The following is a 55,417-nucleotide window of genomic DNA, read 5'->3' as shown; positions in this document are numbered from 1 at the left end:
AACCATCAATTCCGTCGGAAACGGTGGCCGGCCGCCGCGGGCGCGGCTGGGTCGAGGCGCTGCTCGGTCAATGTCTGCCGCCAGTGCGGCAAAATCGACATGGGTCCCCAGAACCTTCAGTGCATCGGCCAGCTGATCAAGCTTGGCTTCACGTTCTTCACTGGCAAACAGACTGGATTTGATCATGATTGGAGGGCTGACTTTTGGATGTCGGAATCATGCCATGGGCGGAGGGTTTTTCGAGGTGCCCTTAAGTGCCGCAGCTATTGCACAAGTCAGTGGAGGAGAAAATGTGACTGGGTTAAGACGACTGATCCCGGTCAATTGGATGCTTGAAGTACTGCACGCATACGGGCTTGAACGTACGGCAACACAGCAACTAACCCTTGGTAATGACAACCATTGAGCGCCGGGGTGGATTTGACTCATGCAGGTACTCAACGTCCAAGAAGTTGTGCAGGTCAATGGCGGATTTCGCCCTCACTCTTTGGTGATGACCATGGTGGATCCTCCCCAACGGGCACAGGGAATGCACCAAAGACCGATTCCTCAAACGGCCCATATGGAAAGCGAGAAAAGCCATGCGGGCATTTCATATTGCAAGCAGTGGTACTTGTTCATGTCTGTCGGGGCGCCATTAAGCGGTATGTCTCCAGCCCGTTGTTCTTGATGAAACTAAATACCTTTGAGGTTCTGATGGTCAGTGGTGGAAAAAATATACGCATATACCGGGAATGCCGGAGACCGAATCCCCTTTACACGGTGTCGATGCGGAGTTACTGGGATCTACTAGCGGTCTATCAGCGATGCATGAAGAAACAAGCTGTCGAGCAATAGCACGCTGCTTCAAGTTGAAGGATGAAAGCATGCAAACATTAAGCCTTTAAATAGGAGCGGGTCAGTGGTGGTTGTAAATACCGGAATGACATCTCAATTGGGACGGTAGAGGTGCTTATGATCCTCATTAAGTTCAAGGGAATATGTGCGAAGCAACAGACCGTTACTCAACGAAACGACATGGCAAGTTGAAGGAATAGCAGCATGCAGAAACTAGACAACAATGATCTGACAATCGGGTATCCTCAAAACGGGCGACTGCCAGATCAAATCTGAACTTCTACAGCTTACCAACAAGCGAAGCTGAGTTATGAATAGCTTGCAAATTGATTTGATTGTCCTGTGCTAATGGGCTCACACAATGGTGGGTTCGATCATGGCGTATTCGTTGTTCGCCCCCTTGAGCTAAGGTTTCGAAGATGCTTTGCCAGACCCTGGATTGGCTCCAACGTGAGTGACGCAGATGGACAACTCGGAAGTCTCCAAAACGTGGGGGAAAATCCCACCAAGGTCTGCCATCCTTGGACCAATGGGCAGGTCGAACGCATGAATCGGACGATCAAGGAGGCGACGGTCAAGCATTACCACTATCAATTGCATGATTAGCAGAAATCCCATTTGCAGACGTTCCTGATGGCGTACAACTTTGCTCGTCGCTTGAAGACCTTGAAGGGTTTCACTCCCTATGAATACATCGACAATATCTGGGCAACCGAACCACAATGCTTCAGGATTGATCCGTTCCAGCACACTGTGGGACTAAACACCTAGCGCTGGCCAAAACTGCGGCAGATTTCGCTGAAATCTTCGGCTTTGAGTGATGCACCACCGACCAATACACCGGAAACTTCCGGCAGATCAGCCAACCAGCTGGCATTCGCAGCGTTGACGCTGCCGCCATACAAGATGCGCATGCTTTGAGCGACTTTGGTTGCGCCGGTCTTGTCGGCAACCAGTTTGCGTAAATAATGCAATACAGTGGTGATCTGCTCGGCGGTGGCTACATGGCCTGTACCAATCGCCCAAACCGGCTCGTAAGCCAATATCAGTTTTTCCAGGTCGGAAGCTGAAAGACCAGCCAGTGTCGGCAGCAGCTGTGCAGCCAGTGTCGCTTCAGTCAGGCCAATTTCGCGCTGAGCCAGGGTTTCGCCCACGCAGACTATAGGAATGAGGCCGGCATTGAGCGCTTGGCGGGTCTTGGCGGCGACACGTTCGCTGCTGTCGCCAAACAAGCCGCGGCGTTCAGAATGCCCGGCCAGTACATAGCGGCAACCGATATCGGCCAACATGCTGGCCGACACTTCGCCGGTATACGCGCCTATTGCTTCATGGCAAAGGTTTTGCGCAGTACAGCTGATAGGACTTTTTGCGAGCAACGCTGCGCTTTGGGCCAGGTAAGGAAAGGGAGGGCAGACACTGACATGGACATTGCCAAAGCTTGCGATATCGCCGCGTAATGATTCCAGCAACGCGGCATTGGTTGCGAGGGAACCATTCATTTTCCAGTTGCCGATTACGAGGGCGGGGACGTGTTGTTGGGTCACGCTTTACTCCAGAGCGGCGGCGATACAGGCACAAGACCTGTAGGAACCACCGGCCAAAATTTGAACCGGCCGCATCCTAATCGAAATGGACATACTTGGCCCGAAATATGTAGCGGATGAATTTTTACTACATTCTTTACGTGGCACGGGGAGTCGAGGTTGAAACCCTTTTGCCAGTTGTCATGAACAGGTTCCAAGAACCCCTTCAAAGTCTCGTGAGCTAAGGCGAGACAAGGCGAAAACAACCGAGGAAGCGGAGTTTACAAGTGGTAAATGAGCATTCCGAGGTTGTTTTCAACGCCGTATCGCCGACGCACAACAGACTTTGAATTGGTTCTTGGAATCTGCTCACGATCTGTCGCGAGCGACCGTCAGCAGGGTGCAGAGCAGCGCAGAAACCGGAATGTACTTTGGTACATGAGGATTTCGAGCAGCACATGAGCCCTGATCACGGTTGCGCAGCAAGGTCGTGAGCAGATTCCTAACCTTGCCAGCGTTGAACACGCCCTACCGCACTCCGCCAGCGCTCACGGCGGGTTTCAGCTTCATCGCGGCTGATACGTGGTTCAAAGACATGGTCCATCTGCCAACAGCGCTCCAACTCAGCTATATCGCTGTAAACACCGGTAGCGAGCCCTGCCAGCTGAGCGGCGCCCAAGGCGGTGGTTTCCAATACCTTGGGCCGCACGACTGGCACGCCAAGTAAGTCGGCCTGTACCTGTAACAGCAGGTTGTTGGCTGCTGCACCACCATCGACTCGTAATTCGGTTAGCGGTGCTTCCGCGTCGGCCTGCATGGCTTCGAGCAGGTCGGCCGATTGGAATGCGATGCCTTCGAGCGCTGCCCGTGCGATATGGGCCTGGGTTGTACCACGTGACAAACCCAGTAACCCGCCACGGGCATGGGGGTCCCAGTGTGGTGCACCCAATCCGTTGAAGGCGGGTACGAAAATTACGCCGCCACTGTCGGGTACCGATGCAGCCAGGGGTTCGACGGCTTGGGAGGATGACAGCATGCCCAGGCCATCTCTCAGCCACTGCACCACTGCACCGCCCACGAATACGCTGCCTTCCAGGGCAAACCGTGGTTGCCCGTCGCCTTGTGCGGCAATGGTCGTCAATAAACCGTGTTCCGATTGGCGTGCAATGCCCCCAGTCTGCAACAGCATGAAGCAACCGGTGCCATATGTATTCTTTGCCATGCCTGGCTGGTGGCAGGCTTGGCCGAATAGCGCCGCCTGCTGGTCGCCGGCGATTCCGGCGATCATTACCGGTGCACCCAGCATGTCGGCGTCGGCCAGGCCAAAACGGCCACTGGAAGCCTGTACTTCCGGCAGCAGGCTTGCCGGGATATTCAATACAGACAGGATGTCCGTATCCCAGCAACGGCGATGGATGTCGAACAGCATTGTGCGCGAGGCATTGCTCACATCGGTGATATGCAAACGCCCGCCGGTGAGCTGCCAGATCAGCCAGCTGTCGACGGTTCCGAAAGCCAGCTCGCCCGCCTCGGCTTGTTGGCGTGCGCCAGGTATCTGGTCGAGCAGCCACGCCAGCTTGGTGCCCGAAAAATAGGAGTCGATCACAAGGCCGGTACGCTCGCGTATCAGCGCAGCATGCCCAGCGGCTTCCAATGCTTCGCACATGCCGGCGGTGCGGCGGTCCTGCCAGACGATGGCATTGGCCAGTGGCTGACCTGTCTTACGGTGCCACAGTATGGTGGTTTCGCGTTGGTTGGTGATACCGAGACCCGCGAGCTGGGTGGCGGCGATGCCCGCCAACTGCAGGGCTTCCCGCGCGGTGGCGAGTTGACTGCGCCATAAATCAAATGGGTCGTGCTCTACCCAGCCCGAGTTCGGGAATATCTGGCGGAATTCCTGCTGCGCTTTGGCAACGGCATGCCCCTGGCGGTCGAAGACGATGGCGCGGGAACTGGTTGTGCCCTGGTCCAGGGCGAGGATATAAGACATACAGTCATCCTTAATGCTGCCGCTGCCATGCAGCGCGGAGAGTCAGACAGGCAAGGCGCCCGGTTGACCGGGGATGTCGGGATTGTTGCCGGGTTGATGGCCTGCACAACCCGGCAGTGTGTTTATTTCACCCGACCCTCTTTCCAAGCTTTCAAGAGCTGGTCGTAAGGCACAGTCTCACCCTTGGGCTTTTCATTGGCCAGCTTGGCCCAGGGCGCGCCGCCTTTGCCTACCCATTGTGCCGGATCACCTTCCGGGTTGAGCTTCGGTGCGCATTTGCTCATGCCTGCACGTTGCAGCCTCGCCATAACAGCGTCCATTTCCTTGGCAAGGTTATCCATGGCAGCCTGTGGGGTTTTCTCGCCGGCGACTGCGGTGGCGACGTTCTTCCACCAAAGTTGGGCGAGCTTGGGGTAGTCGGGCACGTTGTTGCCGGTTGGCGTCCAGGCGACGCGGGCGGGACTGCGGTAGAACTCAACGAGGCCGCCTAGTTTGGGCGCCAGGTCTGTCATTGCCTTGCTTTGGATATCCGATTCACGGATCGGTGTGAGGCCGACCAGCGTCTTCTTCAGCGAGGTGGTCTTGGCTGTGACGAACTGGGCATATAGCCAGGCAGCCTGGCGGCGTGGCAGCGGCGTGGACTTGAAGAAGGTCCAGCTGCCTACGTCCTGGTAGCCGTTCTGCATGCCATCCTTCCAATAAGCGCCATGCGGGCCGGGGGCCATACGCCACTTAGGTGTGCCATCCTTGTTCACGACGGGCAGGCCGGGCTTATTCATGGAAGCGGTAAAGGCGGTGTACCAGAACACCTGCTGCGCAATATTGCCCTGGGCGGGCACCGGGCCGGCTTCAGAGAACGTCATGCCCAGCGCCTGCGGTGGGGCGTAGGCTTTCATCCAGTCGATGTACTTGGTCAGAGCGTAGACCGCGGGTGCACTGTTGGTAGCACCACCCCGGCTGACGGAAGCGCCAACCGGCGTACATTTGTCCGCCGCAACGCGGATACCCCATTCATCGACCGGCAGACCATTAGGAATACCCTTGTCTGCAGTACCGGCCATGGACAGCCACGCATCGGTAAAGCGCCAGCCCAGCGATGGGTCTTTCTTGCCGTAATCGAGGTGGCCGTAGACCTTCACACCGTCGATATTTTTTACATCGTTGGTGAAGAAGTTGGCGATGTCTTCATAGGCGGACCAGTTCACCGGCACACCCAGCTCGTAACCGTATTTGTCCTTGAACTTCTTTTTCAGGTCGGGGCGTTCAAACCAGTCGGCGCGGAACCAGTACAGATTGGCGAATTGCTGGTCGGGCAGCTGGTAAAGCTTGTCGTCAGGCCCTGTGGTGAACTTCAGGCCGATGAAGTCTTTCAAATCCAGGGTAGGGCTGGTGAACTCCTTGCCTTCACCGGCCATGAAGTCGGTCAGCGGGATGATCTGGCCATAGCGGAAGTGGGTACCGATCAGGTCTGAATCGGAAATCCAGCCATCGTAGATGTTCTTGCCCGATTGCATCTGCGTCTGCAGTTTTTCAACCACGTCACCTTCCTGGATCAGATCGTGGTTGACCTTGATGCCGGTGATTTCGGTGAAGGCTTTCGCGAGGGTCTTGGATTCGTACACATGGGTATCGATGGTTTCCGACACCACGTTGATCTCATTGATGCCCGCCTTCTTGAGCTTGTCTGCCGCAGCGATGAACCACTTCAATTCATCCAGCTGTTGCTGTTTCGATAGCGTGCTCGGCTGGAATTCGCTGTCGATCCATTTTTGCGCTTCGGCGGGGCCGGCGAAGGCGATCGGTGCTGCGAAGGCGCAGGCGATTGCCACTACCAGTTTTTTGACCACGGGTGTCTCCTTATTAGTGTGACCATACCTTCGGTGTAAATCAGCACCCGGTTGGAAGGCTGCGTCCGGGGCTGTGTCGATTCGATGTGCGTCTGGGGGATGCTCGTGGCGTCGCGACTTACAAGGAGCATTAAGTACCTGGAACCTGTTCACGATCTGTAGCGAGCAGCCGTCAGCAGGGTGAAGCGCAGCACAGAAACCGGAATGTACTTGGGTACATGAGGATTTCGAGCAGCACATGAGCCCTGATCACGGCTGCACAGTAAGATCGTGTGTGGGTTCTCAGCCCCAGCGCATCACGACAAGCAACCAAACAAACGCAATACCCGCAGCAAACCACTGGCTTAAATGGGTAAACCCGGTCCAGGCCAAGTTGATATACGCCGCGCTCAACAAGCCAAGGAAGAGCCGGTCGCCGCGTGTTGTGATCAGCGGCAGAAAGCCACGCCTGGCAATGCTGGGGGATTTGACCTGCCAGATCGTCATACCCACCAGCATCAGCGCGATACAGCTAAAGAAGACGGCTACCGGAGTGGTCCAGGCCATCCATGCCAAAGATTCCATTGCGTGCTCCTTGCTGTTAGACGCGGCCCATCGCGAAACCCTTCGCGATGTAATTGCGGACGAAGTAAATCACCAATGCACCGGGGACGATGGTCAGCACACCGGCTGCGGCCAGCACCCCCCAATCCATGCCGGCAGCAGAGACCGTACGGGTCATGATCGCGACGATGGGTTTGGCCTCGACGGATGTCAAAGTACGGGCCAGCAACAATTCCACCCAGCTGAACATGAAACAGAAGAAGGCGGTGACGCCGATGCCAGCTCCGATGAGTGGGATGAAGATGCGGATGAAGAAACGCGGGAAGCTGTAGCCGTCTATGTATGCCGTCTCGTCGATTTCACGTGGAATGCCAGACATGAAGCCTTCCAATATCCAAACCGCCAGCGGCACGTTGAACAACATATGCGCCAAAGCGACGGCGACATGGGTATCGAAGAGGTTGATGCTGGAATACAGCTGGAAGAAGGGCAGCAGGAACACGGCCGGGGGCGACATGCGATTGGTAAGCAGCCAGAAAAAGAGATGCTTGTCGCCAAGGAACTCGTAGCGCGAGAAGGCATAGGCGGCGGGCAGTGCCACCGCGACCGACAGTACGGTGTTGATCAGTACATAGATCAGTGAATTGATGTAGCCACCGTACCAGGCCGGGTCGGTCAGGATAGTGTGGAAGTTGGCGAAGGTAAGATGCTGCGGCCAAAGCGTAAGAACGCCGGTGATCTCCTCGTTGGTCTTCAAAGACATGTTCACCATCCAATAGATAGGCAGAATGGCGAAGACCAGATACAGGATCAGGCCGAAAGAGCGTTTTTTCATGATCAGGACTGCGCTTTCTCGGCAGCGCCCGCATTCTGCAACAGGCTATAGAACACGAAGCAAGCCAAGAGGATGATAAGGAAGTAGATCAGCGAGAAGGCGGCTGCCGGGCCAAGGTCGAACTGGCCGACCGCCTTTTGCGTAAGGTACTGGCTGAGGAAGGTGGTGGCATTGCCTGGCCCGCCACCGGTCAGCACAAAGGGTTCGGTGTAAATCATGAAGCTGTCCATGAACCGCAACAGCAGGCCGATCAGCAAAACGCCGCGTAGTTTGGGCAGCTGGATGAAACGGAACACCGCAAACCGGGAAGCGCCATCGATACGGGCTGCCTGGTAATAGGCTTCGGGTATGGCGCGCAGGCCGGCAAAGGCGAGGAGGGCAATCAGGGGCGTCCAGTGCCATACGTCCATGATGAGCACGGTAAGCCACGCATCCATCGAGTTGCCGGTGTAGTTGTAGTGCACGCCCAGTTTATTGAGCGCCGCCCCTGCAAGACCAATGTCACCGCGACCGTAGATCTGCCAGATGGTGCCGACAACGTTCTGTGGAATCAGCAAAGGCATGGCGAGCAACACCAATGCCAGAGAGGATCGCCAACCCGTGGCTGGCAGCGCCAAGGCCAGCAGAATGCCTAGTGGAATCTGGATAGCCAGCACTGCTGCGGAAAACAGTATCTGCCGTCCCAATGCCGCATGCAGTTCCGGGTCGCGCATGACCAGCTGAAACCATTCGGTGCCGACAAACACCTTCTGGTCCGGGCCGAGGATGTCCTGTACCGAATAGTTCACTACCGTCATCAAGGGGATGATGGCCGAGAAAGCCACGCATAGCACAACTGGCAGGACCAGTAACCAGGCTTTGTTGTTATAGGTTTTCAACATGGATGGTTACCTTCCCTCAAGCCACGCGCCGGTCATCGGCATAGAACATCGTGCGTTCCGGCTGTAACGCCAGTTGTACGCGTTCGGCGTTGATACTGGTGTGCTCGCCCAGCTTTACTTTCAGCTGGTGTTCACCCAAACGCACCGTCAGGAGTTTGCTGGTACCCAGGTCTTCCAGACGCAAGACCTGAGCCGATAGACCGTTCTTTTCGCCGGCAGGGGTGCATTGAATGAATTCGGGGCGCACACCCAGGATCAACGGTTTGCCTATCTGTGCCAACCGCCGGGCCAGTGCATCATCGATTGCGACGGTTTGTTCCGCGACACGGATGGAGCTGCCATTGAGCTCGCACGGCAACAGATTCATGCCTGGGCTTCCGATGAAGTGGCCCACGAATGTATGCGCCGGTGTTTCGAACAGGTCCTGCGGCGTACCCATCTGCACCACCTGGCCCTGGTACATCACCACCACCTGGTCGGCAAAGGTGAGTGCTTCGATCTGGTCGTGGGTGACGTAGATCAGCGATAGCTTGAGCTGGTGGTGAATACGCTTGAGCTGGCGGCGCAGCAGCCACTTCACATGTGGGTCGATGACTGTGAGCGGCTCGTCAAACAGCACTGCGGCCACATCCTTGCGCACGAGGCCACGCCCCAGCGAAATACGTTGTTTGTCCTCAGCGGAAAGCCCGCTGGCGCGGCGTTTCAAATCGGCGCTGAGGTCGAGGATCTCGGCGATTTCCTGTACCCGGCTGCGTACTTCACGCTCGCCAAGCTTTCGGTTGCGCAGCGGGAAGGCCAGGTTGTCGAACACCGTCATCGTGTCGTAGATGACAGGGAACTGAAAAACCTGGGCGATATTACGGCGTTCGGTGGGTAGGTCGGTCACATCGCGACCATCAAACAATACCTTGCCTTCGCTGGGCACCAGCAGGCCGGAAATGATATTGAGCAATGTGGTCTTGCCGCAGCCGGAGGGGCCGAGCAGGGCATATGCCCCACCGTCTTCCCAATGCATGGTTTGCGGTTGCAGCGAGTAGGCGTCATTGCCCGGGTAACGATGGCCGAGACCAGCCAGTTCGATTCTTGCCATACGATTTCCTTAGGCTGCGCTACGGCGCGGCGAACCGGCCAATTGGCCGTGCGCGTCGAAGGCGAATACCTCGGCCGGATTGATATACAGCGATACATTGCTGCCAGGAGCCAATTCGTGAACGCCAGTCAGCTGTGCAACCAGATTGATGTTGCCGTGGCGGGTATGCAGATAGGTGTCTGAGCCGCTGATTTCGGCCAGCTCCACTTCGCATGGCAACGAGCAGTCGGAGGGGCTGTGTGGCTGCAGACGCACATGACTGGGCCGTATGCCCAGGGTGTAGTCAGCACTTGCCAGGGCGTGAAGATGGGTACCCAATGGAATGGCGATATCACTCGGTAGATGTGCTGCCCGTTGTTCGCCACGTACTGTGGAGGGGATAAGGTTCATCGGTGGGTCGCTGAATACCTCTGCCACCCGCTTGCTGGCTGGGTGGTGGAAGACCTCCAGCGTCGGCCCCTGCTGCAACAGCCTGCCTGCGTCGAGCACGATGGTATGCCCACCCAGCAGCAAGGCTTCCTGTGGCTCGGTGGTGGCATAGACGACAGTGGTATTGCTGTTGCTGAACAACTCCTTCAGTTCAGCACGCAGCTCTTCACGCAGCTTGTAGTCGAGGTTGACCAGCGGTTCGTCCAGCAGCAGTAACGGCGCTTGTTTGACCAAGGCACGCGCCATGGCGGTACGTTGCTGTTGGCCGCCCGAGAGCTCCCCGGGCAGGCGTTTGAGCAAATGTGCGATATGCAGTTTCTCTGCCACAGCTTCGACCCGGCTGCGTATTTCCGCTTCAGCAAGCTTGCCAGCAAGTCGCAAGGGGGATGCAATGTTCTCGAATACGGTAAATGCCGGATAGTTGACGAACTGCTGGTAGACCATGGCGAGGTTGCGCCGACGTACCGATACGCCTGTCACATCCACGCCATCTGCTACTACGCGACCGTTTGATGGTTGGTCCAGGCCAGCCATCAAACGCATCAAAGTGGTTTTGCCGGCACGGGTCTGGCCCAGGAGCACGTTGATCTTGCCGGCTTGCAGGCTAAGGTCGAGGGGGTAGATATGTGTTTCCGCCCCCAGCCTTTTGCTGACGCCGTCCAGTTGAAGCTGCATTGTTGTCTGTCTCCATTGTCCAACCAAGCACTCCCTGTCCCGGGTTTCTATTGCTTGTTTTGGTGCTGCAGCCAAGGGCCCCGTTTCCACTACGGAATCAGCTCACCCTGGTTTGTTCGGTTTTATTCGTTTCTGTCGTGTTGGCAACATGGGTTGCCAGCCAGGCATCCAGTCGCTGTTCGCTGTCGTTCGGCAGGTGAAGACCCAGTTTTGAACGACGCCAGAGTATGTCTTGGGCAGTACAGGCCCATTCCTGTTCGCAGAGATAGCGAATTTCGCGTTCATACAGGCCTGGGAGCACTTCGCTGCCCAAATCTGCCAAGGTTTGTGCATTGTGCAGCAGCTTGGTGCAACGGGTGCCGTAGCTGCGCGCCCAGCGTTCAGTCAAACCTTGGGGCAGCCACGGGTAGGTGAGGTGAAGCTTTGCGAGGAAAGCATCGAAGTCCGCTGCCGGCATGTCACCACCGGGCAGGGGGGCATAAGCCGTCCATGCGCCGCTGCCTTTACCCAGTTGCTGCTGTATGAGGTCGGCAGCCTCTTCTGCGAGCTTACGGAAGGTGGTGATCTTGCCGCCGAACACCGACAGCAATGGTGCTGCAGTCTGGTCCAGCGTCAGGTCGTAATCGCGCGTCACGCTGGCGGCATGATCGGCTTCATCGTCGAGCAGCGGCCTCACGCCAGAGTAATCCCATACCACATCAGCCGGGGTGATGGTCTGGGTGAAGTAACGGCTGGCCATGTTGCACAGATAGGTTACTTCATCAGCATCTATTGCCACCTGTTCAGCCAGCCCTTGGTACTCGATATCGGTGGTACCGATCAGCGTGAAGTCCTGCTCGTAAGGAATGGCAAAGATGATGCGCTTGTCGGGGTTCTGGAAGATATAGGCATATTGGTGGTCGTACAGCTTCTTCACCACGATATGGCTGCCCTTGATCAAACGGACTTTGCGTTTGGACGGGACCTGCACCACATCGCGCAGAAAGTCGCCTACCCACGGGCCGGCTGCATTGACAAGACTGCGAGCCTTGACGGTAAGGTTGTCGCCCTGGCTTTGTTGCAGGCTGATTTGCCAATGTGTTTCAGTACGCTCGGCGTGGGTGCAGCGGGTACGGGTTTGGACCACGGCGCCGCGTTCGTGTGCGTCCATCGCACACAGGGTGACGAGCCGTGCATCCTGCACCCAGCCATCTGAATAGACAAAGCCTCTGCCAAAATCCTGGCGCAGCGGTTTCCCCGCGGGGTGTTTGCGCAGATCGATACCATTCGAACCTGGCAGAATCTCGCGGCGGGCGAGATGGTCATACAGGAAAAGACCCATGCGGATCATCCAGGCTGGGCGAAGGTGGCTGTCGTGCGGCATTACAAAACGCAGCGGCCACATGATGTGCGGCGCTGCACGCAACAGCACCTCACGTTCTTGCAAGGCTTTGCGTACCAGGCCGAACTCGTAGTATTCCAGGTACCGCAGTCCGCCGTGAATCAGCTTGGTGCTGGCTGAGGAGGTGTGGCGCGCCAGGTCGTCCTTTTCGCACAGCAATACGGATAAGCCACGCCCCGCCAGATCACGGGCAATGCCGGCGCCATTTATGCCACCCCCTACGACGACGACATCGAATTCACTGCTTTGCAAGCGCCTCTCCTTGTGGACCTGTCGCAATACGCTGCTGATTACTCACCATATCGCTGTCTGCTTATTTTTCGGCAATGTACTAAATGCGAAGCGTAAGTGGCTATCAAATAGATTCGTTTGTGTTCGTTATGCCTCGTTTTGTTGTATTTGACCCAGTGCTGGGGCATTGCTGTGGATAGGAGGTCGCGCTCAAGTGTCCCGGGTTTGTTTTTTGAAAACAGAGCCTTGTTGGTGTCTGGTGCACTTGGTACCCAGGATGCCGGCAAGAAATGGGGTTTGAATTAGAGGTGACATATCGCGCAAATTAGAACGTCGTCACGGTTTGCGGCGCAGCCTGGCGGATTTTCTTGTATCCACGACGAGGATTTGGGCGTGAACCCAAGGCAAACGGAACTACTGGCACTGGTGCGCAACCGTGGGTTTGTATCAGTGGAATTGTTGGCAACACAGCTTGGTGTGACCATGCAGACGATCCGGCGCGATATCAGCCAGCTTGAAGAGCAGGAGCTGGTGTGCCGCTACCATGGTGGGGTGGGTTTGCCATCGAGCGTGCAGAATATCGCGTACCCCCAGCGGCAGGTGCTCAATAGCGAAGCCAAGCAACGTATTGCCGAGCTGGTTGCGAAGGAACTGGACAACGACCGGTCGCTAATCATCAATATCGGTACGACAACCGAAGCAGTGGCACGGGCGCTGGCGCGTCATCGGGGTCTTCATGTGGTGACGAACAACCTGAATGTGGCCATGACCTTGTCGGCCAATCCGGATTGCGAAGTCATTGTTGCTGGCGGCGTGGTCAGGCCGCGCGACCGTGGCGTTGTAGGGGAGGCGACGGTCGATTTTATCCGTCAGTTCAAGGTTGATATCGGCATCATTGGCGTATCGAGCATCGAGTCCGATGGCACCTTGCGCGATTTTGACTATCAGGAAGTCAGGGTAGCGCAGACTATCATCGAACAGTCACGCCAAGTCTGGATGGTTGCGGACCATACCAAATTCAGTCGCGAAGCCTTGGTGCGGTTGGGGCACTTGTCACAGGTGGATTGCCTGTTTACCGATAGGTCGGTGCCGGCGCATCTATCGTCCGCGTTGCGGGAGGCTGGGACCCGGGTGTTTGTTGCGTCGACTGAAGCCAATACGGCAAGGGACTGTGAAAGTCAGCCAGAAAATGTACGTATGTAGGAACCAGTTCAAAGTGGTGCGACGAACTCCTCAACAGCCTGGTTGAACTGATCTGCATCATCCCAAAAGAGTGCGTGTTTGGCGTGAGGGAATATTTTGGCTTTTGCGTTTGGATGCCGCGCTATCAGCCCGTTTGCCTGCTGTTGCCACTTGGGTGTAACCAGGTAAAGGGTGGGTAGGGCGACTTCATACAGCACATCGTTCCAGTAACTGCGAGGTTTGGGGTAAGACAGCAATCGAAGGCTATTCTCCAACGAAGTCTTCATGGCGCTGGCTAGAATGCTGCCCGTTATCTCGCTGCCTGGTGGTGAGCGAAACATAGCCGCAATGAACGCACGCATAGTCTGCGCCCGGTTTTTGCGTAGAGCTTCGAAGAACGGGCTTTTGCCTTTGCGACCTGCCGTTACGGTGCCTTCGCCAATCGAGTTATCGACGAGAATCAAGCCATCAATACGGTCTGGACCGACCTGCCGAAGGTAGGCGAGTGACTCAAGCACACCCAAGGACCAACCGACCAGCACAAAATGGCGGTCGGGAAACTGGTTCAATAGCTCGGCGATGTCCTGTACCCGTCGCTCGAGTGAATAGCCTGATTGCGGCGCATCCGACAAGCCTTGGCCGCGAGGATCAAATGCGATAGTGGAGCGCTTGCCTGCAAAGAAGGAAAGCTGCTTCGACCAGATGCTTGCCGGCATGGTCCAGCCAGGGATGAACACGAGGATTGGCGACGGGTGATTCTCGATTAGCTGTTCTTGGTAGCAGAGCCGGACCTGATCACTCGTACTGAAGCAGCGGCTTATACCGGACGTTGCCGAGTCATCTGCAAGCGCATTGCCGATGAAAAGGGACATCATGGTCAGTGCAATGACGATTCTGGTTGCCAGGTTCATGCCGTGAAGCTTGAAACCTGTTTCCGATCCGTCATGAGTTGCAGCCTGGTGGCGAGGTTGATGCAATACATAAGGCTTATTACCGCCACAGCCATGGCGGATTATTCTCCAGCGTCCCATTGCTACGGTCTATTTCCGGATTGCGATTTGAATGGCTGACCCGGCGGTCTTCTCATACCCCAACTTGAAGTCGATAGGCTTTGCCTCATTACCTCTTTCGCTATAGGCCTTGGCCAGAGATGCGTTGTTGATCGTCTTGAACAGCTTATGGGCGCTGATGTAATTTCCGTAGAGTTTGACATTGAACACTGCAGCCAGGTCGTTGTACTCAAGACCGGTTTCATCTTGAACCACCAAGGGGGCGTGTTTGAGGATGGCTTCACGGACGATGGAGAAATTGCGCTGTTGCAGCAAATGCGAGGCGGCTTTCAATAGAGTGGGCGACTTGGCGAGAGATCCAATAAAAGCCGTTGTTTCGGGCTGCTTTGCCAATGCCTCGTCAGACAAATCTTGCTGAATGTAGTCCACGATAACGTTACGCCCTGCTTTTTGAAGCTCCATGCGGACTGACCCCCACCTTTGTTCGGTGTCGCCAAGGTAGCGAACCGCAAGGTCCCCAGCACCCAGACAAATTGGCTTGATGGCGCGCACATCAAACCCCAGGCGTACCGCAAAGGCCGGCAGGATCAGGCTTGGTCCCAGTTTAACTTTACGGTCGGCGGCGATTCCCTTGTCCAGATCATGAGTCCGGAAATAACCCAGTGCGCCAAATTTTGTCCATGCGTTACCGAATTCCTTGACGAGATTAGCCATCTCATCCGAGTCAGAGGTAAAAGGATCAAAGTAATTTGATGCCGGTTGAATCGAGATCAGAACGTATCTTGATGCATCAGGGAACATGGCCATGACAGAGGGCAGGTCTGGACCGGCAAATGGGTAAAATACTGTACCGCCTTGCTTTATGTGCAGCTCGTTGGCAGCCCAGTTTGTCAGTGGTGTGCCGATTCGGCGGCTATAAGTCTGCCAGCCGGTGTTTACCTTGGCTGCGTATTGCTTGAATGCCGTGTCGGCCTGTATGTCTCCTAACGCAGTTCCTCCTAGCAACTGCCCCAATCTTGTCGTTTCGCGGACAGTCAAAGCATCGGGCGCCACGCTGTTTTCAGTGGGCTTTGCCGGACAAAGTTTAATGGCATGGGCTGGGAGGCTAAGCGCTATCCAGCCCCATAGGAGTGTGGAACCGACAATTTTCAGCGACATATAAAAGCCTTTATTACAAATCATCATCTAGCTACTTGGAATGTGTTCAAAGTCTTGTGGGTGAGTTGCCTGCCACGACAAAGTAACGGATTGCTTCACGTAAGTGTATTGCCTGCGCATTTAACTGCTCGGCCGCTGCGGACAGCTCTTCCGAACAGGCGGCATTGCCCTGGTTGGAGTGGGAAAGCTGGTTGACCATGAGGCTGATCTGGCTAAGCCCGCTGCACTGCTCGCGTGCGGTATTGGCAATTTCCTGGGTGAGCTCAGCAGTTCGTTGGATGGATGGGGCGATCTGGTCCAGCATATTACCGGCGTTTTCAGCAAGATGCAGGCCGTTACTGGTCAGATCACCGATTTCCTTTGCTGCATGTTGGCAACGTTCCGCCAATTTGCGTACTTCGTATGCCACTACGGCGAATCCTTTGCCGGCCTGGCCTGCCCGGGCTGCTTCAATGGCAGCATTCAGCGCCAGCAGATTGGTCTGATAGGCGATGTCGTCGATCATGCCGATCTGTTTGGCCACGTGATGCATAGCGGTAACCATCTGGTTGACGGCTTTACGGCCCAGGCTCGCATCGGCTGAGGACTGTTTGGCGATCTTATCGGTGAGATAGGTGTTCTCACTAGCTTGGGTCATGGTGGCGGCCATCTCGTCAATCGCAGTACCGCTTTCTTCGACACTTGCAGCTGTGTCGGCGGTGGTGCGGCTCAGTGAGTGGGCTGAGGAGGATACGGTGGCAGACATCGATGCCAATACGTCTCCGGCGGTGTAGATCTCCTGCACGATCTGGTTCAGCTTTTGCTGCATATGACTCATGGCTGCCAACAGACTATTGTGGTCAGCACGGGCGGCAAGCTGTACCTGTACGGTCAAGTCGCCCTGCGCGATGCGTTGGCTGATTTCGGCGGCGTAGCTGGGTTCACCACCCAGTTGTTTGACGATGCTCCACATCAGGATGCTGGCTACACCTGCTATCAGCATGGCGATCAGTACGACACCGCCAATCAATTTGTTACGCGTATCGCGTTGTTCATTGATTCGTGCTGTGATCAGCCGATTGAGCTGTTCCATAGCGGTTCTTGCAAGCTGGAACTGGCTATTGATGGCTTCTGTAAAGAAGGCGATGTAGGGTGGTGTGGGATAATTGGGTTTGTCTGCCGCAGCGACTTTGTCCAGCCCCAGCGTTATTGCCGCCTGTGCATATTGGCTGGCTTTTTTGAGTGGCTGGTCCAGATGGGAAGACAAATCCCGATTGGCGCGTAGCGCTTTGCCGACGGTTCGTGTCATCTGCTGGTGAGCAACCCTCGCTTGTGCCACAAGGCCATGCATCTTGATGCGTTCATTTGCGTCGATTGTCTGCATGGCAAGTAAGCCAGCCCCTTTGGCACGATTCTCACCCAAGGCTTCACTGAGTATTGGTGCATCGAAATAGACGGTACGCATCAGATAGTAGACGTCTGCATCCGGGTCGAGCGACAGGCCATAATCATCGGCAATCTGTTCAATCGTTAGCAGCAGACGTTGGCATAGTGCGGTATGCGACTCGTAGCTATCTGGTACGGACAGTTGCCGGGATTCGATGTTTGCCGCCAGTATTTGCCATTCCTTGCGACGTTTATTCAATTCATTTAAAGCTTGCGGATTACCGGCCTGAATTTGCGCTTCGAGCATGGCAAAGGTCTGGTTGACCTGAGTCTGTTTGGCTTGGCGTTGTTCGTCCAGTTGGTTTGCCCCCAGCGCAGCAGCCGAGAGACCGCGGTGCTGTTGAATCTGCTGAAGCAGGTCCAACGCAGTCAACCCGGGTTTGACACCCTGTAACTCGGTGAGCGAGAAATCCACGCTTGTATTGGTGGTATGTAGGTACAGATAAAGCGTCGGCCCAACCAGAAGCAGGCCCAGCATGCCGAGCAATGCAAACTTCTGCCACAGTAGCAATCTGTTCAACAGATTTACCAGCATGCTTGTGCCCGCCCGGTCTGCGTCATGTGCCTGCCGTTTCATGTAGAGCAGGGACAGGGCAGACAACTTAGTTAATGCACCATCGGAAGTACCATCAATATAGCGTGTCAGCTAGGGTGTCCAAGCTGGGCTAGTGGATATTCATAGGGTATGGATTTCGGTAAGTACTTGTCTGTGATTCCAGAAACGAAAAAGGGCGAACCAAAGTTCGCCCTTTTTGCCTGACTGAACAGTTAGCCCAGCAGATGCGCCACGCCGGCGCGCTCTTCCTCGAGCTCTGCCAGTGTGAAATCCATGCGTTCGCGAGAGAAGGCATCGACTTCCAGGCCTTCAACACGCTTGTATTCGCCATTGGCGCAAGTAACCGGTACGCCGTACATCACGCCTTCCGGAATGCCGTAGGAACCGTCGGACGGCACGCCCATGGTGACCCACTTGCCATTGGTGCCCAGCACCCAGTCGCGGATATGGTCGATCGCTGCATTGGCGGCTGATGCGGCAGACGACAGCCCGCGCGCTTCGATGATGGCGGCGCCACGTTTGGCAACCTTGGGAATGAACGTGTCCTTATTCCAGGTTTCGTCGTTGATCTTGGTCTTCAACGCATCGCCTTTGACGACCGCGAAACGGTAGTCTGGATACATGGTTGGGCTGTGGTTGCCCCACACAGCCAACTTTTCGATATCGGCTACAGCAACATTGGCTTTGGCAGCCAGCTGGCTCAGTGCGCGGTTGTGATCAAGGCGCAGCATGGCAGTGAAGTTCTTGGCAGGCAGACTAGGCGCCGACTTCATTGCAATGTAGGCATTGGTATTGGCAGGGTTGCCGACGACTAGCACCTTCACGTTACGGTTCGCAACCTTGTTCAGTGCTGCGCCTTGAGCGGTAAAGATCTTGGCGTTTTCCAGCAGCAGGTCTTTACGCTCCATGCCTGGTCCACGAGGACGCGCACCAACCAGCAGGGCGATTTCTGCATCTTTGAAAGCAACTTCCGGGTCGTCGGTACCGACCATGCCAGCCAGCAAGGGGAAGGCGCAGTCTTCCAGTTCCATCATCACGCCTTTGAGGGCAGCCTGGGCTTTTTCCATCGGCAATTCGAGCATTTGCAGAATGACGGGCTGGTCTTTGCCAAGCATTTCGCCAGAGGCGATGCGGAACAAGAGGCTGTAACCGATCTGGCCGGCTGCACCGGTAACGGCAACGCGAACGGGTTTCTTCATCGTGGGGCTCCTGGAGTCGGAAAGGTGGAGGAGAAACTGGCCGACATGAGGTCAGGGTTAACGGCCTATGTCGCAACACAGCAATCTAGCGGAGTCTAGCACTTCAAACCTGTGAAATCACCCGGATTCCCGATTTATACTCCGCATGCTGCACTGCAAATCTTATGTCTTATATAAGACTTGGTTGGACATTGGCTGTTTGGTGGCGTATAAAGCGCAAACAATATAGCCACAAGCTAATCTTGAGCTGCCAGCAGGTTTGTTTTGTTGTTACTGCGGGTCAATTGAGTCGTTAGCCTGGTGGTTTTAAAAGGTCGCCTGGTCAGAATTAGCGAAAGACTAATGGGTTTGATTGATATGTCCAGTACGCCTACACGTGGTCCGGGGCCGTTGCCTGGGCGGCAGCCACTGTACATCCAGGTGCGGGATCGTATTGTGCTGGCGATAGAGCAGGGGGAATGGGATTCAGGCGAAGCCTTGCCCAGCGAGTTTGAACTGGCTGATCGCTTTGGTGTCAGCCAGGGAACTGTACGCAAAGGGCTTGATCGCTTGGCTGCCGAGGGGGTGCTAGTGCGCCGCCAAGGTATGGGCACTTACATTGCTGATGTGGCCGATGATTGGGGTCACGTCGAGCTGCCTGGTTTGATGCGGCCTCTCGACACCTCTCTGGAGCTCCTGGCATGCGCGCGCAGCAATGCCGGAGAAGAGGCGGCGACAGCGCTGGGACTACGGCGGGGTGCGGTCCTGATGGCAGTAAAACGGTTGGTGAGAGTGGCGGGTGAGCCATTTGCACTGATCGAGAATTTTGTTGCGGCAGAGCGCTTCGAAGGTTTGGACGCTCGCCGGATCAAGCAGGCCAATTGCAATCTGCGCACGGTTTGGTGGCGTGAGTTTGGCTTGCGGGTGATTTCTGCACCGCCGCAGTTCAGGGCGGGCATGGCTGGGCGCGAGGAAGCCCGGTTACTGGGGGTAGAGGCGGACAGCCCGCTCCTGGAAGTGACCAGAACCGCTGGCAGCCTGGATGGTGAGCCGGTGGAGTGGTTGGTGCTGCGTTGCCGTACCGATCGCTACGTTTATCGTGTCTGAGTGTCACGGTATCAAGGTAAGGCCTTTTATATAACGTTGGCCACGGTCGTAAGCGTGGTGTCATTTGCTACAATCGAAAGGCTTTGCCTAACCCGGACAGATACGTTCCGGGAAGGCAGTGCGGTAGGACCCGTGCTGTCGGATTAATACAAAAAAGGAAATGCGTCATGGAGAAAACACGGCCGAAACACTTGGATCTTCCCAAGATCAGGCTACCGATACCGGGCATTGTCTCGATTCTGCATCGCGTCAGCGGCGCTTTCATGTTCTTGGCCATTCCGGTCGTGTTCTGGTTACTGGCAGGTTCGCTGAGCAGCGAAGCGGAGTTCGATGCTTACCGCGGATTTGTTGCATATCCCATCGTGAAGCTGGCATTGCTTGGTCTGTTATGGGCCTATCTGCACCACGCCTGTGCGGGTATCCGCTTCCTTCTCCTGGATGTCCATAAGGGTCTGGAATTGTCCACTGCCCGTGCCACTGCCAAGGCCGTCATGGTTGTCAGCCTGGTGCTTACTGCTGTTATCGGAGGTGTCCTGTGGTAAACCGTCACGTCATCGGCGCGCATTACGGCCTACGCGACTGGCTGCTGCAGCGTGTTACCGCCGTGGTCATGCTGGTCTACACAGTAGGCCTCGTCGCTTTTCTGGTTCTTGCCGCACAAGCCAGCTATGAAGGCTGGCAAACCCTGTTCTCCCTTACCTGGGTGCGTGTGCTGTCCACGGTTACTGTGATTGCCCTGCTATTGCATGCCTGGGTTGGTATCCGTGATATCTGGATGGATTACGTCCAGCCATTGGGGTTACGCCTTGCGCTCCATGTCGCCACGATCCTGTGGTTGGTCGGCAGCTTTGTTTACGCAGTTAAAGTGGTGTGGGGTGTGTAATGGCGAATGTCGCTAAACGTCAATTCGATGCGGTGATCGTCGGCGCGGGTGGTGCTGGTATGCGTGCCGCGTTACAGCTTTCTGAAGCCGGTTTGAAGACAGCCGTGCTTTCCAAGGTTTTCCCTACCCGCTCGCATACTGTGGCGGCACAGGGTGGTATTTCCGCTTCGTTGGGCAATGTCCAGGAAGACAAGTGGGAATGGCACATGTACGACACCGTCAAGGGTTCCGATTGGCTCGGTGACCAGGACGCGATTGAATTCATGTGCAAGTCCGCGCCTGAGGCGGTGATTGAGCTTGAACACTTCGGTATGCCGTTCGACCGTGTCGATTCCGGTCGTATCTACCAGCGCCCCTTTGGCGGTCATACCGCCAACTTCGGCGAAAAGCCGGTGCAACGCGCTTGTGCCGCGGCCGACCGTACCGGCCACGCGCTACTTCACACCCTGTACCAACGAAATGTTCGCGCCAACACCCAGTTCTTCGTGGAATGGATGGCGCTGGATATCATTCGCGATGCTGATGGCGACGTGGTTGGCGTAACCGCGTTGGAAATGGAAACCGGTGAGGTTTACATCCTGCATGCCAAGGCCGTGCTGTTTGCCACAGGCGGTGCTGGACGTATCTACGCTGCGTCTACCAATGCCTTCATCAACACGGGCGATGGCCTGGGTATGTGCGCGCGTGCCGGTATTCCGCTTGAAGACATGGAGTTCTGGCAGTTCCACCCGACCGGTGTAGCTGGTGCCGGTGTTTTGATTACCGAAGGCGTGCGTGGCGAAGGCGGTATCTTGCTTAACGCCAACGGCGAACGTTTTATGGAGCGCTATGCGCCAACCCTGAAAGACTTGGCCCCACGTGACTTCGTGTCGCGTTGCATGGCGCTGGAGGTGCTGGAAGGCCGTGGTGCAGGCAAGAACAAGGACCATGTGCTGCTGAAGCTCGATCATCTTGGCCCAGAGGTGATCAACCACCGCTTGCCATCAATCCGTGAGATTGCCATCAAATTTGCCGGTGTGGACCCGATCAAGGAACCGATCCCGGTTATCCCGACCACGCACTACCAGATGGGGGGTATTCCCACCAACTACCTGGGCGAAGTGATGGTGCCGAAGGGCGACAACCCCGAAGTCCGCGTTAATGGCTTCTATGCAGCGGGTGAATGTGCGTGTGCTTCAGTGCATGGTGCGAACCGCCTTGGCACCAATTCGCTGCTTGACCTGGTCGTATTCGGCAAATCAGCTGGCGACAGCATGATCGACTTCATTAAGCGCGAGCGTCCAACCCACAAGCCACTGCCAGACAACGCGGCTGATTTCAGCCTGTCCCGTATTGCTCGTCTGGAAAACCAGAGCGGTGGCGAAGAAGTGAATGTGGTCCGTGAAGCGATGCAGAAGACGATCCAGCTGCGCGCGGGCGTGTTCCGTAACAGCGAGAACATGGCGCTGGGCGTGAAGGAAATTGCTGAAGTGGCAGAACGCGCCAAACGTACCCAGATCAAGGACAAGTCCAAGGTCTGGAACACGGCGCGTATCGAAGCGCTGGAACTCGACAACCTGATCGAAGTGGCTGTCGCAACCATGATTGCTGCGGACGCCCGTAAGGAATCGCGCGGTGCGCACTCGCATGACGACTTCCAGAAGCGTGACGACGACAACTGGATGAAGCACTCGCTGTTCTACAACAACGACCGCCACCTCGCCTACAAGCCGGTGCATACCAAGCCGCTGACCGTCGATTACATACCGCCCAAGGAGCGCACGTTCTAAGCGGACGTACTGGAGCCCAGACTATGAAGATGCAATTCAAGATCTATCGCTACAACCCCGATGTCGATGCCAAGCCGTATATGCAGGACATCTCGGTTGAGCTGGAACCCAGCGACAAGAAGCTGCTGGATGCCCTGGTACGCTTGAAGACTGTTGATGACAGCCTTTCGTTCCGTCGTTCATGCCGTGAAGGCGTGTGCGGGTCCGATGCGATGAATATCAACGGCAAGAATGGTCTTGCCTGTGTGACTGATATCGTTGGCCTCAAGCAGCCAGTCGAAATCCGTCCGCTGCCCGGTCTGCCGGTAATCCGCGACCTGATCGTGGACATGACCCAGTTCTTCAAGCAATACAACTCGATCAAGCCTTACGTTATCAACGACACACCGCCGCCTTCGCACGAGCGCCTGCAAAGCCCGAAGGACCGTGAAGAGCTGGATGGCTTGTACGAGTGCATTCTGTGCGCTTGCTGTACGACATCGTGCCCGTCGTTCTGGTGGAACCCGGACAAGTTTGTGGGCCCCGCTGGCCTGTTGGCAGCCTACCGGTTTATTGCCGATACCCGCGATACCGCTACCAATGAGCGATTGGATAATCTGGAAGACCCGTATCGACTGTTCCGGTGCCATAGCATCATGAACTGTGTCGATGTATGCCCTAAGCATCTCAACCCGACCAAGGCGATTGGCAAGATCAAAGAGCTGATGGTCAAGCGGATTGCTTGAGGCGATTACAGTGACTTATACCCAAGCGGATAAAAACCGACTCCGCTGGCGTTCACGGCGGGGCTTGTTGGAACTGGATATCGTGTTCGAGCTTTTTCTCGAACACGATTTTGATCAGCTGAGTCCTGCTGAGTTGGACGTCTACCAAGACTTGTTGATGCTACCGGACATTGATCTGCTAGAACTGGTGGATGGCAAAGCTGAAACCACGGATAAGCGTATTGCGCCTATTCTGGAACGGCTGCGGCACTGGCAAGTTGTGAAAACACAATAATAAAGCGCGTTAGTTTGAGGGCCTGGGTGGTGCTGCATGGCACTCTCTCTCGGTTCAACCGACAATTAAAAAGGAGCATTTTCCATGGCTGAAGCCTCCACAGTTACGCTCTCTTACAACGATGGCCAAAGCAGCGTCGAGCTGCCGGTGCTGAAAGGCACGCTCGGCCCGGACGTGGTAGACATCCGCGCTTTCGGCAAGACCGGCATGTTCACGCATGACCCTGGTTTTTTGTCGACTTCCAGCTGTGAGTCCAAGATCACCTTCATTGATGGCGATCTGGGCCAGCTTTACTATCGCGGCTACCCCATCGAACAACTGGCTGAGCATGCCGATTACCTGGAAGTCTGCTATCTGCTCCTGAATGGTGAGTTGCCGAACAAGGAACAGAAGGCGCACTTCGACTACACGGTCATGCGCCACAACATGCTGCACGACCAGATCCACAATTTCTTCCGTGGTTTCCGTCGTGACGCTCACCCGATGGCGGTGATGGTTGGTGTAGTCGGCGCATTGTCGGCCTTCTACCACGACTCGCTCGACATCAACGACCCGCACCACCGTGAAGTGGCAGCCTTCCGCCTGATCGCCAAATTGCCAACGATTGCTGCCCAGGCGTTCCGTTACAACAAGGGATTGCCGCTGAGCTACCCCAAGGGCGGGCTTTCTTACGCTGAGAACTTCCTCTACATGATGTTCTCGACACCGGTGCAGGAATACAAGGTGAACCAGGTGCAGGCCAAGGCGCTGGACCGTATCTTCACCCTGCATGCCGACCACGAACAAAACGCATCGACTTCGACAGTACGTTTGTCCGGCTCGTCGGGCGCTAACCCATTCGCCTGTATCGCTGCTGGTATCGCCTGTTTATGGGGCCCGTCGCACGGTGGCGCGAATGAAGCCGTGCTGAAGATGCTCGATGAGATCGGCGATGTGTCCAAGGTTGCCGACTTTATGCAGGGCGTGAAAGACAAGCGCTACAAGCTGATGGGTTTTGGCCACCGCGTTTACAAGAACATGGACCCGCGCGCCGCCATCATGAAGCAGACCTGCGATGAAGTGCTGAAAGAAATGGGTCTGCACAACGATCCGAAGTTCAAGCTCGCGATGGAGCTGGAGAAGATCGCCCTGAACGATCCTTACTTCATCGAACGCAAGCTGTACCCCAATGTGGACTTCTATTCGGGCATCGTGTTGTCTGCCATCGGCATCCCGGTCTCGATGTTCACGCCGATCTTTGCGTTGGCCCGCACTGTTGGCTGGATCTCGCACTGGAGTGAAATGATTGCCGACCCGACCATGAAGATCGGTCGTCCACGTCAGCTTTACACCGGTTCCCCACGCCGTGATTATGTGCCAATGAGCAAGCGCGGATAAACCATCCCTCACGCGCCCGGTATTTTGCCGGGCGTGTGTTCAAGCAATACAAGTCCGTTTTAACCTGTTTGTCGAAATCGTCTCGCCCCCAGCGCAGCACTGAAAGTAAAAAAGGCCATCAACATGATGCAAACCTTCCAGAGCCAATCCTACTTGTTCGGTGGCAATGCCCCGTTCATCGAAGAGCTCTATGAGCAATATCTTGCCGACCCGCAAAGCGTGTCAGAAGAATGGCGGGACTATTTCGACAAGCTGCAGCAGTTACCCGGTAATACAGACCGTGATATTCCAAGGGCCTCGATTGAAGAGTCCTTTGTTCAGATGGCCAAGCAGCCGCGTGTTGGCGTAGCCAGCGCAGTGGCGCAGGGGGCATCCAATAAAAAGCAGGTGGCGGTGCTGCGTCTGATTTCTGCCTACCGGATTGTGGGCGCCCGCTATGCCACGCTGGACCCGCTCAAGCGTCTGGACCAGGCCTTGTTGCCGGAACTGGACCCCGCTACCTACGGGCTGACAGATGCCGACATGGCGCTGACCTTTGATTGCGGCAACCTGGTTGGTCCAGAGCGTGATACGCTGGCCAACATCCTGGCCCGGCTCAAGCAGACTTTCTGCGGCAATATCGGCCTGGAGTACATGCATATCACCACGTCCGCCCAGCGTATCTGGGTGCAGAAGCGTTTCGAGTCCACCCGTTCCACACCGACGTTCAGTGGCGAAAAGAAGCTGCGCATCCTCAAGCAGATTACCGCTGCCGAGACGCTGGAGCGGTACCTGCATACCAAGTATGTCGGCCAGAAGCGCTTCTCGCTGGAAGGCGGCGAAAGCATGATCGCTGCGCTGGACCACCTGGTGCAGACATCGGGCGAGCATGGCGTGCAAGAAATGGTGATCGGCATGGCCCACCGTGGCCGCCTCAATGTGCTGGTCAACACACTCGGCAAACGTCCGGCTGACTTGTTCTCCGAATTCGAAGGCAAATACAGCTACGACTTGCCATCGGGCGATGTGAAGTACCACATGGGTTTCAGTTCCGACATCCCGACACCGGGCGGTCCTGTCCATGTGTCGCTGGCGTTCAACCCATCCCACCTTGAAATCGTCAATCCGGTGGTGGTTGGCTCAGCACGTGCGCGTCAGCAACGCCGTACCGACCGTACCGGCGAACAGGTCTTGCCAGTGCTGCTGCATGGTGATTCCGCCTTTATCGGCCTGGGCACCAACCAGGGCACGTTCAACTTGTCGCAGACACGTGGTTATGGTGTAGGCGGCACGGTGCATATAGTCATCAACAACCAGATTGGCTTCACGACGTCGGATACTCGCGATACCCGTTCTTCGCTGTATTGCACCGACATTGCCAAGATGATCGAAGCACCGATCTTCCATGTGAACGGCGATGATCCTGAGGCTGTCTGCTTTGTGGTTCAAGCCGCACTCGATTTCCGTCGCGAGTTCAAGCGCGACGTGGTGATCGATCTGGTCTGCTTCCGTAAGTTGGGTCACAACGAGGGCGATGACCCGATGCTGACGCAGCCGATGATGTACAAGAAGATCGCAAAGCATGTCGGCACCCGCAAGATGTATGCGGACCGTCTGGTTACCGAAGGCTTGCTCAGCGCGGAAGAGGCGGATGGCCTGATCAAGCAGTACCGTGCTGCATTGGACAAGGGCGAGCATGTCGAGCAGACCACGTTGACCGATTTCAAGCGCAGCTTTGCCATCGACTTCTCCGCTTATAAGGGTACCCATTGGGCCCACCCGACCGACACCACATTAAGTGCAGCAGAAATTGGCCGGCTTACCGAGAAGCTCACCAAGGTGCCGGAAAACTTCAAGTTGCATGCAACGGTTGAAAAGGTGATGGCTGCACGGCGTGAAATGGCTGCCGGCAATCAGGATCTCGACTGGGGTATGGCTGAGACGCTGGCTTATGGCTCGCTCCTGGAAAAGGGCTATGGCGTGCGTATCTCGGGTGAAGACTCGGGCCGTGGTACTTTCAGTCACCGCCATGCTGTGTTGCACGACCAAAACCGCGAGAAATGGGACGATGGTGCACATGTGCCATTGCGTACCCTGAGCGATAACCAAGGCAATTTCCTGGTCATCGACTCCATCCTCAACGAAGAAGCTGTATTGGCGTTCGAGTATGGTTACAGCTCTTCCGCGCCAGATGAACTCGTGATCTGGGAAGCCCAGTTCGGCGACTTCGCCAATGGTGCGCAGGTGGTGATCGACCAGTTTATTTCTTCCGGTGAAACCAAATGGGGCCGCTATTGCGGTCTGACCATGATGTTGCCGCATGGTTATGATGGCCAGGGCCCTGAGCATAGCTCCGCCCGTCTCGAGCGTTATTTGCAGATGTGCGCCGAGCACAATATGCAGATCATTATGCCGTCCGAAGCCAGCCAGATGTTCCATGTGCTGCGCCGCCAGCAGCTGCGCCCGTATCGCAAACCGCTGATCATCCTCATGTCCAAGCGCCTCTTGCGCTACAAGGACGCGATGAGCCCGCTGGAAGACTTCACTAATGGTGGGTTCCGTCCGGTGATTGGCGACAGCACGATCACTGACGTCAAGAAGGTCAAGCGTGTCGTTGTTTGCGCCGGTCAGGTTTACTACGACTTGCACAATGCCCGTGCCGAGCGCGGACAGAAAGATGTCGCCATTGTGCGTGTCGAGCAGCTTTATCCTTTCCCTACCGATGAGCTCAAAGCGGAACTGGGTAAGTACGGCGCGGCCAAGGAAATCATGTGGGTGCAGGAAGAGCCGAAGAACCAGGGCGCCTGGCATCAGATCCGCCATCGGTTGGAAGCCTGCATGTCCGCCAAGCAGACCTTGCTGTACGCGGGTCGTCCATCGTCCGCTTCGCCCGCTGTGGGTTATATGAGCAAGCACACTGCGCAGCTCAAAGCCTTCCTCGATGAAGCGATGACGCTGAAGTAACAAGCCGAACCATCCGAAATAACAGCGGCCGCCCGGGCGGCCGCTCGCGAATGTCAGAAACCCAAGTCTGGCCGACCCCATGGAGCCAATAACATGCTGATCGAAGTTAAAGTCCCCCAATTACCCGAGTCCGTTTCTGAAGCCACCTTGGTGAGCTGGAAGAAGAAAGTCGGCGAGTTCGTCGAGCGCGACGAGAACCTCATCGATCTGGAAACCGACAAGGTGGTGCTTGAGTTGCCAGCGCCACAAGCGGGTGTGATTGTCAGCCTCGTGAAGGGCGATGGTTCGACTGTAATCAGCCATGAGTTGATAGCCACCATTGATACCGAAGCCAAGTCTGGCGCCCGCGCTGCGGCTGCCCCGGCTGCTGCGCCTATTGGTCAGGAGCCTACCCGTGTTGCAGCCGCTGCGGCAGCGGCAGGGGTGCCGGAAAACGCTATCGGCTTTGGTACTGCAGTGATGCCGGCTGCCAAAAAAGCCGCGGCTGATGCCGGTGTCGATACCAGCAAGATCCAGGGTTCGGGCCGTGATGGCCGTGTGCTGAAGGAAGATGTGGTTGCAGCCGCCGCCAAGCCGGCTGCCGCGCCTGCTGCTAAGGCTGCACCAGCCCCTGCTGTAGCCTTGTCGTTGGGTGAACGCACAGAACAACGTGTGCCGATGTCGCGCCTGCGTCAGCGCGTAGCAGAGCGCCTGATCGAATCGCAATCCACCGCAGCCATCCTTACCACCTTCAATGAAGTGAACATGAAGCCGGTGATGGAACTGCGTAACAAGTACAAGGACAAGTTCGAGAAGGAACACGGCATCAAGCTGGGTTTCATGGGCTTTTTCGTGAAGGCGGCGGTCCATGCGCTGAAGAAGTACCCGATCGTGAATGCCTCGGTGGATGGCAACGACATCGTCTACCACGGCTACTACGATATCGGTGTGGCAGTAGGTAGCCCACGTGGTTTGGTGGTGCCGGTGATCCGCAATGCAGACCAGTTGAGTCTTGCGCAGATCGAGAAGCAGATTGCCGATTTCGGTAAACGTGCCCAGGAAGGCAAGTTGACCATCGAGGAATTGACTGGCGGCACCTACACGATCTCGAATGGCGGTACTTTCGGTTCGATGATGTCCACTCCGATCATCAACCCACCGCAGTCAGCCATCTTGGGTATGCACGCCACCAAGGAACGCGCGATGGTCGAAAATGGCCAGGTGGTGGTCCTGCCGATGATGTATCTGGCTCAGTCCTACGATCACCGCATCATCGACGGCCGCGAGGCTGTACTGAGCTTGGTGGCGATCAAAGAAGCCATCGAAGATCCGGCGCGTCTGTTGTTGGATATCTAGTCGGTTTCATTGCCAAAGCACCGGCTAGCAATGACGGCTTGCTGGTGTTTTGGTCTTTGTAGTTACTGTGTCGCCTTGAGTGGGCAAATATGGAAAATCAAGAAAATGCCGTGAAGAAGAAACCGGTGGCCAAGAAGCCACCAGTTCTTTTTGATAAAACGCAGGCGCTAATTGATCAACTGGAGGCCTTATTGGGCCACAGGTTATTGTCGTATTGGACTTCTCAGAGTGGTTCAGTTTGCTCTAATGACTTATTGGCATTTCATGGACTGTTCGAAAAGATAGGCCCTCAAGAGAAAGTTTCTTTGTTCTTGAAGTCCCGGGGAGGTGATCCTGAATCTGCCCTTCGAATCGTTCATTTACTACGCCAGTACTGTAAGTCAATTCATGTATTGATACCGCTTGAGTGCGCCTCTGCGGCGACCATGATCGCATTGGGTGCGGATGAAATTCAAATGGGGCCGTTGTCTTATTTGACGGCGATAGATTCCTCTTTGACACATGATTTATCTCCTCTGGATCGCGATAATGACCGAGTTAGTGTCAGTTCTGATGAGCTGGCACGAATCATTCGGTTATGGCAGCAGAATGGGAAAGAGCATCATGGTAATCCCTATGGGGATATTTTTAAGTATGTGCACCCATTGGTCGTAGGCGCAATTGATCGGGCAAGTAGCTTGTCTATTCGGATATGCAGTGAGATTCTTCGCTATCACATGACTGATGAGGCACGAGCGGAGGAGATAAGTCGTCACATGAATAGTGATTACCCTTCGCATAGTTACCCTATTACTCGGAGAGAAGCGGAACGTATTGGGTTGAATGTCTCGGATCTGGATGGAGATATCAATAATCTATTGCTGGAGTTGAATGAGCACTATTCGGAAATGGGTCAACGGGCTGTTACTGACTTCGATGAATGCAGTCAACATGACAACAGTATTTTGAACATTATTGAAGCAAAAGGAACTCAGATTTTCTTTCAGAATGAAAAAGATTGGGTTTACTTACGAGATGAACGCCGGTGGCGTGCATTAAACAATGAAAGTACTTGGCGGAAAGTGGAATTGGTCGGCGGGAAACGTCGAGTCTCTAAACTACATATACGCTGATTGTCTTTGTTGCCGAGGTTGCTTTTTTTTGGAGTTAAAGTATGTCCCAACAATTTGACGTCGTCGTGATCGGTGGTGGCCCTGGTGGTTATGTTGCTGCTATCCGTGCAGCTCAGCTGGGTTTCAAGACCGCCTGTATCGACGCCACTTCCACCGCTGACGGCAAGCCCAGCCTTGGCGGTACCTGCCTGAACGTGGGTTGTATTCCTTCGAAGGCCTTGTTGCAGTCGTCCGAGAACTATCACCATGCCGTGCACAGTTTTGCAGACCATGGCATCAGTACCGGTGTAGTGAAGATCGATGTGGCGCAGATGCTTAAGCGCAAGGAAGAGATCATCGCCAAGAATACGGGTGGTATCGCTTTTCTGTTCCGTAAGAACAAGGTGACGTCTTTCCACGGTACTGGCAGCTTCAAATCCAAGAGCGGCGACAAGTATGTGCTGGAAGCCAAGCTGGCCGATGGCAAGAAGGAATCCATCGAAGCGACCCATGTGATTGTGGCGACGGGTTCCAGTGTTCGTCAGTTGCCCGGTGTGACCATTGACAACAAGCTGGTACTCGATAATGTAGGTGCGCTGGCTATTCCTGCCGTACCAAAACGTCTGGGTGTGATCGGCGCCGGCGTGATTGGTCTGGAAATGGGCTCGGTGTGGAAGCGTCTGGGATCGGAAGTGACCGTGCTGGAAGCCATGCCGACCTTCCTTGGTGCTGCCGATGAGCATGTCGCACGTGAAGCGATGAAGCTGCTGACCAAGGAAACCGGCCTCGTGATCAGTACCGGTGTGAAGATCGGTGAAATCAAGGTCAGCAAGAAGGACGTCACAGTCAATTACACCGATGCCGCAGGCGCTGCGCAAAAGGCTGTCTACGACAAGCTGATTGTTTCGATCGGCCGCGTGCCTAATACAGACGGTCTGAATGCCGAAGCTGTGGGCCTGAAGCTCAATGAGCGGGGTCAGGTCGAGGTCAACGACGATTGCAAGACCAATCTGCCCAATGTCTGGGCGGTCGGCGATGTGGTGCGTGGCCCGATGTTGGCGCATAAGGCTTCGGAAGAAGGTGTTGCTGTGGCGGAACGCATCGCCGGGCAACATCCGCATGTTGATTTCAACAATGTGCCCTGGGTGATCTATACCAATCCAGAGATCGCCTGGGTGGGTAAGACCGAACAGCAGCTCAAAGCCGAAGGCATTGAGTACAAAAAAGGCCAATTCCTGTTCTCAGCCAATGGCCGTGCGTTGGCACTGGGTGAGGCCAAGGGCTTCGTCAAGATGCTGGCGGACAAGAAGACCGACCGTATCCTGGGTGTTCACATTGTTGGCCCATTCGCTTCGGAGCTGATCTCGGAAGCGGTGGTGGCAATGGAATTCAGCGCTTCTTCGGAAGACATTGCCCGTATCGTCCATGCACATCCGTCGTTGAGCGAAGCCATGCACGAAGCTGCGCTTGGCTGCGATGGCCGGACATTGCATAGCTAATCAAGTGTGAGGGGCGGGGAGCGATACGGCAGCATGTGCTGCATTTTTCTCCTCACACCTCATGCCTCACACCTCAACAAAGGAAGTTAGAAATGAACCTCCACGAATACCAAGCGAAAGACCTGCTGGCTAAGTACGGTCTGCCGGTGCAAAAGGGCATCCTGGCCACTTCGCCGGAAGAAACCGCCAATGCTTTCCGCTCCATGGGCGGCAAGTTTGCCGTGGTGAAAGCCCAGGTTCACGCTGGCGGCCGCGGCAAAGCTGGCGGTGTGAAGGTGGTGAAGAGCGCTGAAGAGGCCGCAGACGTTGCCAAGGCTTTGCTGGGCAAGCGTCTGGTGACTTACCAGACAGATTCCAAAGGCCAGCCTGTTGGTTCGCTGTTGGTTTGTGAAGATATGTACCCTGTACAGCGCGAACTGTACCTGGGTGCGGTGGTGGATCGTTCGACCCGTTCGATCGTGTTCATGGCCTCGACCGAAGGCGGTGTGGAGATCGAAGAAGTCGCCCACAACACGCCTGAAAAGATCATCAAGACCGTGGTTGATCCACTGGTTGGTTTGCAGCCCTTCCAGGCCCGTGAAGTAGGCTTTGCGCTCGGTCTGGACGAAAAGCAGATCAAGCAGTTCACCGGCCTGATGATGGGTGCTTACAAGGCATTCGTTGAAAATGATTTCGCCCTGTTCGAAATCAACCCGTTGGCGATTCGTGGCGATGGTTCACTGGCCTGTGTAGATGCCAAGATCGGCATCGACAGTAACGCCGCTTTCCGCTTGCCCGCCATCGTGGCGCTGCGCGACAAGTCGCAAGAGAACGAACGTGAACTGAAGGCTTCCGAGTTCGACCTGAACTACGTAGCGCTGGAAGGCAACATCGGTTGCATGGTGAATGGCGCGGGCTTGGCCATGGCCACCATGGACATCATCAAGCTCAAGGGTGGCCAGCCTGCCAACTTCCTTGACGTGGGCGGTGGTGCCACCAAGGAGCGTGTGATTGAGGCGTTCAAGCTGATCCTGGCTGATGAATCGGTCAAAGGTGTGCTGATCAACATCTTCGGCGGCATCGTTCGCTGCGACATGATTGCCGAGGCGATTATCGCTGCCGTGAAGGAAGTGAACGTGACCGTGCCGGTTGTGGTCCGCCTTGAAGGCAACAATGCTGAACTGGGCGCCAAGATCCTCGACGACAGCGGTTTGAAGCTGACTTCGGCCCAAGGCCTGAATGACGCTGCCGAGAAGATCGTGGCTGCTGTCAAAGCCGTCGCTTAATCACCCGCACAGAATCAGGAGTTATAAATGAGCGTTCTAGTCAATAAGAACACCAAGGTGCTGGTGCAGGGCTTTACCGGCAAAAACGGTACTTTCCATGCCGAGCAGGCGCTGAAGGTTGGTACCAAGGTTGTTGGTGGCGTGACCCCAGGCAAGGGTGGTAGCGAGCACCTGGGCCTGCCCGTGTTCAACACCATGCGCGATGCCGTGCGCACCACCCAGGCTGATGCCTCGGTGATCTACGTACCAGCCCCGTTCGCCAAGGACTCCATCCTTGAAGCCATCGATGCTGGCGTGAAACTGGTGGTGTGTATTACCGAAGGCGTGCCCACAATCGACATGCTGTATGTGAAGCGTGCTGTGGACGAAGCCGGTATCCGCTTGATCGGCCCGAACTGCCCCGGCGTTATCACACCGGGTGAGTGCAAAATCGGCATCATGCCGTGGCACATTCACAACCCTGGCCGTATCGGCATCGTGTCGCGTTCGGGTACCCTGACCTATGAAGCTGTGGCACAAACCACCGCGTTGGGCCTGGGCCAGTCTACCTGTATCGGTATCGGTGGCGACCCGATCCCCGGCACCAGCCATATCGATTCCCTGAAGTTGTTCCAAGACGATCCGGACACCGACGCCATCATTATGATCGGTGAAATCGGTGGTTCGGCCGAAGAAGAAGCGGCCGAATTCGCCAAGTCCTACGTGACCAAGCCAGTGGTGGGTTACATTGCCGGTGTGACTGCCCCCAAGGGCAAGCGCATGGGCCATGCCGGTGCGATCATCTCCGGTGGTAAGGGTACGGCAGAAGAGAAGTTTGCGGCTTTCGAGCGTGCAGGCATTGCCTACACCCGCAGCCCGGCAGAAATCGGCAAGACCATGCACGAATTGCTCAAGAGCAAGGGCATGATCAAGTAAGCGGATTTCCCGCCTATTAAGTAAAAAGCCAACGCCACCCTCGGGTGGCGTTGGCTTTTGTGGGATAGATAGCATTCAATGTCTGTCTTAGAACCTGTTTACGATCTGTTACGAGCAGCTGTCAGCAGGGTGAAGCGCATCGCAGAAGCCGGAGTGTACTTGAATACATGAGGCTCTCGAGCAGCACATGAGCCCTGATCACGGCTGCGCAGTAAGATCGTAAACAGGTTCTTAACCCATCAAATGAAGGTTCCTTTCTTATAGGTCTAAGCATGAAAAAATTGATTGCACTTGTATTGATGGCGGGCAGTCTTGCACTCCGTGCGGATGCACTGCCTTATGATGAAACCGCCAATGCCAAGGAAGAGGTCAAGCAAGCTTTGATCAAAGCCCACAGTACGCAGACACCAGTTCTACTGGTATTCGGCGCAAATTGGTGTGAAGATTGCCGGGCACTGGATCGTGCGTTGAAGAATGACAAGAACGCCGCCCTGATGGCCAAGTCATTCAATGTGGTCAAGATCGATGTTGGTCGATTCGACAAGAATACCGACCTTGATACGGTGTATGGCAATCCGATCAAGAAGGGGATACCTGCGGTGGTAGTACTGGCACCCGATCAGCGTGTGCTGTATGCCACCAGGGCGGGAGAGCTGGCTAGTGCCAGGCGGATGAGTGCCGATGGGGTATACGGCTTTTTTCAGGATATTGTTGCCAAAGCCGGTAAATAAGCGCCTGTTCAAAATCTTGCGAGCTAGGGCGAGACAAGGCGAAAACTGCTGAGGAAGCCGAGTTTACGCGTGGTAAATGAGCATTCCGAGGCTGTTTTCAACGCCGTATTGCTGACGCACAGCAGACTTTGAACAGGTTTTAAGCTGTGAGTGGGACATGGAAGCTTGCAGGCGGTAAGCCTGCGAGCACACGCTGCCACATGGTTTTGTATGCCGTTTCCAGTGCTGCTACGGTTGCCTGGGTGTCGAACAACGGGCAGTTGAGGCGTTGATAAGCGAGCTTATTGCGTATGGCAGCCAAGGCTTGCGTGTTGAGCGCAAGGTGCTTGGCCAGTGCTTCGTAGTCCGCCAGGTTATCCGTAATCAGTTCACGCAGGCCTGCGGCAGCAAGGCAGCTTGCGGCAACCCGGCCTGCAAAGCTTTCACCCATGCAGGTCACCAGAGGTACGCCAGCCCACAAGGCATCACTCGCGGTGGTATGGGCATTGCAGGGCAGGGTGTCTAACGCCAAATCGGCTAAGCTTAACCGGGCAAGATGCTGTGCCTGGGGAAGAATGGGCGCAAAGTACAGGCGCTCTGGGGCAATGCCGCGCAATGTGGCTTGGTGCCTCAGCCGGGTTGATTTGCCATTATCTGCTGTATCGATAAGCCAGAGCAGGCTGCCAGGAACTGTATGCAGCAGCCGCATCCATATATCAAACACATCAGGCTGTATCTTGTAATGCTGGTTGAAGCAGCAGAAGACAAAGCCTGTTTCAGGTAAACCTGCGTTTGCCCGTGTTGGTTGCGGGGCAATGGCGCGGTCTCTATCGTTGATCTGGTAGCAGTTTGGCAGCCATGCAATCGCTTCTTGGTAGTGCTGGACTGCGCCAGGGGGCACGACTTGGGTATCCGCAATCAGGTAATCGCACCAAGGTGCGCCCAGGGTGCCAGGGTAGGCAAGGTAATGCAGCTGGACCGGGGCGGGTCGATACGCAAGAACATCACAACGGCTGTTGCGGGTCCAGCCTTTCAGGTCGATGAGGATATCGATTTCATCTGCACGTATGCGCTCCGCCAGTTGCGCCTGACTTAGCGTGTTGACAGTGGTGAATCGGTCAAAGCCTTCCTGGATTCGCTCTCGCAGTGATGAACCATCGTCTTGGCCGTAGTTGTATCCGAAAACTTCAAAGCTTTGCCTATCGTGACTGGCGAATAGCCCGGCAGTTAGCCAGCTGGTGGCATGGCCGTGAAAGTCGCCACTCAGGTAACCCAGCCGAATCCGGCTGCGCTGGCGTGGTGGACAGGCAGGTAGCGCTGGCGTGCGGAACTGGCTGGCCCAACGCTGTGCATTCTTTAGTTGATGGTCTGGCTGGTTATCCAGGGCCAGATAGGCAAGGGGAGGGATGTAAACCTCCTGGTTCTGCTGAAGCGCTGTCTTAAGTACGTCTTGTTGTGCCCCAAGTCCATTCCACTCGATTTGATGCAGCTGCATGTACAGCTTGCCGGCGATGGCTTCTGCATAGTTGGGTTGTAGCTCGGTGGCCTGCGTGTAGGCAGCCAGTGCAGCCTCGAACTGGCCTGCCTGCTGTAACGCACCGCCATAGTTCTTCCAGGCAACGGTATAGGTAGGATCAAGTTCTGTGGCGCGAAGGAAGTGGTGTATCGCTGTTGGCAGATTGCCGCTAGCCTGCATCAGCGCGGCATAGTTGTTGTGCGTGTGCGGCAGCGCTTCGTTGAGGGCAAGGGTTTTCTGGTAGGCATGTACTGCAGTCTGATGGTCGCCGGATGTTTGCGCCTTGACGCCCAGGCTATGCCAGACCGCGGCATCATCAGGGGTAATCTGTACTGCTTGTGCAAGGGCTTGGTACGCCAGCGTGTGCTGCCCAAGCTTGCTGGCAAGCTGCGCCAGGTCCTGCCAGAAGACCAGGCTTTGGTCTACTGCGTAGGTGGCGACCTGTGCCAGATGATGATGTGCATCGTCAAACAGGCCGCGTTCCATTGCTATCTGACTACGTAGCAAATAGGCAGGCGCATGTTGGGGATATCTTTCCAACACCATGCAGGCGAAATTATCAGCGCTTCGCCAAGCAGCCTGCGCAAAGTGTTGGTAGGCGAGGGTGAGTAGTTCGTCTGGCGTCATGGCCGAACTCTAGTCACTAGATTCTCGTTTGTATGGTGGAAGGGCATAAAAAAGCCCCTGTATGACAGGGGCTTGGCATGACTTACAACACTTGCAGTGGCAGCTCAATCGACGTGGTAGTTCGGTGCTTCTTTGGTGATCTGCACATCATGCACGTGCGATTCACGAATACCAGCTGAAGTGATCTCGACAAATTCCGCCTTGGTATGCATGTCGTTGATCGAAGCACAGCCGAGATAACCCATGGAAGAACGCAGGCCACCCATCAACTGGTGGATCACAGCGGTTAGCGGGCCCTTGTAAGGGACGCGGCCTTCAATGCCTTCAGGCACCAGCTTGTCGGCGTTGTTGACCGAGTCCTGGAAGTAACGATCACTGGAACCTTGCTGCATCGCGCCAAGAGAGCCCATGCCACGGTAGCTCTTGTAGGAACGCCCTTGGAATAACTCGACTTCACCTGGGGCTTCCTCGGTACCGGCAAACAAGCCACCCAGCATGACCAGATTGGCGCCGGCTGCGATTGCCTTGGAGATATCGCCGGAGAAACGGATGCCACCATCGGCAATAAGCGGAATACCCGTACCTGCGAGTGCTTCAGCCACGTTGGCAACAGCGCTGATCTGTGGAACGCCAACGCCAGCCACGATGCGCGTGGTACAGATCGAACCGGGGCCGATACCGACCTTGACGCCATCTGCGCCAGCCTTGACCAAGGCCAGGGCTGCAGCAGCAGTGGCAATATTGCCACCAATTACCTGAACCTGCGGATACTGCCGCTTGACCCAGGACACCCGGTCGAGCACGCCTTGGCTATGGCCGTGCGCAGTGTCGACCACGATTACATCCACACCGGCGTCAACCAGCAGCTTGATGCGTTCTTCCGTATCACCACCCACGCCCACTGCCGCGCCAACACGCAGACGGCCCTGTGTGTCCTTGGAAGCATTGGGATGCTCGGTCTTCTTGATGATGTCTTTGACGGTAATCAGGCCCCGTAACTGGAAGCCTTCGTTGACGACCAATACCCGCTCGATGCGGTGGGTATGCATCAGCTCGCGTGCTTCATCAATGCTGGTGCCTTCGCGGACGGTAACCAGACGTTCACGCGGCGTCATGATACTGGCGACGGTTGCATCAAGCCGGCTTTCAAAACGCAGGTCACGATTGGTGACGATACCCACGACTTTGCCATTGCTTTCAACAACGGGCAGGCCGGAAATCTTGTGCCGGCGGGTGAGCGCGACGACATCGCGCACCAGCATGTCGGGTGTGATGGTGACGGGGTCTTTCACCACGCCGCTTTCATGGCGCTTTACCTTGCTGACTTCAAGGGCTTGGGCCTGTGGTGGCATGTTCTTGTGAACGATACCGATGCCGCCTTCCTGCGCCATGGCGATCGCGAGACGGGCCTCTGTAACGGTATCCATCGCTGCTGAAATCAGTGGCAGATTCAGGCGGATTTCACGCGTGAGCTGGGTCGACAGATCGACATCGCGAGGCAGGACATTGGAATGGGCAGGGACGAGCAGAACGTCGTCGAAGGTCAGCGCTTTTTGAATAACACGCATGGCTAAATCCTTGGGCGGCAAAAATCGATTATACCGTAATTCGCCTATAGCTCCGAATGCGGTCCGACTACGCTATGCCGTTGATGAACTATGCTTGAGACGTAGAAACCGGTTTGCGTCACGCCAGCCAGGTGGGCAGGCCGGTTCCAAAGGCTGCATAGCCAGCCAGCTTTACATAAAAACGAGGAGATTATGTCCGAACCCCTCCCTCCTGTTGTTGGGTTGATTTTGTCAGGCGGCGGAGCTCGAGCGGCTTATCAGGTTGGCGTATTACGGGCGATTGCAAAAATGTTGCCGGCGAAAGTGGCGAACCCTTTTCCAATTATCTGCGGCACTTCGGCGGGCGGGATCAATGCGGCCTCGCTGGCTTCGGGCAGCATGCATTTCCGTAAAAGCGTCTGCAAGCTTGAATATGTGTGGAAGAAGCTGTCGGTGGAACAGGTCTATCACACTGACTTTCGTACCATGTTCCGTTACTTCTTCCGCTGGCTCAGCCCGCTGCTGACTGGTGGCATGGTGCGCAAGAACCCCCGCTCGTTTCTGGATAACGCGCCGCTGAGGGGGCTTTTGCATGAGCTGATCAACTTCGAAGGCATACAGAAGAGTATCGATAGCGGTGCACTGCGGGCATTGAGTATTACGGTATCGGGTTATAACTCGGGGCAGTCTGTGTCGTTCTTTCAAGCGAAGGACCTGCCAGGATGGAGCCGGGCCCAGCGTATCGGTGCCAATACGAAGATCGATGTGCATCACCTGATGGCAACCTCGGCGATCCCCTTCGTTTTCCCCGCCGTGCAAATCCATCGGGAATGGTTTGGTGACGGGTCGGTACGCCAGGTCGCCCCCATCAGCCCGGCGTTGCACCTTGGGGCGCACAAGGTGCTGGTGATCGGGGTTTCACCTGCACGGGAAGCCGCACAGGAGCGGCTGTATGCCTCAGATTACCCATCGTTGGCCCAGGTGGCTGGTCACCTGATGAACAGTGTGTTCATCGATGGTATGGAGGTGGATCTGGAGCGGATTGCCCGCGTCAACCGAACCCTGTCTTTCGTGCCTGACGACATCAAGGCGCTGCACGAAGTAGCGCTGCGGGAAGTGGACATCCTGGTGATTTCGCCTTCGCGTCCATTGGAGCAGCTTGCTTCGCGACATACGCATCACTTCCCGTGGACCATGCGCTTTGTGTTGCGTGGCTTGGGGGCTTTGCGCCGGCAGGGCTCGGTGCTGGCGTCGTACTTACTGTTTCACCGTCGTTATTCGCGCGATTTGATTGAACTGGGGTACAGCGATGCGATGCGTCGACGCGACGACATCATGCGCTTTCTCGGCTATGATCCGAGCGCGTCAAACCCGACTGAGGACTAAGGCTGTGCGCCTACGCCTGACTGTTATCGTGCTGATGCTGACCCTTGCCGGCTGTGCGCAGCTGGGTGATCGATGGCGCGCATTCTCATCGGTCGATGAACCACAGACGACGATGTTGCGGGCCCCTGCGGATTGGGGGGATCTTGCCAACATGGCCGCGACACGCATTGGTGAGCGCGCCGCAAAGACCAAGGAATTGAACAACCGGGCGATTTTTGTCACGGACCCGGCGTTGCCCACCCCTTTTGCACGGTCGTTAAAGCAGTTCTTGCTAAGCCGGTTGAACGAGCAGGGCATGATCGTCTCCCAGAAACGGGGTGATGGCGTGCTGATCATGGATGCTGAGGTACAGTCTATCCATATGGCCAGCGGTTTGCAGATTGTGGTGACCACCTCGATTGGAAATGGAAATCGCTTTGTGTTCCGTAGTACCGATGCGTACAAGGTGAACCAGGCAGATGTGAAGCTATACGATGAGTCCTTGCTGCCACCGCCCCCACCCCCACCGGCCCAGCCACCCCCACCTACACCGGTCAAACGGATGACGCTGACGGGGGCACAGTAATGCGGGTGCTTATTCTGGGGTGGATATTATTGTCACTTGCAGGTTGCGCCAGTTACCAGCAAGGCACGAAGAATCCGATGATCAAGGCGAGCTACGAAGCGGCCGACCGGCTCGCGGCCATGGCTTATCCGGTCGTCAAGGTTGATCAGCCGGTGATCGTCGCGACCTTTGTCCAGCTCGACCGACTAACGGCTACTACCACCTTTGGCCGCCTGATGGCCGAACAGGTTGCCAGCCGTTTGTTGTTCCAGAAGTACCCGATTGTGGAGCTGAAGCTGCGCGGCAGCGTTTTTATGCGGGAAGGAACAGGCGAACTCTTGCTGTCGCGTGAAGTAAAGGAAGTCAGCGCTGCGTACAATGTCCAGGCTGTTATCGTGGGCACTTATGCTTTGGCGGGCGAAAAAATCTTCCTGAATCTGAAAGTGGTGCGTCCAACAGACAACCGTGTGTTGGCTGCACATGACTTGGCGATCGAAATCGACGAAACTACCCGCGCACTTTTGATGTCTGACCCCGTCTGACCTTTTTACTTCTGCGAAATTCCATGTCCTTGTTGAATCGTCGTATCGGCTATATCGCCGTTTTCCTCGCATGCGCTGGCATGATGGCCTTTGCCCTCTACCAGCAGTATTACCGCTTCCTCAACCCCTGCCCGATGTGCATTTTCCAGCGGGTATGCGTTATCGCTGTGGGCGTGGTTGCGCTGTTGGCTGCGTTGCATAACCCCAAGTCGGAGCAAGGTGCGCGTGTCTATGGTGTGCTGGGTATCCTGGCCTCACTAACCGGTTTTGGCATTGCTGCGCGACATGCGTATATCCAGACCCTGCCACCCAGCGAAGTACCGGCCTGTGGCCCTGGGTTGAACTTTATGTTGGAAAGCATGCCGTTCACTGATGTCCTGAAGAACGTGCTGTTTGGTACGGGAGAGTGCGCTTTGGTGGATTGGACGCTCTTCGGGATTTCGATGCCGGGTTGGGTTGCCATTGCCTGTATGGGCTTGGCTGGGGCTTTTGCTTACCTTGCCTTTAAGGCCCGCCGTTAGAACCAGTTCAAAGTCTGCTGCGCGTCGGCAATACCGCGTTGAAAACACCCTCAGAAATGCGCATCTACCATTCGTAAACTCTGCTTCCTTGGGTGTTTCCGCCTTGTCTTGCTTTAGCTCGCGAGGCATTGGGCAGGCTCACATCACTTGTTCACGCGCTGTCACGAGTAGTCTTCTGCAGAGTACAGAGCAGCGCAAAAACCGGAATGTACTTTTTGTACATGAGGATTTTGAGCAGCACATAAGCCCTGATCACGGCTTCGCAGTAAGATTGCGAACGAATTCCAAGGCCAACCATGTACTACTTGTTGTTCAGTATCGTCTGCAGTATTGCCGTCTCGGTATCGTTCAAGTTGGCACGTCGTTATCCGGTCGATTTACGTCAGGCCATTCTGGTCAACTACGGTGTTGCCGCAACCCTGTGCGTGGTACTGCTACGGCCGGATTTGACGGTTTTTGAACAAGCTGCGGTGCCGTGGCCGCATCTGCTGGCCCTGGGCGCATTGTTACCCGCTGTATTCATTGCCATGGTGGCGGCTGTTCGTGAAGCCGGTATGGTGCGTAGCGATGCGGCGCAACGACTGTCGTTGATCATTCCGCTCGTTGCTGCTTTTACGGTATTCGGCGAAGTGTTGCTGCCCCAGAAATTGGCTGGTGTCTTATTGGGTTTCGCCGCGCTGGGTTGCCTGCTTCATAAACCTGCTGTCGGCACTGAGCCTACGCAAAGCCCGTTTGCCTGGCGGTATCTGCTGGCGATCTGGCTGGGGTATGGCTTGGTCGACCTTTTGTTCAAGCGTCTTGCGTTGGCAGGAACCGGCTTTACCAATGCGCTGTTGATAGCATTGCTGCTTTCCGGCGTGTTATTGCTGGCATATTTGTTGGTGCGGCGTGTTAGCTGGCAGTGGCGGGCTTTGTTGTTGGGATTGCCCTTGGGCCTGCTTAATTTTGGCAACATCCTTTTCTATATTCGCGCCCATCAACAATTTGCGCAGTCGCCTGCATTGGTATTCGCCAGTACGAATATCGGCGTTATTGCCCTGGGTACTTTGGTGGGCGGGTTGGTTTTCAAAGAAGCCATACGCCCTGTGCATTGGTTGGGTTTGGGGTTGGCTATTGGAGCGGTGCTTAGCCTACTCCCTTAAACCAGTTCACGATCTTACTACGCAGCGGTGATCAGGGCTTATGTGCTGCTCGAAATCCTCATGTACACAAGTACATACCGGTTTCTGTGCTGCGCTTCACCCTGCTGACGGCTGCTCGTGACAGATCGTGAACAGGTTTTAGTGCTGTTAACAAACCCCTTCTGGCGTTGTTGTGCAAACTTGCTGTACTTACGTACTGTCTGCGTTTGTGCGCTTAGCCAGAACCGCTTCGTCGGTACTGGTGTTACCTTGAAAACACAGCCATTCAACAGGGAAGTAGCGCTTGAAGTGCCTGATGTGGTCTGATTGCGCCGGATACGGCAACGTGGCCGCGGCATAGCAGTCAGATGTCGTACTGTGCAATTACCACTGAAATGGGCATCAATTGAATAGACTTTTCTTTTTTCTGAGCATACTACTTCTCAGTATTCCTTCATTTGCAGCACAACTTAATCTGGACCTGGGTGATAACAAACGGGTTTGGCAGACCAAGGAGCTGCTGGATCATCCTCAGGCGCAGACGGTACAGATTCCTGATGATGTTTCCTACAAGCGAAACATGAATTACCGGGCTGTTCCGCTGGCTGCCTTACTGAAAGGCGTGAAGGCTGATGATCACTTGCAAGCCGTTGCATTGGATGGCTTTGTTGCCGAATTGTCTGCAGCGCCCTTGCTGAACGCAAAGGGAGCGCAAGCCTGGTTGGCTGTTGAGGACCCGGCCAAACCTTGGCCGCTGCTGGAAAAAAACAAGCTCAGCGCCGGACCGTTTTATCTGGTCTGGACATCGCCTAAAGACGGCCAGATCGGCGCTGAACAGTGGCCATTTCAGATCAGCAGCTTCAAGCTTTTACCCCCGGTCGCAGAGCGTTTTCCGGCATTGCGACCAGATGCCAAGCTGGCTGCCAGTGACCCGATCAACCAAGGATTCATGCTGTTCCAAAAGCATTGCTTGGCTTGCCATCGGTTGAATGGTGCTGGTGATTCGCAATTTGGCCCGGACCTTAATGTGCCGTATAGCCCGACGGAGTACTTCACCACGGAGTCATTGAAACGTTATATTCGTGACCCACAAGCCCTACGTAATTGGCCACAGGCGAAAATGCCTAGCATAGCCAGTAGCATGTTGTCGGATGATGAGCTTGAACAGCTGGTCGGGTATTTGAAGCATATGGCGGGACGTAAACAGCCAGTCTCATCCAAGTAATTTCAGGTAATACAGTTTCCACCTCTCAATACCGCTTTGGTTACGCGTGACTTGAATGGTACAAACACCCGGCTCGGTTAGCTGGGTGTTTTCATAGTTGGACTCCAGCCAGACACTCCGCCAAAAAGGGATGCCATAACGAGCGGTGCTGCAGCCTGCTTGAGGAATGCATTTTCCTGCCCCATCAAAACTCGTCATATCGCTCGATAGAGGCTGTGTCGGTTATTGGTGCTGATGAAAACTATAATGAGCTTGCCTAAGGCATGTCGGTTGATAAGCGATAGAAAACCTTAATCATTTGGATTAGTTGGCTGTTAAGTTTGAACTGTAATTAGTCACGGAACTATGTTTGCTAGTTATGGGTCTTTGGTTTCTATGTCCAATAATCTACATGGGGTATAAATTTGAATCGCCAGGAACGTTTAAATCAACTTCAAGATACATCTTGCTTTGATATCGTTGTGCTTGGTGGCGGTATTAATGGCGCATGCTTATACGATACGCTTTGTCGCCTTGGCTATAAAGTTTTATTACTGGATAAAGGCGATTTCGCCTCAGGTACCAGTCAGTCTTCCGGGATGATGATTTGGGGCGGTTTGTTGTATTTGAGGAATTTTGATATCCCATCAGTTTTACAGCTTTCCTATGATCGGGATTTGATGATCTCAGAGAAGGCTGAGGAAATAACCCCAAGAATGATGCGTTATCTACCCACCAATAATATTGGATTTGCTAAATGGTGGAAACAGCTCGGGCTCTGGTCTTATTGGTTGATGGGAATGGGGCGCAGGCGTATACCGCGTTCAGAAGGTATCTTTGGCGAATCGGAATTGATTAAGTCAAATCTGATAACGAATTCATTGACCTATGAAGAAGCATTTCTGGATCAATCAGACGCACGTTTTGTGTATAACTGGATTGCACGGCAAGGTCATCAGGCTTCAGATCAAATTGCATTGAATTATTGTAGTGCCCAAGGCGAATATAGTGTACTTGATAAAAAGTGGCAACTTAATATACAGGATACGATTGCTCAAAAAGTATATGCAGTTAAATCTGCAATGATGGTTAACTGCACCGGTGTTTGGGCAGATCAGGTAAATGCAGATTTTTCAATTAATTCGCCAGTTCGCCATGTGCTGAGCAAAGGCGTTTATTTGGGCTTGCCCCGTTCGGCGCAACATCAGTCCTCGCTATTTTTTGATCTGGGCGAACATGATGATGTGATTACTCATGTGCCGTGGGGACCGATTTCCTTATGGGGACCAACAGAAACCAAAGTTGAACATATTGCAGATGGTATTCAGGCTTCAAAAGAGGACATTGATTTTTTACTGGATCAATATGGGCGTAGATACCGAAAGCCGCTTGATAGAAATGACATCATTTCGGTCCGATGCGGCATACGGCCACTGGTAGTGGGAAAGCAGTATCAAGGGGATTGTTACCCGCTTGATTTATCGCGACGGCAAGAGGTGATTCAAGATATCCATCGCCCATGGATTTCCTGTTATGGCGGAAAGCTCACCGGCTGTACACGCATGGCCAACAGGGTAGCGAAACTGATCAAAAGGTCTGTTGCTGCATCGGGAGAGGTCCGTACCGCAATTCAGCATCCATATGGTGAGGTGAAACATGCGGCTTTCCCTGGTTTGGCACAACCCGTTGTCTCTGCTGCTTGGTGTGCGAAGAACGAACTATGCTGCACGCTTGAAGACTACCTTCGTCGGCGAACTAATATTGCACAATGGGTTCATAGGGGTGGGCTAGGGATAGGTGACGCAAATGCAGAGGTCTTGCGGAATATTTCCCTCGACCTTGCGCATGGTGATGCTGTTCTGGCAGCGCAGTTATTCGAAAACTATCGTGCCAACATCAAGAATAACTTTGACTCATTAATCTTCAGTAAATAGGCCCCAACATGAGCGATTCAAAAAAAGATGTGCCCGCTATTCTTGGTGGTAGCCCTGCAGTGACGCTGGACCAGAATGCTGCCAATCGCTGGCCGGTGCTGACTGATGAGGATGAAAAGGCAGTGATTGAGGTGTTGCGGGATGGTGAAATATCTACGCATCCTGTTATCAGAGAATTGGAAAAGGATTATCAGCAATTCTCGGGCATGCCTTATGCGCTTGCTCATTGCAATGGTACATCTGCGCTCATGGCTGCATTCTGGGCCATCAACCTCAAACCCGGTGACGAAGTGCTGGTGCCGTCTGCCACGTTCTGGGCGTCTGTCCTGCCTATGGTTTGGTTAGGTGCGGTACCTGTATTTTGCGAGAGTGAGCCGGATCGACTGGGGCTGGACCCGGCAGATATGGAAAAGAAAATCACGAGTAGAACCAAGGCAATTGTGGTTGTGCATTTGTGGGGCATGCCATCGAAGATGACGGAAATTACGGGTCTCGCAAAGAAATATAATCTTAAGATTGTTGAAGATGCCTCTCACGCACATGGTGCATTCTGGCGCGGGCAAGCCTGTGGTTCATTGGGTGATGTTTCTGTATTCAGCTTGCAAGGCAGCAAACTTGCCCCCGCTGGTGAAGGCGGCATGCTTTTATGCCGTGAATACGCATATTGGGAACGTGCGGTTTGTTTTGGCGATATAACGCGAATAATCGAGCTGGAAACACCGGCCCGCCGTTTTGCAGCAACGAGCTTCGGTATCAAGACGCGTATAGCACCAATATCTGCAGCAATTGCAGGGTGTCAATTAAAGCGTTTGAATGAGAATAATCAGAAGAGAAGTGAAAGTCTACGGTATTTGTCTGAGGGCTTGGAAGAGTTGGGGATTCATACATTCTTACCGCCTGGTCATATTGAACGCGTTTATTTTGAATATCTGGTCAGGCCAGACCTTGATTCGATCGGGTTGTCGATGAAAAGTCTGATAGAAGCGCTCAATGCAGAAGGCTGCTTTGCTGCTTTGCCTCGTTACCCGTTATTACATCAGCAGCCATTCTTTACCGAGGGTGCTTTTCTGGATGTCATGCGCGCAAACAGTGCTGTAACACCAAACTATGCAACGGTTTCATTACCATTCACAGAAAAAGTGAATGGCGAGCTGATGAAATTACCCTCGTTCCCATGGGCTTCTACAGAGTTATTGGACCAATATTTGCTGGCATTTAAGAAAGTAGTGCAAAGCGCAAAAGCGATTGCCAAACATTGTGGTTAATTAGAAATATGCGAGAGATTATTTATTTCCTTCTAAATGGATTATTTCATGTAGCACATATCACTATCATCCTGTTTGTGATGATGGGTTGGTTATTCAAGCCTTTGCTCCCATTTCACCTTGCATTAACTTTATTGACTCTAGGTTCTTGGTTCATTCTGGGTCGCTGGCTTGGTGTCGGTTATTGCCCCGTCTCGGATTGGCATTGGAAAGTCAAAGCTGCGCTCGGTGCGGGTAGGCCTAATGGCACGTATATCTACTTTGTATTGAAGAACATCACGGGAATAGAGTTGAACGTAGATATTGTGGACAAGATGGTTGTGATTGGCACGATCGCGATTGCCGGAATCTCGTTGATTCTGAATCTCCATGCCTGGGGCATTCTAGGCTGAGTTGTTATCGGTATCTGAATGATACAAACACCCAGCCGAAGGGTTGGGTGTTTGCATGGTTGGAGGTTAGAACCTATCCGCAGTCTGTTTCGAGCAGCACATAAGCCTTGATCACAGCTGCGCAGTAAGCTTTGAACAAGTTCTTAGACGGGTGCCGCCGCCAAGTACATCTGCGACGACGCGCCGTGATACAGCTTGCTCGTGGAATGCGCTCCTTTGTCCGCACCGAAGCTCGCCATGCTGTCGAGTAAAAGAGATGCCTGGCGTGAAGCCGAAGCGTCAGACATTAATGCACTACTAGGCGTATTGCCTGTATCGCTGGGTAGCAGGGAATCCAACGCTTGTCCGGTCAGCATATCCAGCGTGCGCACACCCATGTCTTTCGGTGTTACCACCATGACATCAGCGGGAACGGCCGCAAAAGTGTGCAGCTTTGCCGTGGTGTTGCCAACTTTGATGTCGACAGTCCAGGTGTAGCTATTACCCGATGATGATGTTGCGCCAAGTGGGGTAGCGGTACCCTGGTAGGGGCGGTAACTGATCTGTACTTCTGACTGATTGGCACTATCGAATATCAGCACCATGCGTTGACTGCGCTGCATGTCGTCGTAGATGTCGTCACTGCCATCCTGGGTGCCAAAACGAAGGGTGGTTTCTGCATCTGCCATCAGCCAGACCGTGTCGTTGCCGGTACCGCCGATAATTTCTGTTTTGTTGCCTGTGCTGCCAGCTGCACCGCGGATAACGATGGTGTCGTCATCTTCGCCGCCACCAATCAACATATTGCTGTTATTCAGTGTCAGGTCGAACCGGTCATTACCCTTGCCGCCCAGGAATGAGCCATTACTGTACGGAGCGGACAGGGTTTCGCTGTCGCTCTGTATAGTGTCGTTGCCATCCCCCATGAAGATTGAAACGTCGGATACAGCTCCGAGCGTTACCTGGTCGTTACCAGCGCCCAGGCTGAAGGAACGTAGCGAGTCACCACTCAGCACCCGCAGGTTGTCGGCAAACTGGCTGCCGATGAACGACTCGTAGAGGCTTAGCATCTTCCCGGTGGACGTACCACTCCGAATACTTTCAGTGCTCAGCATACCTTCGGCAATGCCGCTGGTTGCATAGTGGACACCTGTCTTCAGATTCTGGAACACGGCGACATCGTTACCAGCCCCGCCTTTTGCCAATGCAGGTAAATCATCGATAAAGGTTACGTCGTCGCCGTTGCCCATATCGGCGGTTACGCCACTGCCAATGGCTGCGAAATCGTCGCCATCGAGTAGTTGAATATTGTCGCTTCCGCCTACGGATGCATACATGTCGTTGCCGCTAGTACCTAATACCGTATCGGCGAAGTTGGAGCCTTTCCATGCCGTAATATTGCTACCTCGCTTCATGTCGATGGCAACGCCCTTGGTGGCCAACTGGAAACTCACACTGTTCGACCCCAGGCCGCCATCCAGCTCGGCCAGCATTTCACTGAGTACAAACATATCGTCGCCAGAGCCGGCCTTGATGCGTACATTGCTGGCAGTTGCGTTGATGTAAAGGCCTTTCAGCATGGAACGGCTGTTGTCCAGCGTGAGGTTGGGGATGTTCTGGCCGTCGCCCTGGTCGATCTGATACACCGTATCGAAGCCCGTGCTGCCCGATCTTTCGTTCAGCATGCCGTCCAATTGCAACACACCTGTCGATTCGAGACTCTGGTTGACCTTCTTGCTGGTACGCATACTGGTCTGTCCGCCGATATTGACGGCGATATCCACCCAGTCGGACACACTCTTTTGCCTGCCCAGGTAGTTGAATTCCTGCTTGGACGAGGTGATCAGGTGGTAGCTCTGTACGCCTGCCTTAGTGGCGTAACCCATGAGGTTGGTCGTGCTTTCGTTCGCGATGTAATTCATACGGTCGTCGAATGCAGACTGATACCACTCGGCATTCATGGCCCTGAGCATCTTGTTCTTAAGGTCCGGTGTGTAGATGCCGGAGAACCAGTTCACAATCGGTGTGGCATCGAGTGCGGAGATCTTGTGCAGCGTATCGACTACCTGGGCCTCATGGTTCAGCCCTTTACCCTTGAAGTCCGAGTAGGTTCTTTGCAATTCAATGGCCTGGCCGATTGCCGAGAAGTTCGGTATCAGCATGAACAGCAATGCAGCTGGCGGGCAGACGATGGACACGCCGATGCCGGCAATGCTGGCGGCGGTGCCGATGATGGCATTGGACAAGTCCCACTTCGACTGCTCGGAACTGAAGTCCCCCTTATAACGCTGGGCTACGTCGACGATATTGAGGATGGAGTTGACCGAGGATAAGGCTGCACCGACTACCGCCAACCCTTGTGCCGCACGCAGTGCCTTGGTGCCGGAGGCAATGGCCGAAAGCAGGTCGGCGCTGAAGAAGGCAGTGTCGGTCAAGAGGTTCAGCGATAGCTGCGCTTTGCCCAGGTCGCCCTTGGGTGGCGTACTGGCGGCGGTGTAGATGTCATTGGCGAATGACAACAAATCGGCGGCGAAGAAGGCGACGGATTTGCCAAGTTGCTTACCCAGTTCCTTACCCCGATTGAAGCTGAACTTTGCCTCGTCACCGGCTGATTTGATGACCTTCAGGCGCTGCTCATCAAGCACATCCACGGTGCCAAGGTTCACCGACTGTGCCTTGCCGAAAAGCTGGTTCACTTTCTCGGGTAGCTGAATCGTGACCTTCTGTGCGTTCTTCTGGAACGACACCACGAAGTCGTTGAACACCTTGGTAGCGCTTTGTTTCTTCAGTCGTGCCTCGATCATCGTGTAAGCGATGGCGTAAGGCACCTGGAGCGCGCTGGCAGCAAACTGCGCGGCTTTGATCGCATGCTTGGCGGTCTCGTCAGTGTTGGTGGCCGCAAAGATTTCACCAGGTACCGAAAATAGCAGCGAGCCGCCAGAACCGAGGAAACGGCCGAACTGTTGTGCGCTGCTGCGTGCTGAATAACGTGCAGCCAGTCGTTGGTATTGCGAGTTGTTGAGCAAAGTGCCTTTGAGTTTGGGAATCTCATCGGCTTCAATGCGGTAGTTCGCCAGCTCGACCGCGGTCTGCCGGGCTTGTTCAAGCGTGATCTTGTGCTTCGGGTCTTTCTTGAGCGTGGCGTAGATTTCGCCGGCTGACTTGTTGATAGCCTCAGGGGAGAGCTGCTTCAGCGTCTCGTTCTTCCAAGCCTGCCAATTCTTGGCAAATACGGAGTCACCGCTATTGAGGTTGATGCCGCCCAATAATTGGGACAGTTTAGTCTGCAGGTGGTCAACCCGGCGCAATGGGTCAATGTTGATACCCTGTGCCCGCCAAGCTTCGACGACTGCGCTGTTGTTGGAGATGATATTGCCCAGGCCGGAAGTCAGTTTTTCGAACGAACGTTCGTACTGGATCTTTGCCAAATTGGTGTAGACGCGCCCCATCGAAGTCATAATCTGATAGCTGCGTGCCGCACCGGATGTGGGCGAAAGATCATTGGTCGCAACGATCAGTTCGTTAAGCTGGGTCTGCACAGCAGCCAGCTTATCGGGCGTGGCGTCTTTGAGCAGATTGGTCAACAGCACTAGCGAGTTTCTACTGTATTCGACCTGATGACCCCAACCGTCCAATGTCTCCTTGCTGATTACGGGCTTACCCAGCGCTTCTGATAGCTTGAGATCGGATTCGGGGATGTTGAGCCCCAGTACTTTTGCGGCGTCGTGGAATGCCTGGGCGTCGTTGCCCAGGTAGTCCGACAGTGTGATGACTTTCGCGCTGTTGATGACTGAGCGGTTCTGCAGATCCTTGATCTTCGCCAGCATGAAGGTGAAGGATTCGGCGGCAAATTCCAGTTTTTGCCGTAAATCTTCGTATGCCATGGTGTGACTCCTTTTTATTGAACGAAACACACAACGATTACGCCTATTTACCGAGGCGCGGCACGGTACCCCTCCCTGGCCGTGCAACAGGTGCACACCATGGTGGGAGTGAGGATGTACCGCGCAGCCGGGCTGATTCCGGAAGGTGGCGGTACGATTTCAGAGGTGGTGGTACGCCTTGGCGAGACGTGAAGAGAGGAGGGCTAGCGCTCCCGGAAACCTTCGCTGACCTGCTCAGTCAGCGGGCTGAGGAAATAGTCGATGATGCGTCGCAGGCCTGTTTTTACCTCTGCAGTTACCACCATGCCGGGTGAGAGGCGAATCCATTTGCGGTCTATCCACATTCTGTCCGCATCGAGTTTTATTCGGGCGTGGTAAACCAGACCACGTTTTTCATCATTGATCGCATCGTTGGAGACACTGGTTACCCGCCCGCGCAGGTAGCCGTAACGGGTATAGGGAAAGGTCTCCACTTTGACGGTTACATACTGGCCCTGGCTTACAAAACCAATATCCTTGTTTTCGACCATGGCCTCTACTTCCAGGGTGTCGTCCGGTACGACCACCAGCAGGGGTTGGGCTGCTGTCACGACACCGCCAACGGTATGGACAACCAGTTGCTGCACCGTACCGCTGACAGGCGCAGTAAGCTGGGTGAGCTGTTGCCGCTTTTGCGCCTTGGTGTTGTCCTCCGTGAACTGCATGGTTTGCTGGTATGCCTGGTTTTGTGCATCCAACAGTTGGCGGCGGAATTCAGCGGTGAGGCTTTTCATTTGCGTTTCCTGCTCCTGGATCGCGGCAGTCAATTCCTGAATGCGGCTGCGTTGTGCGACCAGGTCTTTTTCAAGGCCGATGCGTTCTTTTTCCTGCGCAAGGTAGCCATGGCGGGACACAAAGTTCTGCTCCAGCAAGCGTTTGTAGTCGGCTGCCTGTTCTTTGGAAATCGGCAGGGTCTGTTCCAGTTTGGTAACCAGGGCGCGTGTCGTGGTCAGTTCCGCTCGACGCTTTTGCAGCTCTGCGGTAAGCGTGGCCTGCTTGCTGCGGAACTCGTCCAGCTGTGCCTGCGCCAGCCGGGTTTCGGCCAGGATCCGTTGGTTTTCTATGCCGGGTTGGCTACCCAGTTGCACCTCGGTCTGCTGGTCTAGCGCATGCAACAGGGCATTGGCCCGCGCCATGGCAAGCGCTGCCCCGTCATGCGCTTCTTCGGACTTCATGACATCGGCCGCGGTAGCGGTGGAGTCCAGCTCGATCAGCAGCTGGCCAGCTTTGACGGCTTGCCCGTCGCGTACATGGATCGCCCGTACGACACCGACCTCCAATGGCTGGACTACTTTGACTCTATCATTCGGCACTACTTTGCCAGGGGCGACGGCGACAATATCGAGTTTGCCGATGGTGGCCCATAACAAGCCGATGATCAGCAGGGCGATGATAAAGCGCATTGCACATTTGGGTGCAGGGTGGACAGGTGCTTCCTGCAATTCCAGATGGGCTGGCAGAAACGCCAGTTCATGGGCGGTACGTTGGGGCGAGACCATGTCATGGCGTTGGGCCCACGCGGCTTTTCCAATCTGGGCATAACGGGACAGCACGTCACGCATGGCATGCAAGGTGAGACTCATGGTGTGTCTCCTTAGCCGTTTTGCAGGGCAAGAAGGTTGGCGTAGTAACCGCCAGGTTTGCCGGCCAGTTCCTGGTGCGGGCCGATTTCGACAATCTGCCCCTTGTCCATGGCCACAATGCGGTGGGCTACACGAACTGCAGATAGCCGGTGGGCAATGATCAATACGGTACGACCCTGGCAGATGTCCTTCATGTTGTCCTGAATGATGCGTTCTGATTCATAGTCGAGCGCTGAGGTGGCCTCATCGAAAATCAGGATGCGTGGGTTCATGACCAGTGCCCGGGCGATGGCGATGCGTTGGCGTTGCCCACCAGATAGGCCCGTGCCATGTTCACCAACGATGGTGTCGTACCCTTCTGGCAATGCGCAGATGAAGTCATGAGCGCCGGCGAGTTTTGCGGCGGCGATTACCGCATCGAGTTGTAACCCTGGCGCAGTCAGCGCGATGTTTTCGCGAATCGATCGGTTGAACAGCAGGTTTTCCTGGAGGACGACGCCAACCTGCCGACGCAGCCAGGCTGGGTCGGCCAGTGCCAGATCAATGCCATCGATACGCACATGGCCGCGTTCCGGGATATACAGCCGCTGAAGCAATTTGGTGAGTGTGGATTTGCCCGAGCCGGAGCGGCCTACGATGCCGATGATCTCGCCCGGTGCAACGGTGAGATTGATACCGCGCAGTACTTCTGGCGCATCGGCCTTGTAGCGAAAGTTCACATCTTCGAAGGAGACCTGGCCATCGATCGCGGCAAGCGCCTGCCGGCTTTGTGGGGTTTCACTGCGGGTATTGAGGATGTCGCCCAGGCGTTGCATCGAAATCCCGACCTGTTGGAACTCCTGCCACAGTTGGGCGAGCCGGATGATGGGGGCAGCGACATGACCAGCCAGCATATTGAAGGCAACCAGCTGGCCTACGGTGAGTTCACCTTCGATCACCATCTTTGCCCCGAACCACATGATTGCCACGGTAACGAGCTTGTTGACGAGTTGCACACCCTGCTGCCCGAAAGTGGCCAGGGTCACAACCCGGAAGCTGGCGGCGACATAGGCGGCCAGTTGTTTATCCCAGCGCTGGGTGAATTGTGGCTCCACCGCCATGGCTTTGACGGTTTCGATACCAGAAACGGATTCCACGAGAAATGCCTGGCTGTCGGCACCTCGCGCGAATTTCTCATCCAGCCGGGCGCGCAGGCTGGGGGTGATGGCAGCGGAAATCAGCCCGTAGCAGGGGAGGGACAGCACAACGATCAAGGTCAACCAACCGCTGTAGATGCACATGACCGCCAAAAACACCACGATAAAGGCCAAGTCCAATACCGAGGTCATGGCTTGACCGGTGAGGAAGTTGCGGATGTTTTCCAGCTCGCGGACGCGCGCCACCGAATCCCCGACCCGGCGGCTGGTGAAATAACTCAGCGGTAGTGCCAGCAGATGCCGGAACAGCCGGGCCCCCAGCTCGACATCGATGCGATTGGTGGTATGCGAGAACACATAGTTGCGTAACCCACCTAGAACGATATCGAAGACGGCGATCACCACGAGCCCTACGGCAATGACATTCAGTGTGGAGTAGCCGCGGTGTACCAACACCTTATCCATCACCACCTGGAAGAACATGGGTGTAACGAGCGCAAACAACTGAAGAGCCAGAGAAACACCCAGCACTTCCAGCAACAGCTTGCGGTATTTGATGACAGCGGGAATGAACCAGGAAAAATCAAACCGGGCAAACTCTCCGGTGAGCGAAGCGCGTGATGCCAGCAACATCAGCTGTCCATCCCACCGAGTTTCCAGCTCTTCCATCGATAGGACCTGAGGCCTGCCAACCTCTGGGTCTTGTACCAGGACGCGCTCGTCTTCAACGCGGGCGATAACAAAGTGATGGCCCTGTGCATTCAGGGCCAACGCTGGAAGTGGGGTAGTGGCGAGACGGCTTGCACGGGTATGGATGACACGTGCTTTCAGGCCAAGCGAACGGGCAGCCAGCAGGAGCTGTGTTTCGTCAAAGGGTTGGCCATCCTGGCCGAATTGATGCCGTAGCTGTGCGCTGTCTGCAGGAGTGGAATGAAACTGAGCCAGGATGACCAAGCATGCAAGTCCGAAGTCTTCCGGCTGGGGTAAAGCCAAATCGGGTAGCTGCATGACGGGCTCCATCCAGGCTGTTTTCTTTGCAAACTATTGCAACGCGATTTCATGTTGATATTGGGGAAAACAGACATGACGATTGCTGCTGAGCAATAATTTTTTGTGGCTTGCTACTTGCCAATGGAGCACTTGCTCGACAAAACGGTGCGTTGACAGGAACGTATTCTGCAAAACAATGAAGTGTTGCGATGCGGAAATTACGGGTTGGACCTAGCACAAAAAAATGGAAAATTTCGGATGAAATGCAGTGGCAGTACTGCAACTTTGATAGTACCGGTCTTAAAAATCAATTAATTAGAATTAACTAAAGTTAAGCTTGCAGCGAGGGAGGTGGGCGAAGAAATTGGTGTTTGGCGGGGCAGGTAGCGACAAGAACCAAACAATAGAAAACAAACGTAAATGCCCGGAGGCCAGCATCTATCGCCGTCGCTGGACAGTGTCCAAGCTGATTGACTCCTTATTATCGGAGTTCAGTCATGCTTGCAGTCCCCCAGCGCGCTTTTGTTGCCAACCAGCCCGTCG

Annotated in this window: 42 protein-coding genes and 3 pseudogenes; 25 read left to right on the top strand and 20 right to left on the bottom strand. The window is 55.0% G+C overall.

Annotated elements, in window-relative coordinates; genetic code table 11:
• Both ACUHMQ_RS10430 and ACUHMQ_RS10425 read right to left on the bottom strand, forming a co-directional pair.
• A pseudogene (locus ACUHMQ_RS10430) lies at window positions 1–186 on the bottom strand (IS5/IS1182 family transposase); the annotation flags it as partial.
• Between the two features lie 1,008 nt (window positions 187–1,194).
• A pseudogene (locus tag ACUHMQ_RS10425) lies at window positions 1,195–1,354 on the bottom strand (IS5/IS1182 family transposase); the annotation flags it as partial.
• Between ACUHMQ_RS10425 and ACUHMQ_RS10420 the strand changes: the two are divergent.
• Window positions 1,342–1,608, top strand: a pseudogene (locus ACUHMQ_RS10420) (integrase core domain-containing protein); the annotation flags it as partial. The pseudogenes ACUHMQ_RS10425 and ACUHMQ_RS10420 overlap by 13 nt on opposite strands.
• Here ACUHMQ_RS10420 and tpiA read toward each other — a convergent pair.
• The 9 genes from tpiA to glpD all read right to left on the bottom strand — a co-directional run bounded on the left by tpiA (window position 1,605) and on the right by glpD (window position 12,283).
• Window positions 1,605–2,381: a triose-phosphate isomerase gene (gene tpiA / locus ACUHMQ_RS10415; RefSeq protein WP_445295400.1), complete on the bottom strand. Its 777-nt coding sequence runs from the start codon at window positions 2,379–2,381 to the stop codon at window positions 1,605–1,607. The pseudogene ACUHMQ_RS10420 and the gene tpiA overlap by 4 nt on opposite strands.
• 481 nt (window positions 2,382–2,862) lie before the next feature.
• Window positions 2,863–4,350, bottom strand: a complete 1,488-nt coding sequence (gene glpK / locus ACUHMQ_RS10410; protein WP_445295399.1) for a glycerol kinase GlpK — start codon at window positions 4,348–4,350, stop codon at window positions 2,863–2,865.
• Window positions 4,351–4,472: 122 nt separating this feature from the next.
• Window positions 4,473–6,197: an ABC transporter substrate-binding protein gene (locus ACUHMQ_RS10405; protein WP_445295398.1), complete on the bottom strand. Its 1,725-nt coding sequence runs from the start codon at window positions 6,195–6,197 to the stop codon at window positions 4,473–4,475.
• Window positions 6,198–6,479: 282 nt separating this feature from the next.
• Window positions 6,480–6,761: a DUF2160 domain-containing protein gene (locus tag ACUHMQ_RS10400; RefSeq protein WP_445295397.1), complete on the bottom strand. Its 282-nt coding sequence runs from the start codon at window positions 6,759–6,761 to the stop codon at window positions 6,480–6,482.
• Between the two features lie 16 nt (window positions 6,762–6,777).
• On the bottom strand, window positions 6,778–7,575 hold the full coding sequence (locus ACUHMQ_RS10395) for a carbohydrate ABC transporter permease (RefSeq protein WP_445295396.1): 798 nt from the start codon (window positions 7,573–7,575) through the stop codon (window positions 6,778–6,780).
• 2 nt (window positions 7,576–7,577) lie between these two features.
• Window positions 7,578–8,456, bottom strand: a complete 879-nt coding sequence (locus ACUHMQ_RS10390; RefSeq protein WP_445295395.1) for a carbohydrate ABC transporter permease — start codon at window positions 8,454–8,456, stop codon at window positions 7,578–7,580.
• Between the two features lie 16 nt (window positions 8,457–8,472).
• Window positions 8,473–9,546 carry an ABC transporter ATP-binding protein gene (locus ACUHMQ_RS10385; RefSeq protein ID WP_445295394.1) on the bottom strand — a complete coding sequence of 358 codons (1,074 nt, stop codon included), beginning with the start codon at window positions 9,544–9,546 and terminating at the stop codon, window positions 8,473–8,475.
• Window positions 9,547–9,555: 9 nt separating this feature from the next.
• Window positions 9,556–10,650 carry an ABC transporter ATP-binding protein gene (locus ACUHMQ_RS10380; RefSeq protein ID WP_445295393.1) on the bottom strand — a complete coding sequence of 365 codons (1,095 nt, stop codon included), beginning with the start codon at window positions 10,648–10,650 and terminating at the stop codon, window positions 9,556–9,558.
• Window positions 10,651–10,747: 97 nt separating this feature from the next.
• Complete coding sequence (gene glpD, locus ACUHMQ_RS10375) at window positions 10,748–12,283, bottom strand: glycerol-3-phosphate dehydrogenase (protein ID WP_445295392.1); 1,536 nt, start codon at window positions 12,281–12,283, stop codon at window positions 10,748–10,750.
• A gap of 372 nt (window positions 12,284–12,655) precedes the next feature.
• On the opposite strand from glpD, the gene ACUHMQ_RS10370 reads away from it, so the two are divergent.
• On the top strand, window positions 12,656–13,465 hold the full coding sequence (locus ACUHMQ_RS10370; RefSeq protein ID WP_445295391.1) for a DeoR/GlpR family DNA-binding transcription regulator: 810 nt from the start codon (window positions 12,656–12,658) through the stop codon (window positions 13,463–13,465).
• An 8-nt stretch (window positions 13,466–13,473) separates the two neighbouring features.
• On the opposite strand, the gene ACUHMQ_RS10365 is transcribed toward ACUHMQ_RS10370, so the two are convergent.
• From ACUHMQ_RS10365 to ACUHMQ_RS10350, 4 genes are all read right to left on the bottom strand, one after another.
• The gene (locus ACUHMQ_RS10365; protein ID WP_445295390.1) at window positions 13,474–14,475 is read right to left on the bottom strand and encodes an alpha/beta fold hydrolase; all 1,002 of its coding nucleotides are present in this window, start codon (window positions 14,473–14,475) and stop codon (window positions 13,474–13,476) included.
• Between the two features lie 9 nt (window positions 14,476–14,484).
• Window positions 14,485–15,612: a hypothetical protein gene (locus ACUHMQ_RS10360; RefSeq protein ID WP_445295389.1), complete on the bottom strand. Its 1,128-nt coding sequence runs from the start codon at window positions 15,610–15,612 to the stop codon at window positions 14,485–14,487.
• A gap of 46 nt (window positions 15,613–15,658) precedes the next feature.
• Window positions 15,659–17,638, bottom strand: coding sequence for a methyl-accepting chemotaxis protein (locus ACUHMQ_RS10355; protein WP_445295388.1), 1,980 nt, complete (start codon window positions 17,636–17,638; stop codon window positions 15,659–15,661).
• A 167-nt stretch (window positions 17,639–17,805) separates the two neighbouring features.
• Window positions 17,806–18,792: a malate dehydrogenase gene (locus ACUHMQ_RS10350; RefSeq protein ID WP_445295387.1), complete on the bottom strand. Its 987-nt coding sequence runs from the start codon at window positions 18,790–18,792 to the stop codon at window positions 17,806–17,808.
• A gap of 357 nt (window positions 18,793–19,149) precedes the next feature.
• Here ACUHMQ_RS10350 and ACUHMQ_RS10345 point away from each other — a divergent pair, with 357 nt between their 5' ends.
• The 14 genes from ACUHMQ_RS10345 (at window position 19,150) to ACUHMQ_RS10280 (ending at window position 34,685) form a co-directional block, all read left to right on the top strand.
• Window positions 19,150–19,878 carry a GntR family transcriptional regulator gene (locus ACUHMQ_RS10345; RefSeq protein WP_445295386.1) on the top strand — a complete coding sequence of 243 codons (729 nt, stop codon included), beginning with the start codon at window positions 19,150–19,152 and terminating at the stop codon, window positions 19,876–19,878.
• A gap of 167 nt (window positions 19,879–20,045) precedes the next feature.
• On the top strand, window positions 20,046–20,420 hold the full coding sequence (gene sdhC / locus ACUHMQ_RS10340) for a succinate dehydrogenase, cytochrome b556 subunit (RefSeq protein WP_445295385.1): 375 nt from the start codon (window positions 20,046–20,048) through the stop codon (window positions 20,418–20,420).
• Window positions 20,414–20,761, top strand: a complete 348-nt coding sequence (gene sdhD, locus ACUHMQ_RS10335; protein WP_445295384.1) for a succinate dehydrogenase, hydrophobic membrane anchor protein — start codon at window positions 20,414–20,416, stop codon at window positions 20,759–20,761. The genes sdhC and sdhD overlap by 7 nt, the downstream gene beginning before the upstream one ends.
• Window positions 20,761–22,530 carry a succinate dehydrogenase flavoprotein subunit gene (gene sdhA, locus ACUHMQ_RS10330; RefSeq protein WP_445295383.1) on the top strand — a complete coding sequence of 590 codons (1,770 nt, stop codon included), beginning with the start codon at window positions 20,761–20,763 and terminating at the stop codon, window positions 22,528–22,530. Before sdhD ends, sdhA begins: the two co-directional genes overlap by 1 nt.
• Before the next feature lie 29 nt (window positions 22,531–22,559).
• On the top strand, window positions 22,560–23,255 hold the full coding sequence (locus tag ACUHMQ_RS10325) for a succinate dehydrogenase iron-sulfur subunit (RefSeq protein WP_445295401.1): 696 nt from the start codon (window positions 22,560–22,562) through the stop codon (window positions 23,253–23,255).
• Between the two features lie 10 nt (window positions 23,256–23,265).
• Window positions 23,266–23,529: an FAD assembly factor SdhE gene (locus tag ACUHMQ_RS10320; protein WP_445295382.1), complete on the top strand. Its 264-nt coding sequence runs from the start codon at window positions 23,266–23,268 to the stop codon at window positions 23,527–23,529.
• Between the two features lie 84 nt (window positions 23,530–23,613).
• Window positions 23,614–24,906: a citrate synthase gene (gltA, locus tag ACUHMQ_RS10315; protein WP_445295381.1), complete on the top strand. Its 1,293-nt coding sequence runs from the start codon at window positions 23,614–23,616 to the stop codon at window positions 24,904–24,906.
• A 123-nt stretch (window positions 24,907–25,029) separates the two neighbouring features.
• Window positions 25,030–27,849 (top strand): 2-oxoglutarate dehydrogenase E1 component, encoded by a 2,820-nt coding sequence (locus ACUHMQ_RS10310; RefSeq protein WP_445295380.1) that lies wholly within the window; start codon window positions 25,030–25,032, stop codon window positions 27,847–27,849.
• Window positions 27,850–27,942: 93 nt separating this feature from the next.
• Window positions 27,943–29,184 carry a 2-oxoglutarate dehydrogenase complex dihydrolipoyllysine-residue succinyltransferase gene (odhB, locus tag ACUHMQ_RS10305; RefSeq protein WP_445295379.1) on the top strand — a complete coding sequence of 414 codons (1,242 nt, stop codon included), beginning with the start codon at window positions 27,943–27,945 and terminating at the stop codon, window positions 29,182–29,184.
• Window positions 29,185–29,273: 89 nt separating this feature from the next.
• Entirely contained in the window at window positions 29,274–30,296 is a 1,023-nt protein-coding gene (locus tag ACUHMQ_RS10300; RefSeq protein WP_445295378.1) for a hypothetical protein, read from the top strand.
• Window positions 30,297–30,337: 41 nt separating this feature from the next.
• Window positions 30,338–31,774: a dihydrolipoyl dehydrogenase gene (gene lpdA, locus ACUHMQ_RS10295; protein WP_445295377.1), complete on the top strand. Its 1,437-nt coding sequence runs from the start codon at window positions 30,338–30,340 to the stop codon at window positions 31,772–31,774.
• Between the two features lie 92 nt (window positions 31,775–31,866).
• Window positions 31,867–33,039 (top strand): ADP-forming succinate--CoA ligase subunit beta, encoded by a 1,173-nt coding sequence (gene sucC, locus ACUHMQ_RS10290; RefSeq protein ID WP_445295376.1) that lies wholly within the window; start codon window positions 31,867–31,869, stop codon window positions 33,037–33,039.
• Between the two features lie 27 nt (window positions 33,040–33,066).
• Window positions 33,067–33,954, top strand: a complete 888-nt coding sequence (sucD, locus tag ACUHMQ_RS10285) for a succinate--CoA ligase subunit alpha (RefSeq protein WP_099404365.1) — start codon at window positions 33,067–33,069, stop codon at window positions 33,952–33,954.
• A gap of 272 nt (window positions 33,955–34,226) precedes the next feature.
• Entirely contained in the window at window positions 34,227–34,685 is a 459-nt protein-coding gene (locus ACUHMQ_RS10280; protein WP_445295375.1) for a thioredoxin family protein, read from the top strand.
• A gap of 139 nt (window positions 34,686–34,824) precedes the next feature.
• Here ACUHMQ_RS10280 and ACUHMQ_RS10275 read toward each other — a convergent pair whose 3' ends face one another.
• On the bottom strand, window positions 34,825–36,807 hold the full coding sequence (locus ACUHMQ_RS10275; protein ID WP_445295374.1) for an O-linked N-acetylglucosamine transferase, SPINDLY family protein: 1,983 nt from the start codon (window positions 36,805–36,807) through the stop codon (window positions 34,825–34,827).
• Between the two features lie 104 nt (window positions 36,808–36,911).
• On the bottom strand, window positions 36,912–38,375 hold the full coding sequence (guaB, locus tag ACUHMQ_RS10270; protein ID WP_445295373.1) for an IMP dehydrogenase: 1,464 nt from the start codon (window positions 38,373–38,375) through the stop codon (window positions 36,912–36,914).
• Window positions 38,376–38,567: 192 nt separating this feature from the next.
• On the opposite strand from guaB, the gene ACUHMQ_RS10265 reads away from it, so the two are divergent.
• The 9 genes from ACUHMQ_RS10265 (at window position 38,568) to ACUHMQ_RS10225 (ending at window position 47,263) form a co-directional block, all read left to right on the top strand.
• Window positions 38,568–39,740, top strand: coding sequence for a patatin-like phospholipase family protein (locus tag ACUHMQ_RS10265; protein WP_445295372.1), 1,173 nt, complete (start codon window positions 38,568–38,570; stop codon window positions 39,738–39,740).
• Window positions 39,741–39,744: 4 nt separating this feature from the next.
• Window positions 39,745–40,305 (top strand): hypothetical protein, encoded by a 561-nt coding sequence (locus ACUHMQ_RS10260; protein ID WP_445295371.1) that lies wholly within the window; start codon window positions 39,745–39,747, stop codon window positions 40,303–40,305.
• The gene (locus tag ACUHMQ_RS10255) at window positions 40,305–40,826 is read left to right on the top strand and encodes a FlgO family outer membrane protein (protein WP_445295370.1); all 522 of its coding nucleotides are present in this window, start codon (window positions 40,305–40,307) and stop codon (window positions 40,824–40,826) included. Before ACUHMQ_RS10260 ends, ACUHMQ_RS10255 begins: the two co-directional genes overlap by 1 nt.
• Window positions 40,827–40,849: 23 nt before the next feature.
• Window positions 40,850–41,347: a disulfide bond formation protein B gene (locus tag ACUHMQ_RS10250; protein ID WP_445295369.1), complete on the top strand. Its 498-nt coding sequence runs from the start codon at window positions 40,850–40,852 to the stop codon at window positions 41,345–41,347.
• Window positions 41,348–41,643: 296 nt separating this feature from the next.
• Window positions 41,644–42,489 (top strand): EamA/RhaT family transporter, encoded by an 846-nt coding sequence (locus ACUHMQ_RS10245; RefSeq protein ID WP_445295368.1) that lies wholly within the window; start codon window positions 41,644–41,646, stop codon window positions 42,487–42,489.
• A gap of 385 nt (window positions 42,490–42,874) precedes the next feature.
• On the top strand, window positions 42,875–43,693 hold the full coding sequence (locus ACUHMQ_RS10240) for a c-type cytochrome (RefSeq protein WP_445295367.1): 819 nt from the start codon (window positions 42,875–42,877) through the stop codon (window positions 43,691–43,693).
• Between the two features lie 404 nt (window positions 43,694–44,097).
• Window positions 44,098–45,606 carry an FAD-dependent oxidoreductase gene (locus ACUHMQ_RS10235; RefSeq protein ID WP_445295366.1) on the top strand — a complete coding sequence of 503 codons (1,509 nt, stop codon included), beginning with the start codon at window positions 44,098–44,100 and terminating at the stop codon, window positions 45,604–45,606.
• 8 nt (window positions 45,607–45,614) lie between these two features.
• Window positions 45,615–46,871: a DegT/DnrJ/EryC1/StrS family aminotransferase gene (locus ACUHMQ_RS10230; RefSeq protein ID WP_445295365.1), complete on the top strand. Its 1,257-nt coding sequence runs from the start codon at window positions 45,615–45,617 to the stop codon at window positions 46,869–46,871.
• An 8-nt stretch (window positions 46,872–46,879) separates the two neighbouring features.
• Window positions 46,880–47,263: a DUF2784 family protein gene (locus ACUHMQ_RS10225; RefSeq protein WP_445295364.1), complete on the top strand. Its 384-nt coding sequence runs from the start codon at window positions 46,880–46,882 to the stop codon at window positions 47,261–47,263.
• 143 nt (window positions 47,264–47,406) lie between these two features.
• On the opposite strand, the gene ACUHMQ_RS10220 is transcribed toward ACUHMQ_RS10225, so the two are convergent.
• The 3 genes from ACUHMQ_RS10220 to ACUHMQ_RS10210 all read right to left on the bottom strand — a co-directional run bounded on the left by ACUHMQ_RS10220 (window position 47,407) and on the right by ACUHMQ_RS10210 (window position 54,892).
• On the bottom strand, window positions 47,407–51,126 hold the full coding sequence (locus ACUHMQ_RS10220; protein ID WP_445295363.1) for a calcium-binding protein: 3,720 nt from the start codon (window positions 51,124–51,126) through the stop codon (window positions 47,407–47,409).
• 203 nt (window positions 51,127–51,329) lie between these two features.
• Window positions 51,330–52,748, bottom strand: a complete 1,419-nt coding sequence (locus ACUHMQ_RS10215) for an HlyD family type I secretion periplasmic adaptor subunit (RefSeq protein WP_445295362.1) — start codon at window positions 52,746–52,748, stop codon at window positions 51,330–51,332.
• Window positions 52,749–52,759: 11 nt separating this feature from the next.
• Entirely contained in the window at window positions 52,760–54,892 is a 2,133-nt protein-coding gene (locus ACUHMQ_RS10210; RefSeq protein ID WP_445295361.1) for a type I secretion system permease/ATPase, read from the bottom strand.
• Window positions 54,893–55,417 lie beyond the last annotated feature (525 nt).

The sequence above is a fragment of the Chitinimonas violaceus genome, assembly GCF_052601015.1.
Note: the sequence above shows the minus strand (reverse complement) of the source record. Positions and strands in the feature narration are given on the sequence as shown.

What these genes read in the sequence shown, in the direction of transcription:
- ACUHMQ_RS10365 (WP_445295390.1), bottom strand. Translation starts at nt 14,475, where the DNA reads ATGGGACGCTGGAGAATAATCCGCCATGGCTGTGGCGGTAATAAGCCT.
- ACUHMQ_RS10360 (WP_445295389.1), bottom strand. Translation starts at nt 15,612, where the DNA reads ATGTCGCTGAAAATTGTCGGTTCCACACTCCTATGGGGCTGGATAGCG.
- sdhC (WP_445295385.1), top strand. Translation starts at nt 20,046, where the DNA reads ATGGAGAAAACACGGCCGAAACACTTGGATCTTCCCAAGATCAGGCTA.
- lpdA (WP_445295377.1), top strand. Translation starts at nt 30,338, where the DNA reads ATGTCCCAACAATTTGACGTCGTCGTGATCGGTGGTGGCCCTGGTGGT.
- sucC (WP_445295376.1), top strand. Translation starts at nt 31,867, where the DNA reads ATGAACCTCCACGAATACCAAGCGAAAGACCTGCTGGCTAAGTACGGT.
- ACUHMQ_RS10210 (WP_445295361.1), bottom strand. Translation starts at nt 54,892, where the DNA reads ATGCAGCTACCCGATTTGGCTTTACCCCAGCCGGAAGACTTCGGACTT.
- ACUHMQ_RS10255 (WP_445295370.1), top strand. Translation starts at nt 40,305, where the DNA reads ATGCGGGTGCTTATTCTGGGGTGGATATTATTGTCACTTGCAGGTTGC.
- odhB (WP_445295379.1), top strand. Translation starts at nt 27,943, where the DNA reads ATGCTGATCGAAGTTAAAGTCCCCCAATTACCCGAGTCCGTTTCTGAA.
- ACUHMQ_RS10395 (WP_445295396.1), bottom strand. Translation starts at nt 7,575, where the DNA reads ATGAAAAAACGCTCTTTCGGCCTGATCCTGTATCTGGTCTTCGCCATT.
- ACUHMQ_RS10250 (WP_445295369.1), top strand. Translation starts at nt 40,850, where the DNA reads ATGTCCTTGTTGAATCGTCGTATCGGCTATATCGCCGTTTTCCTCGCA.
- ACUHMQ_RS10215 (WP_445295362.1), bottom strand. Translation starts at nt 52,748, where the DNA reads ATGAGTCTCACCTTGCATGCCATGCGTGACGTGCTGTCCCGTTATGCC.
- ACUHMQ_RS10220 (WP_445295363.1), bottom strand. Translation starts at nt 51,126, where the DNA reads ATGGCATACGAAGATTTACGGCAAAAACTGGAATTTGCCGCCGAATCC.
- ACUHMQ_RS10275 (WP_445295374.1), bottom strand. Translation starts at nt 36,807, where the DNA reads ATGACGCCAGACGAACTACTCACCCTCGCCTACCAACACTTTGCGCAG.
- sucD (WP_099404365.1), top strand. Translation starts at nt 33,067, where the DNA reads ATGAGCGTTCTAGTCAATAAGAACACCAAGGTGCTGGTGCAGGGCTTT.
- ACUHMQ_RS10325 (WP_445295401.1), top strand. Translation starts at nt 22,560, where the DNA reads ATGCAATTCAAGATCTATCGCTACAACCCCGATGTCGATGCCAAGCCG.
- ACUHMQ_RS10265 (WP_445295372.1), top strand. Translation starts at nt 38,568, where the DNA reads ATGTCCGAACCCCTCCCTCCTGTTGTTGGGTTGATTTTGTCAGGCGGC.
- guaB (WP_445295373.1), bottom strand. Translation starts at nt 38,375, where the DNA reads ATGCGTGTTATTCAAAAAGCGCTGACCTTCGACGACGTTCTGCTCGTC.
- ACUHMQ_RS10225 (WP_445295364.1), top strand. Translation starts at nt 46,880, where the DNA reads ATGCGAGAGATTATTTATTTCCTTCTAAATGGATTATTTCATGTAGCA.
- ACUHMQ_RS10300 (WP_445295378.1), top strand. Translation starts at nt 29,274, where the DNA reads ATGGAAAATCAAGAAAATGCCGTGAAGAAGAAACCGGTGGCCAAGAAG.
- ACUHMQ_RS10310 (WP_445295380.1), top strand. Translation starts at nt 25,030, where the DNA reads ATGATGCAAACCTTCCAGAGCCAATCCTACTTGTTCGGTGGCAATGCC.
- sdhA (WP_445295383.1), top strand. Translation starts at nt 20,761, where the DNA reads ATGGCGAATGTCGCTAAACGTCAATTCGATGCGGTGATCGTCGGCGCG.
- ACUHMQ_RS10245 (WP_445295368.1), top strand. Translation starts at nt 41,644, where the DNA reads ATGTACTACTTGTTGTTCAGTATCGTCTGCAGTATTGCCGTCTCGGTA.
- glpK (WP_445295399.1), bottom strand. Translation starts at nt 4,350, where the DNA reads ATGTCTTATATCCTCGCCCTGGACCAGGGCACAACCAGTTCCCGCGCC.
- ACUHMQ_RS10280 (WP_445295375.1), top strand. Translation starts at nt 34,227, where the DNA reads ATGAAAAAATTGATTGCACTTGTATTGATGGCGGGCAGTCTTGCACTC.
- ACUHMQ_RS10230 (WP_445295365.1), top strand. Translation starts at nt 45,615, where the DNA reads ATGAGCGATTCAAAAAAAGATGTGCCCGCTATTCTTGGTGGTAGCCCT.
- gltA (WP_445295381.1), top strand. Translation starts at nt 23,614, where the DNA reads ATGGCTGAAGCCTCCACAGTTACGCTCTCTTACAACGATGGCCAAAGC.
- ACUHMQ_RS10385 (WP_445295394.1), bottom strand. Translation starts at nt 9,546, where the DNA reads ATGGCAAGAATCGAACTGGCTGGTCTCGGCCATCGTTACCCGGGCAAT.
- ACUHMQ_RS10400 (WP_445295397.1), bottom strand. Translation starts at nt 6,761, where the DNA reads ATGGAATCTTTGGCATGGATGGCCTGGACCACTCCGGTAGCCGTCTTC.
- ACUHMQ_RS10345 (WP_445295386.1), top strand. Translation starts at nt 19,150, where the DNA reads ATGTCCAGTACGCCTACACGTGGTCCGGGGCCGTTGCCTGGGCGGCAG.
- ACUHMQ_RS10390 (WP_445295395.1), bottom strand. Translation starts at nt 8,456, where the DNA reads ATGTTGAAAACCTATAACAACAAAGCCTGGTTACTGGTCCTGCCAGTT.
- ACUHMQ_RS10380 (WP_445295393.1), bottom strand. Translation starts at nt 10,650, where the DNA reads ATGCAGCTTCAACTGGACGGCGTCAGCAAAAGGCTGGGGGCGGAAACA.
- ACUHMQ_RS10350 (WP_445295387.1), bottom strand. Translation starts at nt 18,792, where the DNA reads ATGAAGAAACCCGTTCGCGTTGCCGTTACCGGTGCAGCCGGCCAGATC.